General features: G+C 72.1%; 46 protein-coding genes and 3 pseudogenes (1 of these 49 running past the window's edge). 22 read left to right on the forward strand and 27 right to left on the reverse strand.

Annotated elements, in window-relative coordinates:
• Together CV755_RS03905 and CV755_RS03910 are read right to left on the reverse strand one after the other, a co-directional pair.
• A pseudogene (locus CV755_RS03905) lies at nt 1–604 on the reverse strand (hypothetical protein); the annotation flags it as partial.
• A 95-nt stretch (nt 605–699) separates the two neighbouring features.
• A complete protein-coding gene (locus CV755_RS03910) occupies nt 700–2,712 on the reverse strand; it encodes an acetoacetate--CoA ligase (RefSeq protein ID WP_109278726.1) in 2,013 nt (670 codons plus the stop codon).
• Nucleotides 2,713–2,920: 208 nt separating this feature from the next.
• Here CV755_RS03910 and CV755_RS03915 point away from each other — a divergent pair, with 208 nt between their 5' ends.
• Nucleotides 2,921–5,269: a glycoside hydrolase family 31 protein gene (locus CV755_RS03915; RefSeq protein WP_109278727.1), complete on the forward strand. Its 2,349-nt coding sequence runs from the start codon at nt 2,921–2,923 to the stop codon at nt 5,267–5,269.
• 62 nt (nt 5,270–5,331) lie between these two features.
• Here CV755_RS03915 and CV755_RS03920 read toward each other — a convergent pair whose 3' ends face one another.
• Nucleotides 5,332–5,775 carry a roadblock/LC7 domain-containing protein gene (locus CV755_RS03920; protein ID WP_109278728.1) on the reverse strand — a complete coding sequence of 148 codons (444 nt, stop codon included), beginning with the start codon at nt 5,773–5,775 and terminating at the stop codon, nt 5,332–5,334.
• The gene (locus CV755_RS03925) at nt 5,772–8,240 is read right to left on the reverse strand and encodes a sensor histidine kinase (protein WP_109279001.1); all 2,469 of its coding nucleotides are present in this window, start codon (nt 8,238–8,240) and stop codon (nt 5,772–5,774) included. The genes CV755_RS03920 and CV755_RS03925 overlap by 4 nt, the downstream gene beginning before the upstream one ends.
• 353 nt (nt 8,241–8,593) lie before the next feature.
• Between CV755_RS03925 and CV755_RS03930 the strand changes: the two genes are divergently transcribed.
• Nucleotides 8,594–8,866, forward strand: a complete 273-nt coding sequence (locus CV755_RS03930) for a hypothetical protein (RefSeq protein ID WP_109278729.1) — start codon at nt 8,594–8,596, stop codon at nt 8,864–8,866.
• A 122-nt stretch (nt 8,867–8,988) separates the two neighbouring features.
• On the opposite strand, the gene CV755_RS03935 is transcribed toward CV755_RS03930, so the two are convergent.
• The 5 genes from CV755_RS03935 to CV755_RS03955 all read right to left on the reverse strand — a co-directional run bounded on the left by CV755_RS03935 (nt 8,989) and on the right by CV755_RS03955 (nt 17,993).
• A complete protein-coding gene (locus CV755_RS03935) occupies nt 8,989–13,668 on the reverse strand; it encodes a coiled-coil domain-containing protein (RefSeq protein ID WP_109278730.1) in 4,680 nt (1,559 codons plus the stop codon).
• A gap of 40 nt (nt 13,669–13,708) precedes the next feature.
• Complete coding sequence (locus CV755_RS03940; RefSeq protein WP_193553345.1) at nt 13,709–14,605, reverse strand: hypothetical protein; 897 nt, start codon at nt 14,603–14,605, stop codon at nt 13,709–13,711.
• A gap of 143 nt (nt 14,606–14,748) precedes the next feature.
• Complete coding sequence (locus CV755_RS03945; protein WP_109278731.1) at nt 14,749–16,266, reverse strand: hypothetical protein; 1,518 nt, start codon at nt 16,264–16,266, stop codon at nt 14,749–14,751.
• Nucleotides 16,267–16,338: 72 nt separating this feature from the next.
• Entirely contained in the window at nt 16,339–17,307 is a 969-nt protein-coding gene (locus CV755_RS03950) for a DUF979 domain-containing protein (RefSeq protein WP_109278732.1), read from the reverse strand.
• Nucleotides 17,304–17,993 (reverse strand): DUF969 domain-containing protein, encoded by a 690-nt coding sequence (locus CV755_RS03955; protein WP_109278733.1) that lies wholly within the window; start codon nt 17,991–17,993, stop codon nt 17,304–17,306. The genes CV755_RS03950 and CV755_RS03955 overlap by 4 nt, the downstream gene beginning before the upstream one ends.
• 152 nt (nt 17,994–18,145) lie before the next feature.
• Between CV755_RS03955 and CV755_RS03960 the strand changes: the two genes are divergently transcribed.
• From CV755_RS03960 to CV755_RS03975, 4 genes are read left to right on the forward strand one after another with little or no spacing between them, the layout of a single operon-like run.
• Nucleotides 18,146–18,790, forward strand: a complete 645-nt coding sequence (locus CV755_RS03960; RefSeq protein WP_109278734.1) for a GntR family transcriptional regulator — start codon at nt 18,146–18,148, stop codon at nt 18,788–18,790.
• On the forward strand, nt 18,787–19,554 hold the full coding sequence (locus CV755_RS03965) for a LamB/YcsF family protein (protein WP_109278735.1): 768 nt from the start codon (nt 18,787–18,789) through the stop codon (nt 19,552–19,554). The genes CV755_RS03960 and CV755_RS03965 overlap by 4 nt, the downstream gene beginning before the upstream one ends.
• The gene (locus tag CV755_RS03970) at nt 19,551–20,198 is read left to right on the forward strand and encodes a 5-oxoprolinase subunit B family protein (protein WP_109278736.1); all 648 of its coding nucleotides are present in this window, start codon (nt 19,551–19,553) and stop codon (nt 20,196–20,198) included. Before CV755_RS03965 ends, CV755_RS03970 begins: the two co-directional genes overlap by 4 nt.
• Entirely contained in the window at nt 20,192–21,046 is an 855-nt protein-coding gene (locus CV755_RS03975; protein ID WP_109278737.1) for a 5-oxoprolinase subunit C family protein, read from the forward strand. Before CV755_RS03970 ends, CV755_RS03975 begins: the two co-directional genes overlap by 7 nt.
• A 66-nt stretch (nt 21,047–21,112) precedes the next feature.
• On the opposite strand, the gene CV755_RS03980 is transcribed toward CV755_RS03975, so the two are convergent.
• The 3 genes from CV755_RS03980 to CV755_RS03990 all read right to left on the reverse strand — a co-directional run bounded on the left by CV755_RS03980 (nt 21,113) and on the right by CV755_RS03990 (nt 26,226).
• Entirely contained in the window at nt 21,113–24,721 is a 3,609-nt protein-coding gene (locus CV755_RS03980) for a hydantoinase B/oxoprolinase family protein (protein WP_109278738.1), read from the reverse strand.
• Nucleotides 24,722–24,774: 53 nt separating this feature from the next.
• Entirely contained in the window at nt 24,775–25,926 is a 1,152-nt protein-coding gene (locus tag CV755_RS03985; protein ID WP_109278739.1) for a glycosyltransferase family 4 protein, read from the reverse strand.
• Between the two features lie 120 nt (nt 25,927–26,046).
• Entirely contained in the window at nt 26,047–26,226 is a 180-nt protein-coding gene (locus tag CV755_RS03990; protein ID WP_109278740.1) for a hypothetical protein, read from the reverse strand.
• Between the two features lie 204 nt (nt 26,227–26,430).
• Between CV755_RS03990 and CV755_RS03995 the strand changes: the two genes are divergently transcribed.
• Entirely contained in the window at nt 26,431–26,862 is a 432-nt protein-coding gene (locus CV755_RS03995) for an SPW repeat protein (protein ID WP_109278741.1), read from the forward strand.
• A gap of 39 nt (nt 26,863–26,901) precedes the next feature.
• On the opposite strand, the gene CV755_RS04000 is transcribed toward CV755_RS03995, so the two are convergent.
• A complete protein-coding gene (locus CV755_RS04000) occupies nt 26,902–27,102 on the reverse strand; it encodes a hypothetical protein (RefSeq protein WP_153068572.1) in 201 nt (66 codons plus the stop codon).
• Nucleotides 27,103–27,237: 135 nt separating this feature from the next.
• Nucleotides 27,238–27,570, reverse strand: coding sequence for a hypothetical protein (locus tag CV755_RS04005; RefSeq protein WP_109278743.1), 333 nt, complete (start codon nt 27,568–27,570; stop codon nt 27,238–27,240).
• A 217-nt stretch (nt 27,571–27,787) separates the two neighbouring features.
• Between CV755_RS04005 and CV755_RS04010 the strand changes: the two genes are divergently transcribed.
• Both CV755_RS04010 and CV755_RS04015 read left to right on the forward strand, forming a co-directional pair.
• Nucleotides 27,788–29,182: an FtsW/RodA/SpoVE family cell cycle protein gene (locus CV755_RS04010; RefSeq protein ID WP_422070505.1), complete on the forward strand. Its 1,395-nt coding sequence runs from the start codon at nt 27,788–27,790 to the stop codon at nt 29,180–29,182.
• A gap of 151 nt (nt 29,183–29,333) precedes the next feature.
• A complete protein-coding gene (locus CV755_RS04015; protein WP_109278745.1) occupies nt 29,334–30,869 on the forward strand; it encodes an ATP-dependent DNA ligase in 1,536 nt (511 codons plus the stop codon).
• A 41-nt stretch (nt 30,870–30,910) separates the two neighbouring features.
• Here CV755_RS04015 and CV755_RS04020 read toward each other — a convergent pair whose 3' ends face one another.
• A complete protein-coding gene (locus CV755_RS04020) occupies nt 30,911–31,318 on the reverse strand; it encodes an ankyrin repeat domain-containing protein (protein ID WP_109278746.1) in 408 nt (135 codons plus the stop codon).
• A gap of 228 nt (nt 31,319–31,546) precedes the next feature.
• Here CV755_RS04020 and CV755_RS04025 point away from each other — a divergent pair, with 228 nt between their 5' ends.
• Nucleotides 31,547–31,741 carry a hypothetical protein gene (locus tag CV755_RS04025; RefSeq protein WP_109278747.1) on the forward strand — a complete coding sequence of 65 codons (195 nt, stop codon included), beginning with the start codon at nt 31,547–31,549 and terminating at the stop codon, nt 31,739–31,741.
• Nucleotides 31,742–31,791: 50 nt separating this feature from the next.
• Nucleotides 31,792–33,282, forward strand: a pseudogene (locus tag CV755_RS35785) (hypothetical protein); the annotation flags it as partial.
• A 33-nt stretch (nt 33,283–33,315) separates the two neighbouring features.
• Here CV755_RS35785 and CV755_RS04035 read toward each other — a convergent pair.
• A complete protein-coding gene (locus CV755_RS04035) occupies nt 33,316–34,830 on the reverse strand; it encodes an SCO1417 family PLP biosynthesis transcription factor (protein WP_109279003.1) in 1,515 nt (504 codons plus the stop codon).
• Between the two features lie 100 nt (nt 34,831–34,930).
• On the opposite strand from CV755_RS04035, the gene yczE reads away from it, so the two are divergent.
• Together yczE and CV755_RS04045 are read left to right on the forward strand one after the other, a co-directional pair.
• Nucleotides 34,931–35,617, forward strand: a complete 687-nt coding sequence (gene yczE / locus CV755_RS04040) for a membrane protein YczE (RefSeq protein ID WP_479681631.1) — start codon at nt 34,931–34,933, stop codon at nt 35,615–35,617.
• 251 nt (nt 35,618–35,868) lie between these two features.
• Nucleotides 35,869–36,243 (forward strand): RNA polymerase-binding protein RbpA, encoded by a 375-nt coding sequence (locus CV755_RS04045; protein ID WP_004948858.1) that lies wholly within the window; start codon nt 35,869–35,871, stop codon nt 36,241–36,243.
• A gap of 88 nt (nt 36,244–36,331) precedes the next feature.
• Here CV755_RS04045 and fxsA read toward each other — a convergent pair whose 3' ends face one another.
• The 5 genes from fxsA to CV755_RS04070 all read right to left on the reverse strand — a co-directional run bounded on the left by fxsA (nt 36,332) and on the right by CV755_RS04070 (nt 42,106).
• Nucleotides 36,332–36,886, reverse strand: a complete 555-nt coding sequence (gene fxsA, locus CV755_RS04050; RefSeq protein ID WP_109278748.1) for an FxsA family membrane protein — start codon at nt 36,884–36,886, stop codon at nt 36,332–36,334.
• 158 nt (nt 36,887–37,044) lie between these two features.
• Nucleotides 37,045–37,815 carry a polyprenol monophosphomannose synthase gene (locus CV755_RS04055; protein WP_109278749.1) on the reverse strand — a complete coding sequence of 257 codons (771 nt, stop codon included), beginning with the start codon at nt 37,813–37,815 and terminating at the stop codon, nt 37,045–37,047.
• Nucleotides 37,816–39,486, reverse strand: coding sequence for an apolipoprotein N-acyltransferase (lnt, locus tag CV755_RS04060; RefSeq protein ID WP_422070502.1), 1,671 nt, complete (start codon nt 39,484–39,486; stop codon nt 37,816–37,818).
• A gap of 499 nt (nt 39,487–39,985) precedes the next feature.
• Nucleotides 39,986–41,617: an amidohydrolase gene (locus CV755_RS04065; RefSeq protein WP_109278750.1), complete on the reverse strand. Its 1,632-nt coding sequence runs from the start codon at nt 41,615–41,617 to the stop codon at nt 39,986–39,988.
• A gap of 45 nt (nt 41,618–41,662) precedes the next feature.
• Nucleotides 41,663–42,106 (reverse strand): Lrp/AsnC family transcriptional regulator, encoded by a 444-nt coding sequence (locus CV755_RS04070; protein WP_030365423.1) that lies wholly within the window; start codon nt 42,104–42,106, stop codon nt 41,663–41,665.
• Nucleotides 42,107–42,305: 199 nt separating this feature from the next.
• Here CV755_RS04070 and CV755_RS04075 point away from each other — a divergent pair, with 199 nt between their 5' ends.
• A complete protein-coding gene (locus CV755_RS04075; protein WP_109278751.1) occupies nt 42,306–42,689 on the forward strand; it encodes a hypothetical protein in 384 nt (127 codons plus the stop codon).
• Between the two features lie 87 nt (nt 42,690–42,776).
• Complete coding sequence (locus CV755_RS04080; RefSeq protein ID WP_109278752.1) at nt 42,777–43,976, forward strand: pyridoxal-phosphate dependent enzyme; 1,200 nt, start codon at nt 42,777–42,779, stop codon at nt 43,974–43,976.
• Between the two features lie 327 nt (nt 43,977–44,303).
• Here the strand turns inward: CV755_RS04080 and CV755_RS04085 are convergent, their stop codons facing one another.
• The gene (locus CV755_RS04085; protein WP_109278753.1) at nt 44,304–45,476 is read right to left on the reverse strand and encodes an acyl-CoA dehydrogenase family protein; all 1,173 of its coding nucleotides are present in this window, start codon (nt 45,474–45,476) and stop codon (nt 44,304–44,306) included.
• A 365-nt stretch (nt 45,477–45,841) separates the two neighbouring features.
• On the reverse strand, nt 45,842–46,426 hold the full coding sequence (locus tag CV755_RS04090) for a hypothetical protein (protein WP_153068573.1): 585 nt from the start codon (nt 46,424–46,426) through the stop codon (nt 45,842–45,844).
• 200 nt (nt 46,427–46,626) lie between these two features.
• Between CV755_RS04090 and CV755_RS04095 the strand changes: the two genes are divergently transcribed.
• From CV755_RS04095 to CV755_RS04105, 3 genes are all read left to right on the forward strand, one after another.
• Nucleotides 46,627–47,343: an XRE family transcriptional regulator gene (locus CV755_RS04095; protein WP_193553347.1), complete on the forward strand. Its 717-nt coding sequence runs from the start codon at nt 46,627–46,629 to the stop codon at nt 47,341–47,343.
• A 100-nt stretch (nt 47,344–47,443) separates the two neighbouring features.
• Nucleotides 47,444–48,361, forward strand: coding sequence for an IS5 family transposase (locus CV755_RS04100; protein WP_241560967.1), 918 nt, complete (start codon nt 47,444–47,446; stop codon nt 48,359–48,361).
• Nucleotides 48,358–49,884, forward strand: coding sequence for a hypothetical protein (locus CV755_RS04105; RefSeq protein WP_109278756.1), 1,527 nt, complete (start codon nt 48,358–48,360; stop codon nt 49,882–49,884). The genes CV755_RS04100 and CV755_RS04105 overlap by 4 nt, the downstream gene beginning before the upstream one ends.
• A gap of 381 nt (nt 49,885–50,265) precedes the next feature.
• On the opposite strand, the gene CV755_RS04110 is transcribed toward CV755_RS04105, so the two are convergent.
• Both CV755_RS04110 and CV755_RS04115 read right to left on the reverse strand, forming a co-directional pair.
• Entirely contained in the window at nt 50,266–50,646 is a 381-nt protein-coding gene (locus tag CV755_RS04110; protein WP_109278757.1) for a hypothetical protein, read from the reverse strand.
• Nucleotides 50,647–50,665: 19 nt separating this feature from the next.
• Entirely contained in the window at nt 50,666–51,139 is a 474-nt protein-coding gene (locus CV755_RS04115) for a hypothetical protein (protein ID WP_109278758.1), read from the reverse strand.
• Between the two features lie 19 nt (nt 51,140–51,158).
• Between CV755_RS04115 and CV755_RS34495 the strand changes: the two genes are divergently transcribed.
• The 3 genes from CV755_RS34495 to CV755_RS04125 all read left to right on the forward strand — a co-directional run bounded on the left by CV755_RS34495 (nt 51,159) and on the right by CV755_RS04125 (nt 55,102).
• On the forward strand, nt 51,159–51,308 hold the full coding sequence (locus CV755_RS34495; protein ID WP_161968585.1) for a hypothetical protein: 150 nt from the start codon (nt 51,159–51,161) through the stop codon (nt 51,306–51,308).
• A gap of 412 nt (nt 51,309–51,720) precedes the next feature.
• On the forward strand, nt 51,721–52,542 hold the full coding sequence (locus tag CV755_RS04120; protein ID WP_109278759.1) for a hypothetical protein: 822 nt from the start codon (nt 51,721–51,723) through the stop codon (nt 52,540–52,542).
• Between the two features lie 1,069 nt (nt 52,543–53,611).
• Nucleotides 53,612–55,102 (forward strand): helix-turn-helix domain-containing protein, encoded by a 1,491-nt coding sequence (locus tag CV755_RS04125; protein ID WP_241560968.1) that lies wholly within the window; start codon nt 53,612–53,614, stop codon nt 55,100–55,102.
• A 75-nt stretch (nt 55,103–55,177) separates the two neighbouring features.
• On the opposite strand, the pseudogene CV755_RS04130 reads toward CV755_RS04125, so the two are convergent.
• Nucleotides 55,178–56,109, reverse strand: a pseudogene (locus CV755_RS04130) (cation diffusion facilitator family transporter).
• Nucleotides 56,110–56,410: 301 nt separating this feature from the next.
• Here CV755_RS04130 and CV755_RS04135 point away from each other — a divergent pair.
• Nucleotides 56,411–57,304: a hypothetical protein gene (locus CV755_RS04135; protein ID WP_153068574.1), complete on the forward strand. Its 894-nt coding sequence runs from the start codon at nt 56,411–56,413 to the stop codon at nt 57,302–57,304.
• Here CV755_RS04135 and CV755_RS04140 read toward each other — a convergent pair.
• Nucleotides 57,296–57,470, reverse strand: the 3' portion of a protein-coding gene (locus CV755_RS04140) for a DUF7701 domain-containing protein (RefSeq protein WP_109278762.1). The gene runs 131 nt beyond the window's last position; the window shows 175 of its 306 coding nt (coding positions 132–306); the start codon falls outside the window, past its right edge; the stop codon is at nt 57,296–57,298. The two genes, CV755_RS04135 and CV755_RS04140, sit on opposite strands and share 9 nt — an antisense overlap.

Raw genomic sequence — 57,470 nt, forward strand, 5'->3', positions numbered from 1 at the left:
CCCTGTCCGTCCGCACGGTGAGCACCGCGAGCAGGGGTGCGCTCCCCTCGGCGGGGACGCTGCACACCAGGTGGTGGACGCCCGGGCCCAGGGATTCGACCAGCCGGCGCACCGCCAGTGAGGCCCGGGCGAGCGCCGCCCGTCCGATGTCCTCGCCACAGGTGTCGCAGTCGCCCCGGGTCAGCAGTGCGCCGGCGCGTTCCCGGACGGCCCGCTGTTCGCTCTCCCGCACCAGACGCGGGAGCAGCCGGGTGAGGGGCTGGCCGCGGTATTCCAGCGTCGCCCCGGCGGCAGCCATCTCGGCGGTGTAACGAGTGCGGCTGGAGGGGGAGTCGGGGTCCAGATGGAGGTGTGCGCAGTAGGCCGCGTAGCCGGTGGGGTCGAAGCGGGCGACGCTGGTGTGGCCGCCCCGGGCGGCCAGTGAGCGCAACAGCGCGTCCATCCGCCGCAGATAGGCGGCGTGGTCGTCGAAGGTGAAGCTCCGGTAGCGCCGCATGGCGGCGAAGTCGGCCTCGTCGGCCAACACCGCGACGGTGCTGGCCACTTCCTCCTCGGGCGGCCGCCCGGTGCCGGTCCGGGCGCGGACGTTGTCGGTGTGTGCCATGGTTCCACTCCCCCTGCAGGTCGCACGGTGATCCAGTGCTCACTCACCGTAACCGGGGGCACTGACAACGCCCTTGGGGCGGGGAACGGTGCAGGTCAGGCGGTGGCGCGGCGGCGTCCCAGCTCCTCGTAGAAGGAGAGCAGCGCCGGGTTGTCCACCGAGCCGGGATTGACCGCCTTGGCCAGGGGGGTGCCCTGGAGCAGCCGTTTGACCGGGACTTCGATGCGCTTGCCGGTCAAAGTGTGCGGAATCGCCGCCACTTGGATGACCTCATCGGGTACATGCCGGGGCGAGAGCTGTTCCCGGATGGTCCGCTTGATCTTCTCCAGCAGGGCGTCGTCCAGTTCGGCGCCGGGGGCGAGGTGGACGAACAGCGGCATCCAGTAGCCGCCTTCCGGCTGTTCCACGCCGATGACCAGGGACTCGCGGATTTCCGGGAGGCGTTCGACGGCCTCGTAGATATCCGCCGAACCCATGCGGACGCCCTGGCGGTTGAGGGTGGAGTCGGAGCGGCCGTGGATGATGACGCTGCCGCGCGAGGTGAGCGTGATCCAGTCGCCGTGCCGCCAGACACCGGGGTACATCTCGAAGTAGCTCTCCCGGTAGCGGCCGCCGTCGGGGTCGTTCCAGAAGCGGACCGGCATGGAGGGCATGGGTGCGGTGACCACCAGCTCGCCCACCTCGTCGATGACCGGTTTGCCCTGGGCGTCCCAGGCCTGGAGGTCGGTGCCCAGGCCGGAGGCCTGGAGTTCGCCGATGTACACCGGCAGGGTGGGCACCGCTCCGGCGAAGCAGCTGCACACATCGGTGCCGCCGCTGACCGAGGCGATCCACATGTCCTCGGCGACCTCGTCGTGGATCCAGCGGAAGCCGTCCGGTGGCAGCGGTGATCCGGTGGTGGCCACACAGCGGACCCGGGACAGGTCCAGGTCGCGGCCGGGGTGGAGGTCCGCCTTGCGGCAGGCCATCACATAGGCGGCGGAGGTGCCGAAGAGGGTGGTGCCGGTGCGTTCGGCCACCCGCCACTGGGCCGCGGTGTCGGGGTGGGCGGGGCTGCCGTCGTAGAGCACCACGGTGGCGCCCACCAGCAGGCCGGAGACCAGGAAGTTCCACATCATCCAGCCGGTGGAGGTGTACCAGAAGAAGCGGTCGCCGGGCCCCAGGTCGCAGTGCAGGGTGAGCTGTTTGAGGTGCTCGGCCAGGATGCCGCCCTGGGACTGGACGATGGCCTTGGGCAGGCCGGTGGTACCGGAGGAGTAGAGCACCCACAGCGGATGGTCGAAGGGGACCTGCTCGAAGACCGGCTCGGTGTCCGCCGAGGTGAGGGCGGACCATTCCAGTGTGCCCTCGGGTGCCTCGGTGCCCAGCAGCGGGATGTGCACCACGGCGCGCAGCGTGGGCAGTTGGGCGCGCAGTTCGGCGACCACCTCGGTGCGGTCATGGCGCTTGCCGCCGTACTGGTAGCCGTCAACGGTGAACAGCACCACCGGTTCGACCTGTTGGAACCGGTCCAGCACGCTGCGGGCGCCGAAGTCGGGGGCGCAGGAGGTCCATACGCCGCCGACGGCCGCGGTGGCCAGCAGGGCGATCACGGCCTGCGGGATGTTGGGCAGATAACCGCTGACCCGGTCGCCGGGGCGCACGCCCAGCCGGCGCAGTTCGGCGGCCAGCGAGCCCACCTGGCGGCGGAGTTCGACCCAGGAGACGGGGCGCGGCTGATGGGTCTCGTCCACATACAGCAGCGCGGGCTCCCCGGCGCGTGCGCCGTCCTCGGCGGCGCGCAGGGCGTGCTCGGCGTAGTTGAGGGTGGCGCCGGGGAACCAGGTGGCGCCGGGCATGGTGCGGTCGGCGAGGACGCGCTGGTACGGGGTGGTGAAGCGCACCCGGCACCATTCGGTGGCCGCCGCCCAGAAGCGTTCCAGCTCCTCCACCGACCAGCGGTGCAGGTCGGCGTAGCTCGCCACCGGGTCGCCGGGGACCGGCGCGGGGGCGCCATGGTGCCGGGCGGCCCAGGCGTGGAAGCGGGTGATCTGCGCGCCGGCGACGCGGTCCGCTGAGGGGTACCACAGGGGCTGCGGTGCTTCGGCGGGCTGCGGTGCGCTGGTCATCTGCTTGCTCCCGGGGTGCGCGTGGTCGGCGTCACCGCGTTCATCAGGGTGGGTGCACGCGGCTGACCAGGACGATGCCATGTGATCGAGTCGTGCACCAGGGTCTGCGCCGCATCTCACTTCGGGATGGCCACTAGGGGCTTTTTCAGGGGTGAACGGATGCTGAACGCACCTCGGCCCGGCCGGAGTCGATGGCAGGGTGAGCGCTATGGATGCGCGTGACCTGGGACGGTCGGTCAAGTGGGTGACTTCGTTCAGGATGGTGGGGGCGGCGCGGGTGCTGCGGTCGGTGCGGTCGGCCTGGCGGAACCGGCGGCTGGACGCGGCGGGTCTGCCCCGGCCGGGGGCGGAGCGTGCCCGGGTGCCGGGTGCGGCGGTGGAGGCCCGGCCGCTGCCCGGGGGCGGGGTGATCCGTTTCGCCCGGTCCTCGCTGCTGGTGCGGGTGGCGGCGGGCGGTGCGGTGTTCTGCGGCTGGGACGGGGCCGGACCACAGCCCTCCTATGCGCTGGCGGGGGCGGTGCCGGAGGTGGACGACCGGGTGGTGCTGGAGCCGGATACCGATGGCGGCTGGCGGGTGGTCTCGGAGCGGCTGCTGGTGGTGGTCTCCCGGCATGGTGCGGTGGAGGTGCGTACGCCGGGCGGGGTGGTGCTGCGGCGTGACCAGCCCCCGCGCTGGTGGGAGCCGGTGGAGGTGGCGGCCGGGGAGGGCGGGCCGCGCTGGATGCAGCGGGCCGAAGTCCCGCCGGACGCACGCCACTTCGGTCTGGGCGGCCGCTCGGCGGGCCCCCGGCTGCGGGATGGTGTCTACCGGCTGTGGAACACCGATCCGGGGGGTTCCTTCCAGCCGGGTGACGATCCGCTCTATCTGACCATGCCGGTGCAGCTGGTGGTGGCCGACGCGGGGACGCATCTGGTGTTCCACGACAACTCCTTTGACGGCCGGGTGAGTTTGTGGGAGGGCGAGGAGGGGGCTGGTTCCGGGCATGACCGGCCGGGCCGTTCCGAGATCCGGATGGAGGGCGGCCCGCTGCGCTACTGGGTGCTGGTGGGCACGCCCGCCCGGGTGCTGCGCAACTGGGCGGTGCTGACCGGCGGGGCGGCGCTGCCGCCGGCCTGGGCGCTGGGCCATCACCACTCACGCTGGGGCTTCGGCGGTGCCGAGGAGGTACGACGGGTGGTGGCCGGCTATCGGGAGCGCGGCCTTCCGCTGTCCGCGGTCCATCTGGACATCGACCACTACCGGGGCCACCGGGTGTTCACCGTGGACCGGGAGCACTTTCCCGATCTGCCGGGCCTGGCCCGGGAGCTGGGCGAGTCGGGGGTGCGTCTGGTGTCGATCGTGGATCCGGGGATCAAGGCGGAGCCCGGGCTGGCGGTCTACGACGGCGGGCTGGCGGTGGATGCCTTTGTCCGCGATCCCCGGGGCGAGCCGGTGCGCGGGGAGGTGTGGTCGGGTGAGTCGGTGTATCCGGACTTTACGGATCCGCTGGTGCGCGAGTGGTGGGGTGGGCTGTACGCGGAGCGGCTGGCCGAGGGCTTCTCCGGTTTCTGGCACGACATGAATGAACCGGTGTCCTTCTCGGCCTTCGGTGACCAGTCGCTGCCGCGTTCCGCCCGGCATGTGCTGGAGGGCCGGGGCGGTGACCACCGGGAGGCGCACAATGTCTATGGCCTGCTGATGACCCGGGCGGCATACGAGGGCCTGCGGGTCCTGCGGCCGGCGGAGCGGCCGTTTCTCTTCTCCCGTTCCGGCTGGGCGGGGATGCAGCGCTATGGCGGGACCTGGTCGGGGGATGTGGCCACCGGCTGGCCGGGACTGCGGGCCTCACTGGCGCTGGTGCTGGGCCTGGGGCTGTGCGGAGTTCCCTATTCCGGGCCGGATATCGGGGGGTTCACCGGTTCGCCCTCACCGGAGTTGTATCTGCGCTGGTTTCAACTGGGCTCCTTTCTCCCGCTGTTCCGCACCCATTCGGCGATCTCGACGGGCCGGCGGGAGCCTTGGGAGTTCGGTCCCGAGGTGCTGGAGCATGCGGGGACGGCACTGCGGGAGCGGCAGCGCCTGTTGCCTTACTGGATGACCCTGGCCCAGCTGGCCCGGCGCACCGGTGCCCCCTATGTGCGTCCGCTGTGGTGGCGGGCGCCGGAGGACCGCGCGCTGCGGGACTGCGAGGATGCCTTTCTGCTGGGCGATTCGCTGCTGGTGGCGCCGGTGCTGGAGCAGGGTACGGACCGGCGGGCGGTGCGGCTGCCGCGCGGCTGCTGGTATGACACCGCGACGGGGCGCCTCCATGAGGGGCCCGGGCAGGTGCTGCTGGACGCGCCGCTGTCCCGGATCCCGGTGCTGGCACGGGCCGGTGCGGTGCTGCCGGTCGCCGCGCCGGACGGCTCGGTGGAGCTGGAGGTGTGGACACCGGCCCCCGGGCGTACCGGTGGCGGGGTGCTGATCGGGGAGGACGGGGTGGTGACGCGGTTCACCTCGCGCCGCCGGGATCAGACGGTGCGGGTGGAGCAGGAGGGTGCGGCGGAGGTGGCGTATCCGGTACGGGTACGCGGCTGAGCGGGCCCGGCCCCGCCCCGCCGGGTGAGCGGGGCGGGTCAGGCGGTGCCGGGGCGCGTTCCTCAGCCGCCCGATGTGGCCCGCGGCTCACTCGCCAGGTGGGCGCCCACCCGCTGCACCAGCAGCGTCATCTCATAGGCCACCAGGCCGATGTCGGAGTCGGCGTCGGCGAGTACGGCCAGCGCGCTGCCCTGCCCGGCGGCGGTGACAAACAGAAAGGCCTTGTCCAGTTCGACCACGGTCTGGCGTACCTGTCCGGCGTCGAAGCGCTGGCCCACGCCCTTGGCCAGGCTGTGGAAGCCGGAGGAGATGGCGGCCAGGTGCTCGCCGTCCTCGCGGGTGAGGTCCTTGGAGGTGCCGATGGGCAGGCCGTCGCCGGAGAGCACCAGCGCCTGGCGGATGGTGCCCACCCGCTCGACCAGATCGTCCAGCAGCCAGTTGAGTTTGCCCGCGCCGGCCCCCTGGCCCACGGTGGTCTCCGGCGAAGCGTTGCTTATGGCGGTCATCGACCGTCCCTCTCAGTTGTCGTTCCTGGTGCGGTGGTTCTGGGTGAAGGCGGGGTGCCGCGGCCATGTTCCCGGCCGCGCCGCCAGCCTCGTTGGAGGGCCGTCATCCTGGCCCGTACCTCCTCGGCGTCCCGCGGCGGGGGCTCGGCCTCCGGTGGCCTGGGCGGCTGCGGCCGGCGGGGGCGCCGGGGCAGGCCGCCCGGTGGCGTGGGTTCCGCCTCCGGCAGTGCGTCGGTCAGGGTGCGTCCATGGTCGGAGACCAGCACGGGGGTGCGGCGACGCGGCGGTCCGGTGGCCTCTCCCGTCCTTGGACGCGGCCGCTCGGCCGCCGGGCGCGGGCCGGATAAACGCTCGCCCGGCGAGTGCTCACCCGATGAGCGCTCACCCGGGCTGCCGGGCAGACCGGATAGGCCGGACAAGCCCGGTAAGGGCTCCCCCGATAAGTGCGGGATGGCGAGATGGCGCGGCCCTGGCTCGAACGGGGAGAGCGGCGGCTCCAGTTCGACCGGGGCCCGCCGCGCCGGACGTCCGCTCGCCACGGCCCCGGCCTCCGGCTCCGGCTCCGCCCCGGCCGGGATGTCGGTGAGCAGGGCGGAGGGCAGCAGCACCACGGCGGTGGTGCCGCCATAGGGCGAGGGCTGCAGCGAGACCCTGATGCCATGGCTCCTGGCCAGTCTGCTGACCACGAACAGCCCCAGCCGGTCGGTGCGGGAGAGTTCGAACTCCGGGGCCTCGGCCAGGGCGAGATTGGCCTCGATGAGCGCGTCGGGGGGAAGTCCTGGGCCACGGTCGTGGATCTCCATGGTGAAGCCGTTGGCCACCCGGCTGCCGACCACCTGCACCGCGGTATGCGGCGGGGAGAAGACGGTGGCGTTCTCCAGGAGTTCGGCCAGCAGATGGGTGAGGTCCAGGACGGCGGCGCCGGGCACCGCCAGCTCCGGCAGCCGGCGCAGTTCGATGCGCCCGCAGTCCTCGACCTCGGCGGCGGCCGAGCGGACCACCTCCATCAGCGGCACCGGCCGGCACCACTTGCGGGAGCCGGTGGTGCCCGAGAGGATCACCAGGCTCTCGGCATACCGGCGCATCCGGGTGGCGAGGTGGTCCAGCCGCTGCAGGTCGGCCAGTTCCGCGGAGTCCTCGGTACGGCGTTCCATCTCCTCCAGCAGGGCCAGCTGACGGTGGAGCAGTACCTGGTTGCGGTGGGCGAAGTTGACGAACACCTCGGAGACCTTGCGCCGGGTGCCGGCCTGTTTGACGGCCGCCTCCACGGCGGCGCGCTGCAGGGTGTTGAGCGCCCGGCCGACCTGGCCCAGTTCATTGGGCGGGTAGTCCAGCAAGGGCGCTTCGGTCTCCACATCGACCCGTTCTCCGGCGGCCAGTCTGCGCAGCAGTCCGGGCAGCCGCACCCCGGACACCTCATGGGCCTCCCGCCGCAGCCGGTGCAGTTCCTGGACCAGGGCACGGCCGATCCGCCAGGAGACCACCAGCGAGCAGGCCAGGGCGATCAGTCCGAGCAGCCCGGCGACGGCGGCCTTGACCATCACGGCGTCGGCCACCGGCTCCAGCCGGTCCCGGTAACGGGCCGCGGCGTCGCTGTCCATCCGGGACAGGTCGTCCAGCACCGAGCCCACGGTGGCCTGCCAGCGCCGCTGGGCGACGGCATGGACGGCGGGGCGGCCGGCGCCGGCCGTGATCACCGCCTCCTCGGCGGTGGTCAGCGCATGGGCGTTGCCGCCGCGCCAGTAGTCCTCGTAGAGCTTCTGGTCGGCCACCGGCAGGGCGCTGAGGTTGGTGTTGTAGAGGATCCGGCGGTCGGCCACCCGGTCGGCGAAGCCGCGCAGTTCCCGGGCGTTCATGGTGCCGGCCGTGAACGCGGCGGCAAGCAGGGCGTCTTCGCGGGAGACCGCCTCATGGGCGCGGCCCAGGCCGAGCAGGGCGCGCCCCTGCTTGGCCAGGTCGGCGTCCTGGACGCCGCCGAGGCTGCCCAGCAACTCGTAGTAGGGGTCGATGAGTTCGTTGTAGGCGCGGTAGGCGCCGTACCGGTCCACGGTGCGTTCGCCGATCTTGCGGCGCAGCGCGGGCAGGCCGTCCATGGCCGCTTCCACGGTGTGCAGCCGGTCGGCGGTGCCGGCGGACATGTCCTCGCGCAGGTCGCCATCGACACCGGAGCGGAAGCGGGCCACCGTGCGGTCGGTCGCCCGCTGTGCGGAGCGCAGGCCGGCCGCCGGCCCGGAGCGGGGAGCGGCAAGATAGACCAGGGTCTGACGGCGTTCCTCACGCAGTGCCTGGATGGTGCTGTCAACGGGTCTGCAGATCTTGCGCACCACCTCACCGGCCGAGAACAGCCGGGCGGCCTCCCTTCCAGTGATCACGGTGGCGAAGGCCCACAGAGCGGTCAGGGACACCAACGGCACCAGCAGCAGCGCCACGATCTTCCGGCGGATGGACTTTCCGCGAAAGGGCATGGCCTCCCCCACGTCCTCCCGGCGGCACGGGAGGTGGTGTTCGACAGTAATGCTGCGTGAGCCTACTACTGCGAGGTAGACGCTCGAAGACCCGTACGGACCGGAAATGCGGGCCTGGCCCAGACCAACTACCGCTATTTACTCAGAATTTGCCGGATATTTCCGGGTGGCCGATCCGCTGTGCCCCACTGCGGCCCGTTTTTCCCGGCCGGGTTATTTTGGGAGGCGATTCGGGAATGGCCCGGACATCAGGCAGCCGCTGGGGGAGGTGAGCCGCCGTGCATCAGTCAACTACGCGTCCAGGGCGGGTTCGCAGGCCGCTGTGGGTGGAGGAGCCGGTCCATCGGCCAAGAATGCCGGATCCGGTGCGTACCGCGGCGGTACGGGCCGTGGTCATTGTGGCGGTGACCCTGGTTCAGGCCATGGTGGCGCTGCTGTTCACGCTGGCGGCGTCCTGGTGGGCGTTTCCGGCGGTGCTGTGCACGGTGGCCCTGACGGTGGCGGCGACCTGGGCGGTGCTGGATGTGTGGGTGACCCGGCAGGTCTGGCGGCAGCGTAATGGGGTCATCTCGGTGCCGAGCAGTTCCGCGCGGGCACCGCGGGTGCGGCGGCCTCGTTACCCGTGAGCGCCGGGCTCGCACCCGGGCGGTCCTTCGTCCGCGGATGCGTTGTGGCTGGTCGCGCCCACGCGGCGGAGCCGCATGATGCCGCCGCTCCCGCGCCCCTTTGGGGCGCGGGGGCGAACCGCTCAGCGGGCGACCGAAGCCTCCTCCGTTGGCCGGCGGAACATCCGGGTCGCCGTGATCTCACCGTGCACCGTCTCCGCCCCCGCGTCCCGCTGGGGCAGGCCCGGCCGCAAGTGCTCCTCCACACTGATGTACTTCAGGCCCGCCCGCAGGTCCGCGTCATTGCGCAGCCGGATCACCAGCGGGAACTCGGCCAGCGCGGTGGTGTCGAACAGGCCGGTGGTGTACAGCAGTTGTACGCCCAGCGCATCGGCCACCGCCCGCTGGAGCTCCAGCAGATAGGTGGCGTTGGCCCGGCCGATGGGGTTGTCCAGGAACAGCGTGCCCGCATGCCGCTGCTTGTCCCGGCCCCGGTCGTTGCTGCGCAGCGCCGCCATGGTGCAGTACAGCGCGATGGCCGCGGTCAGCAGCTGGCCGCCGGAGAACACGTCTCCCATCTGCCCCACCGGCACCCGCTCGGCCCGCAGCACCGCGTCCGGCTTGAGGATCTCCACCGCGACCCCGCGCGGCTGCAGCGCCGCCCGTACCCCGCGCAGCAGCAGTGACATGCCGTCCCGGCGCAGGTCGGAGTTCTTCTTCACGGCCGCGCGGGTGGCCTCGTCGATGACCTCCCCGAGCCGTTCGGTGAGGGTGGACTGGTCCGGTTCCTCGAAGCGGATGCGCAGGAACTCCTGGCCCGACCACTCCCCCAGGCCCTCCGGCAGCCGGGACAGCCGCTGGGCCGAACGCAGCGTGGTGAGCGAGGACTCCACCAGGCCGCGCAGCCGGTCCACGATGCTGTCCCGGTTGCGTTCCAGCTGCTCCAGCTCGTCGCTGAGCACCCGCAGCCGGGGCGCGAAGGCCTCCGCCCAGGCGGCGGCGTGCTCCGGCAGCGCGGCCGCCGGGAGTTCGCGGATCTGCTGGCGGGCGGGGGTGCGTACCTGCTCATAGCGGGTGGAGTTGGCGTGCCGCACCAGGACGTCACTGGCCTCGCGGACGGCCGACTCGGCGGCCGACAGCTCGCCGGCGCAGCCGCGCAGCGAACGCCGCGCCTCGGCCGCGGCCTGCCGGGCCTCCTCCAGGGTGCCGGAGTACGGCTCGGGCAGCTCCTCCTCATCGGCGGAGGCGGAGTGGTCCCGCAGCAGATCGCGCAGCAGTGCGGCGGTGTCATCGAAGCCGGTGGCCGCGTCCTCGGCGGCGCGGTGGGCGCGCAGCAGGTCCGCGTGCGCGGTACGGGCGGCCTCCAACGCATCGGTAAGGGCGGCCAGTTCGCCGGTGGCGCTGCGCAGCAGCTCCTTGGCCTGCTCGGCGTCGGCGGGCACCAGCTCCGCGGGCAGCTCGGTGTGTGCCTCGCCGTCCGCCGGGGCCAGCCGCTCGGCCTCGCCGCGCAGCCGGCCCAGCTGCTCGCTGGCGGCCGAGGCGCGGGACTCCAGCATCTGTACCAGTGCCTCGGCCCGGGCCGCGGCCGCCTGCCGGGACGGGCCGTCGGCGCCGTCCGGGCTCTGCAGCAGCTGCTCGGCGCGGGTGCGCACCTTGTTGGTGAGGCGGTCCAGTTCGGCGCGGGCCGCGCTCTCATCGCTCTCCGCGCGGGCCTGTTCGGCGCGCAGATCGGCGCCGACGCCGACCTTCTCGTACACCTGGGACGCCGCCCGGTATGCCTCGCGCAGCGCGGGCAGCGAGGCGGTGGACGCCTCCTGGCCCTCGCCCAGGTCCTCCGGGGCGCCGGCGATCTCGGCGCGTTCGGCGCGCAGCGCGCGGGCGGTGCGGTGGGCGTCGTCGGCGGCGCGCTGGGCGGCCCGCCGGTCCTCGTCCGCGGCCCGGGCCCGGTCCACACAGGCGGCCGCCCGCTCCTCGAACTCGGCCGCTTCCTCGGCCAGTTCACGCAGCCGCAGCTGCCAGTTGGCGCGCTCGCGCAGCCGGTGCGCCAGGCCCGCCAGGGCGTCGGCGACCCGGCGGGCCCGCTGGGCGGTTTCCTGACGCTCGTCACGCACCCGGGCCGTCTCGGCGGCCAGTTCCTCGGCCTCGGCCCGGGCGGTACGGACCTCGGCCAGCGCCTGGGCGGCGGCCTCGGCGGCGGTACGCGAGCGCTCGGCCTCGGCGGCCAGTTCGGTGATCCGGCCTGCCGGGCAGCCGGCCCGCCAGGAGGCCAGCCGGGCGGCCAGGGTGCGGTCCCCGGCCAGCCGGGCGGCGACCGCGCGGATCTCCTCGTCCCGGGCGGCGGCCCGCTCGCGCAGCTCGGTGCGCTCCTGGTCGGCGGCGCTCTCGTCGTGCATGGCCGGGTTCGGCGGCACCAGGAACACCGCCCCGTCCCCGTCCCGCGGCCCCGGCGGGGCCAGTAGCGCGGCGGCGGTGCCCACCGCGACCGCGGAGCGCGGCAACAGCGAGGCGGCGCCCAGGACTTCGCGGGCCCGGCTGTGGGCGTCGGGGTCGGTGATGACCACGCCGTCCACCAGCTCGGGGCGGGCGGCCAGCACCGTGGCGTGGTCGGCGGGATCGACGGCCTGGGCCAGATAGCGCCAGCCGGGCAGCGCCGGGATGCCGTGCTCGCCCAGGTACTCCACCGCGGCCAGCACATCCGGGCTGGGCGGCAGCAGCCCGCCGTCGCCCAGCGCGCCCAGGATGCGGGCGTCATCGGCGGCGGCGGTGCGCAGGTCGAACAACTGCCGCTCGGCGGCGGCCACATTCTCGTCCAGCAGCTCGCGCAGGGCGTCGGCGCTGCGGTCCAGCTCCTCGGCGGTCAGCGGGCCCTGGTCCGGGCCGCCGTCCGCCGCGGGGCCGTCCGCCCCGGGAACGGACGCCGACCGCTGGCCCGGCACCCGGCCGCCCGCCAAGGGCTGGGGCAGACCCAGGAGTTCGGCCAGCCGGGGCTCGGCGCCCAGGGACTCGGCGGCGCGCCGCTCGGCCTCGTACGCCGCCCGCGCGGCCTCGGCCCCGTCGGCGGCCCGGGCGGCCGCCAGCTCGGCCCGGCTCTCCGCGGCCGCGGCCTCCCGGGCCCGGTCGGCGGCCTCCTTGGCGGCTTCCCGGGCCGCCTCATAGGCGGCCAGGGCGGGCTTCTCGGCATCGCTGGCGGCCAGGGCGGCCCTGGCCGGGTCGGCATCCGGGGCGCTGTCGTCCAGCCAGCCGGCCTTCACCGCCTCGGCGGTCTCCTGCTCCACCTCGGCCAGCCGCTGGCGCAGATGACCCGCCTCGCTGCGGGCGCGCTGGGCCTCGGTAGCGGCGGCGGTGGCGTCCCGGTGGGCGGCCTCGCCGGCCTCCTGGAGGGCGGCCGAGCGGGCCTCCTGCTCATCGGCGAGCCGCTCGCCCTGCTCGGCGGCGCTGTTCAGGGCCCGTACCAGGTCGGCGGCGGCCCGGGTACGGGCGGCCAGGGCCGGTGCGGCGTCCCGTTCGGCCTCATGGATGGCGGCGGCCACCCGGGCCGAGCGGTCGGCGGCGGCCCGGTGACGCAGCACGGTCTCGGCGGCCTGCCAGGCGGAGTGCAGGGTACGGGCGTCATTGAGCTCCCGGCGCTGGGCGGCGGCGGCCTTCTCGGCCGCGGTCAGCGCCAAGGAGGCGTGCCGGTAGGCGAGTTCGGCGGCGATCAGCGAGGAGCGGGCCCGCGCGCCGTCGGCGTCGGTGACCCGGTGGGCGGCGGCCGCCACCTGCTCGGCCAGCTCGGCGGCGCGGCCGCGCTCCTCGGCGCCACGCGCCGACAGCCGGCGGGCCAGCAGACGAGTACGGCGCTCGGCAGCGGCGTGCACGCCCCGCGCCTGCTCACGCCGGGCGCCGGCCTCGGCGATCCGGGAGAGCAGGTCCAGCGAGCCGGCGGTGAAGTCGCGTTCGGCGGTGAGTTCGGCCCGGCGGCCCAGCTTGTGGGCGAAGCCGTGCACCAGGTCGGCCAGGCCGTCGGTGTCCCGGGTGTCGGTGACGGCGCGCAGCAGCAGATCGGTGAAGTCGGAGTCGTTCTTCACCGCGAACAGGCCGGCCGCCTCGCCCTCATCGGCGTTCATCTCCCGCTGGTAGCGGAAGAGTTCGGGGTCCAGGCCCAGCTCGCCGAGGTGTTCGTTCCAGCGCTCATGGATCTCCTCCCACACCACGTCCAGGTGCGGGTACGCCTTGCCGGCCTCGGTGAGCGCGTCACGGAAGCCCTTCATGGTGCGGCGGCGTCCCCGGGCACCGGAGGCGCCCGAATGCGCGGCGCCGGAGGCGCCGTCGGCGGGGCCGCGCATGGCGGTGGACTCCGAAACCGGCAGCGAGTCCAGACTCAGGCCGGGCCCCGGGCGGAAGGAGTACCAGGCCTCGGCGAACTTCCGCGGGTCATTGGAGACTTGGCGGCCACGCCACTCGCTGACCTTGCCGACCACCACGCTCTCGCCGGTGAGGACATGCTGCCACTCCAGGGCCACATGCCCGCAGTCGTCGGCCAGCAGGAACTTGCGCAGCACACCGGAGCTGGCGCCGCCCAGAGTGTTGCGGTGGCCGGGCAGCATCACCGAGAAGATCAGCTTGAGCAGGACGGACTTGCCGCCGCCGTTCTCCAGGAAGAGCACGCCCGCGGGCGCCGGGCGGCGCGGCGGGCCGACCGGCTCCTCCTCGAAGAACTCCGCCTGGGCGGGCGCGGGAGACGGCACCGGGGCTCCGACCCCGCGCAGGTCCAGCACGGTGTCGGCGTAGCGCGCACCGGCGGGCCCGATGGAGTAGAGGCGGACCCGGGACAGCTCGTACATGGCGGCGGACTCTCGTTGATCGCTGGTGGTTGGCGGGAGTTCAGGAGTGGAAGGGCAGGCCGGCGTCGGCGACCAGGTCGAGGTCGTCGGCCTCGTCCGGCGGCAGCAGGGTGGCGGAGCCGTCGGCGACGGGCACCACGCCCAGTTCCAGCAGCTCGGTCATGGCGGCGTTGCCCGCCATGTCGCGTACCTGGAGCTGGTAGCGCGGGGTGGTGCGGTAGGTGCCGCCGGATTCGTCGCCGGTGCGCTGGAGGAAGCCGGAGTCCACCAGGAAGGTGACCGCCTTGGCGATGATGCCGGTGGTGGAACCGGCCAGCCGGCGGGCGTCCTTGGTGGCGCCGGTGGCGCTGCGCCGGGCGTAGACCCGCCAGGCGGCCTCCAGGCCGGGGGCGTCGGTGACGGGATCGGTGTTCTCGCCCTGCTCGGCGGCCCGCTCCTCAAGCCGGCGGCATGCCTGGCGGACAAAGGCGTCCACGCCGTTGACGGTGACCCGGCCGATATAGCCGTCGTCGGCCAGGTCCTCGGGGCGCGGGAAGGCCAGGGCGGCGACCGCGAGGTGGGCCAGTCCGTGCAGGAAGCGGTCGCCGGAGTCCACGGTGGCGCGGCGGGCGTAGTCGCCCATCCGGACGGCGAAGACGGAGTCCTCGGCGGCGGTCACCGCCATACCGGCCCGGGTGGAGACCTCCAGGACCACCAGGCCCAGGCCGGCGGCGATGGCGTCGGCGAGCCGGGCGAAGGAGGGGTCCTCGCGGTGGCGGCGCAGGAGTTCGGCGTATTCGGCGTCGCGGGCGGGGGCGAGTTTGGGCTGCAGGCCGAAGGCGATCAGGCGGGCCGCGTCGGCGGCGTCAGCCGGGGTCACCGCGCCGGGTGCCGTTGCCCTGGGCCCGGGCTCCTCCGGCTGCGCGGTTGCTTCGCCGTCGGTCTCGTAGTCGGTCACGTGCTCCACTCCTGTGGTTGCGGACTGGGGATTTCGCCCCGGACCCGCCCTTTCACCGTTTCTCTCGGGGGCTCCGCCCCCATGCCCCCCGGCTGCGGACCGTGGGGGCCGGTCGCGCAGTTCCCCGCGCCCCTTAAGGGGCGCTACGCACCCCGCTCCGCCGCCATACCCGCCGCGTCCAGCAGCGCCTTCCCGACAATCAAGTCGGCCCCGCCGAACTCGGGATCATGCAACTGCGTGCCGTCATCGACCGCGAACAACAGCTCCTGCTCCCCCTGCCGATAGGCGGTCCCCACCGCCGGGCTGGCCGCATGCACCGCCAACAGCGCGACCAGGTACGGCAGTTCGGGGTCCCGGCGGCGCGCGTCCGCCAGCAGCCCGGACAGCCGTCTCGGCGCGTCCGGCGGGAGGTCCAGCAACTCCAGCGCCGAAGCCAGCTGTTCCTCGCTGAACCGGCTGTCGTCCGGCGTCTCCACCAGATCCGGCTCCGGCATCTCCGCCCCCAGATGCTCCCGCTCCGCCGGCGGGGTGAGCAGCATCTCCACCAGGTCCCCCACCCGCACCGAGACCGGTGTACGCAGCCCCGTGCCCCGGGCGAAGAAGGCGTCCGTGACCCTGGTGGCCCGTTCCACCGGCAGCGGCAGCACGGGGGCGACCAGCTGCCCGTAAAGGTCCAGCCCGGCCCGCGCGGCGGGTGCGGCGAAGGCCTGCCGGTCCTGTTCGGCGCGGAACAGCGGACCGGCCTGGAGCAGCCGGGACTGCAACTGGGTATGCCGGCGGATGCAGTCCTTGACGATGTCCACCAGCTCGGCGGCCCGCCGCTTGTGCTCCGGCTCCTCCGTCTCGTCCCGCGCCTTGCGGATATTGGTGAGGATGGCGTTCTCGTGCCGGTAGCGGTCGGCGACGTGCTCCAGCGCCTCGGCGATCATGTCGGGGACGGTGCGCAGCCAGTCCACGGCCCGGACGTTGCGCCGGGTGGCGTCCAGCGTCTTGCGCAGGGTCTCCGCGTACTGGACGGTGCGGTAGCGGGCCTGCTCGGCGGCGAGCTGCGCATCGGCCAGCCGGCCCCGGCTGATCAGCACCTCCAGCTTGACCTCGGCGGCGATCTGGGCGCTGGTGACATCCGTGTCCAGCGCGCCCACCAGGACGTTGACCGCCTCGTCGGTGGTGCGCAGAAACACCGTGCCGCCGGGGCCCGGCACCTCCTCGATCAGCTTGAAGTCGTAGTCGCGGCGGACATACACACCGTCCGCCCCGAAGGTGCCGTAGACGGCGCGGAAGCCGCGGTCCACGCTGCCGACGTTGATGAGGTTCTCCAGCACCCAGCGGGCCACCCGTTCATGCTCCGCGGCCGGGCGCTGCGGCGCCTGGGCGGCGACCCTGGGCAGCAGTCTGGCGACTATCTGCTCATGGTCGGCGCCGGTGTCGAAGTCCATGTTCAGGGTGACCAGGTCGATGGCGGCCAGGGCCACCTCGGCCATCGCGTACACCCCGTACTCACCGGCCAGATTGGCCTTGCGGGCGTCCAGGTCGTGCAGTGGCGCGGTGCAGGCGAGGGCGCGCAGCCGCCGCGCCAGGCCCTCGTCGGCCGCGGGGCCCGGGGCTGGACGCGTATCGCCATTGAGCTGGGGCGAAGCGGCCGTCTGGGCTGGAGAAGTCACGTCGCACAGAGTAGGCGGTCCCTCGGACAACGGACGAAACGGCACGGGCCTCGGGCGCTTTGGCCGCCCGACTCAAACCGCAAAAAGGTACATGATTCCTATATTTGCTCCAAGCAGGATGAATGCCGTGGGCAGTTGGGCCTTGATGGGGCCATAGCGGTCCTCGAGCTCCAGCAGGGCCGCCGGAACCAGGTTGTAGTTGGCGGCCATCGGCGTCACCAGGGTCCCGCAGAATCCGGCCAGCATCCCCACCGCCAGTACCGCCGGGGCGTCCCCGTGCGCCTGCCGGACCAGCACCGGCCAGCCGACCGCGGCCGTCATCACCGGGAAGGCGGCGAAGCCATTGCCCATCACCACGGTGAACAGGAACATCCCCACGCAATAGACCACCACTGCCGCGAACACCGAGCCCGAGGGCAGCACCGCGGTGGTGATCCGGCGCACCTGCTCCCCCACGCCCGCCTTGGCGAAGATGGCCCCCAGCGTGGCCAGCAGCTGGGGCAGCAGCAGGGCCCAGCCCGCCGACTCCAGTATCGAACGCCCCGCGTGCAGCGGGACGGCCGGGCGCCGCTCGCGCAGCAGCAGCATGCCCAGGGCGAGCGCCACCATCGCCCCCAGTCCCAGGCCGAGGATGGTCTCACTGCCCTTCTCCAGCAGCGGCCGGCCGTCCAGGCGCACCCTTTTCAGCCCCACCGCGCAGACCAGGGCCACCGCCGGGATGGCCAGCGCGGGCAGAAACAGCCGGGTGCCGAACCGCCGGGCGTAGTCGGCGCGTTGGGCGGGTGTGGTGGTACGGACCGCGCCGCGCCCGGTGCGTCCGAAGCCGCCCAGGCAGATCATCACCAGCACCGCCAGCCCCAATGGCTCGGCCGGGGCCCGTTTCTGGACGACCCAGGTGCTGTAGCAGAAGCCCAGGCCCAGCAGGCTCCAGAAGGCCGCGCTGCCCAGGCGCCGGGGGTTGGAGCGGTCCATCAGCATCTGCCCGGCCATCACCAGGAACAGCCCGCCCGCCAGCCAGAAGAACCACTCGGCCCGGATCACAGCGAACCGCCCGGGTGCCCGTTCATGTCCAGGTTCAGGTGCCCGTCCAGGCGCAGCAGCCGCCAGCCGTGCACCAGCAGGGCGCATACGGCGGTCGGGATCGCCCACAGCGCCAGCCGCAGCGGTTCCAGATGGGTGTGGTAAGTGGCGTTGGCAAAGCCGGTGATCAGCAGGATCGAGCCAACGGCCAGAAAGATGTCCTCGCCGAAGAAGTAGCCGACATTGTCCGCGCTGGCCGCGAAGGAACGTATCCGCTCGCGCACCCGGTCCGGCAGCGGACCGTGCACCCGCTCGGCCGCGCCCTCCGCCATGGGCGCGGCCAGCGGCCGTACCGTCTGTGCGTGCCCCAGCACTCCGGCCAGGCCGAGGGCGGCGGTGAGCTGGCGCAGCAGCAGATACAGGGCGAGGAAGCGGCCGGTGGTGAGCCCGGCGAAGCGGGTGATCACCCGGCGGGCCTGCTCCTGGAGCCCATACCGCTCCAGCAGGCCGATGACCGGCAGGGTGACCGAGAAGACGGTCACCGCCCGGCTGTCGGCGAAGCCGTTGCCAAAGGCGGCCAGCACCTGTCCCGGTGACAGTCCGCCGAGCAGTCCGGTGGCGATGCCCGCCGTACCGACCACCAACAGGGGGTGACGGCGGGTGGCGAAGCCCGCCACCACCACCAGGACACCAAGGAGCACGAGCATATGTCCCCCTCCACGCTCGGAAGTTGCGGGGTTCGGAAGTCATAGGGGCGGTCCGGCCGGGAAGTTGGCCGGCTTGGGAGTTGACTGGCGAGGAGGCTAAGCTGTTGTTCAACAATCCTCAATAGACCGGACCCTGAGGGAAGTTGACCGCCATGGCCCGATCCACCGCCCAGCGGATCGCCACCGAGCTCCGGGCACGGGTGGAGCGCGGCGCCCTGCCGCCCGGCACCCGGCTGTCCGAGGAGGCCCTCGGCCGCGAGCTGGATGTCTCCCGCAACACCCTGCGCGAGGCATTCCGGCTGCTGCTCCATGACCAGCTGGTGGAACACCGGCTGCACCGCGGGGTGTTCGTCAGAGTGCCGGGACTTCACGACGTCACCGACATCTACCGGATGCGGGCCGCCCTGGAGTCGGCGGGAGTACGGGCCGCGGCCGAGGCCAAGCCCGGGTTGCGGGAGGCGGTCACCAGGGCGGTGACCGAGGCGGAGTGGGCCGCCGACGACGGCGACTGGTCCGAAGTGGCCTCCGCCGACCTGCGCTTCCACCGGGCGCTGGCCGCCCTGGCCGCCAGCCCGCGCATCGACACCGCCATGGACCGGCTGCTGGCCGAACTGCGCCTGGTCTTCCACTCGATGCCCTCCCCGCGCCGCTTCCATCAGCCCTTCCTGGTCCGCAACCGGCTGCTGGAACGGCTGCTGGAGCAGGGCGAGTACGCCAGGGCCGAGGCCGAACTGGCCGGCTATCTCACCGATGCCTGCCGGCTGATCACCGACACCATGCGGGAGGTTCACCCATGACGGATATGCCGGTACTCGATCTCAACGCCGATCTCGGCGAGGGCTTCGGGCGCTGGCGGCTGACCGATGACGAGGCCCTGCTGGAGTGCGTCACCAGCGCCAATGTGGCCTGCGGCTTCCATGGCGGCGACCCCTCCACCATGCGGCGGGTGTGCGAACTGGCCGCGGAGCGCGGCATCGGCATCGGCGCCCAGGTCTCCTACCGCGATCTGGCCGGCTTCGGCCGCCGGGCCATGGAGGTGCCCCCGGACGAGCTGGCCGATGAAGTCACCTACCAGATAGGCGCCCTGGAGGTGTTCGCCCGGGCGGCCGGGGCCAGGGTGACCTATGTCAAACCGCATGGCGCCCTCTACAACCGCTGTGTGCACGACGAGGAGCAGGCCGCCGCGGTGGTTGAAGGGGTACGCCGGGCGGGCGGCGGGCTGCCGGTGCTGGGGCTGCCCGGCTCCCGGCTGCATCAGGCGGCCCGGCGGGCCGGACTGCCCGTGGTCCAGGAGGCGTTCGCCGATCGCGCCTACACCGCCGGCGGCACCCTGGTGCCCCGCCGGGAGCCGGGCGCGGTGCTCACCGACCCCGAGGCCGTGGTGCGGCGCTGCCTCCAGCTGGCCCATGACCGCAGCGTCACCGCCATCGGCGGTGAGCGCATCACCATGCACGCCCGCTCCCTGTGCCTGCACGGGGACACCCCCGGGGCGGCCGCGCTGGCCCGCCGGGTACGGGACGAACTCGCCGCCTCCGGCGTGCGGTTGGCGGCCTTCGCATGACCGGCCTGCGGGTGCTGCCGGTGGGCGAGCGCGGGCTGCTGATCGAGTGCGACAGCGGGGAGCAGGCCGAGGCGCTGCACGCCGAACTGCTGCGCAGGGCCGCCCGGGACGAGCTGCCGCCGGTCGCCGAGATCGTGCCCGCCGACCGTACGGTGCTGCTGGACGGGCTGGACGACCCGGCCGCCCGCGCCGCGCTCGCCGCCGGGCTGCCGCGCTGGGAGATTCCGCAGCCGGATGGTGGCGGGGCCCGCACGGTGGTGGTCCCGGTCCGCTATGACGGCCCGGACCTCGCCGAGGTCGCCCGGCTGTGGGGGGTTGCTCCCCGGGAGGTCGTCCGTATCCACACCGGCACCGGATTCCGGGTGGCCTTCTGCGGGTTCGCCCCCGGCTTCGGCTATCTGCGCGGGCTCCCGGAGCGCTACCGGGTGCCGCGCCGGGACACTCCGCGGACCCGGGTGCCCGCCGGTTCGGTCGCCCTGGCCGGGCCGTACACCGGGGTCTATCCACGGCCGACGCCCGGCGGATGGCAGCTGATCGGCACCACTGACGCGGTGCTGTGGGATCCGGAGCGGACCCCGGCCGCGCTGTTCACCCCCGGGACGCTGGTCCGGTTCACGGAGGTGGCGGAGGAGGCACCGTGCTGACCGTGGTGCGCGCCGGGGCGCTGACCACCGTGCAGGACCTGGGCCGTACCGGGTACGCCCATCTCGGGGTGCCCCGGGGCGGCGCGCTGGACCAGCGGGCGCACCGGCTGGCCAACCGCCTGGTGGGCAATCCGGAGGAGGCCGCCACCCTGGAGACCACCCTCACCGGGTGCGCGGTCCGGGCCGGGCGGGCGGTGGTGGCCGCGGTGACCGGGGCGCCCTGTCCGGTGACGGTGGACGGGCGGCCCGCCGCCTGGGGCCGGGCACTGCGGATACCGGCCGGGGCGGTGCTCGAGCTGGGTACGGCCGTGTACGGGGTGCGCAGTTATCTCGCCGTCGCGGGCGGGGTGGCGGTGCCGCCGGTGCTGGGCAGCCGGTCCACCGATGTGCTCTCCGGAACCGGTCCGGCACCGCTGGCCGAGGGTGCCCGGCTGCCGCTGGGTACGCCGCCGCCGGCGCCGCCGGTCGCGGTGGACGCGGTTCCGCATCCGGGGCCGGTGCGGGAGCTGGTGCTGCCGCTGGTGCCGGGCCCCCGGGACGACTGGTTCGCCCCGGAGGCGCTACGGGCGCTGGCGGCGGGCGGGTTCCGGGTCTCGGCGGCGGGCAACCGGATAGGGCTGCGGACCGAGGGGCCGGCGCTGGAACGGGTCCGGGAGGGCGAACTGCCCAGCGAGGGCATGGTGTTGGGCGCGGTCCAGGTTCCGCCGGACGGGCGGCCGGTGCTGTTTCTCGCCGATCACCCGACGACCGGGGGGTATCCGGTCATCGGCGTGGTGCCCGCGCGGTGCCTGGACTCGGCGGCTCAGACGCGGCCGGGGACGCGGGTGCGGTTCGTTTTGCGCGGGTAGGGTTCGCTGCCGGGTGCGGGCCGTGCGTGGCTGGTCGCGCAGTTCCCCGCGCCCCTGGGGGCGCGCTCACGCGGCCCCGTAGCCGCCGCCACCCGGCGTGCGCATCAGCAGCGCGTCACCGGGGGACAGTCGCACCACGCAGACACCGGGCAACGGCTCCACCGAACCATCCGCTCGCTCAACCGAGTTGGTACCCAACGCCCCGGGCGCGCCGCCCGCCATGCCATACGGCGGCACCCGGCGGTGCCCGGTGAGCAAGGCGACCGTCACCGGCTCCAGGAACCGCAGCCTGCGCACCACCCCGCACCCCCCGTGCCACCGCCCCGCGCCCCCGCTCCCCCGCCGCACCGCGAACTCCTCAACCCGTACCGGGTACCGCCACTCCAGCACCTCGGGATCGGTCAGCCGGGAGTTGGTCATATGGGTCTGCACCGCGTCCGTACCGTCGAAGCCCTCTCCCGCGCCGGAACCGCTGGCCACCGTCTCGTAGTACTGGACCCGGTCATTGCCGAAGGCGAGGTTGTTCATGGTCCCTGAGCCCTCCGCCTGTACGCCCAGGGCCGCGTACAGCGCCCCCACCACGGCCTGCGAGGTCTCCACATTCCCGGCCACCGTGGCCGCCGGATGGACCGGCGCCAGCATGCACCCGGCCGGGATGCGGATGTCCAGGCACTTCAGCGAGCCGCTGTTGAGCGGGATGTCCTCCCCGACCAGGGTGCGGAAGACATACAGCACCGCCGCCGTCACCACCGCCCTGGGCGCGTTGGCATTGCCGGGCTGCTGGGGCGAGGTACCGGCGAAGTCGATCACCGCGCTCCGTGCCTGGCGGTCCACCCGGACCGCGACCCGGATCACCGCACCGCTGTCCGTCTCATACCGGTACGAGCCCTCCGTCAGCCCGGCGACAATGCACCGCACCGACTCCTCCGCGTTGTCCTGGATGTGCCGCATATAGGCCCGGACCACATCCAGGCCGAACTCATCGATCATTCCGCGGAGTTCCTGGATGCCCTTCTCATTGGCGGCGATCTGGGCCCGCAGATCGGCCAGATTGGCCTCCGGGTCGCGGGAGGGGTACGGACCGGATGTCAGCAGCCGGCGGGTCTCCCCTTCGCGCAGCCTTCCCCCGCGTACCAGCGGCCAGTTGTCGAAGAGGATGCCCTCCTCCCGCACGGTGCGGCTGAGGGCGGCCATGGAGCCGGGGGTGATGCCGCCGATCTCGGCGTGGTGCCCGCGTGCCGCCACCAGGAACAGCAGCTCGTTGCCCGCCTCGTCGAACACCGGGGTGATCACGGTGATATCGGGCAGGTGAGTGCCGCCGTGGTAGGGGTCGTTGACGGCATAGGAGTCGCCGGGGCGCATGGTTCCCCGGTTGCGCCGCAGCACCTCCTTGATGGCCTCGCCCATCGACCCCAGGTGCACCGGGATATGCGGGGCGTTGGCGACCAGCTCTCCGTCCCGGTCGAAGAGGGCGCAGGAAAAGTCCAGCCGTTCCTTGATGTTGACCGAGTGGGCGGTGTTCTCCAGCCGTACCCCCATCTGCTCGGCGATGGCCATGAACAGGCTGCCGAAGACCTCCAGCAGCACCGGGTCGGCCCGGGTGTCCAGGGCGGAGGGGCCGGGGCGCGGCCGGGTACGGGCCAGCAGCAGATGTCCCCGCTCGCCCACGGTCAGCCGCCAGCCGGGGTCCACCACGGTGGTCGCCTCGGCCTCGGTGACGATGGCGGGGCCGGTGAGGGTGTCGCCGGGGTACAGTTCCTCGCGCCGGTGCAGCGGGACCTCCCGCCACCGTCCCCCGGTGAACATCCTTACCAGGTCGGCCGGTTGGGGCGCGCCCCGGCCCGGCGGGCGGCGCAGGGTCTCCAGCCGGGGCTCGCCCGCGGGGGCGGTGGCCGCCACCGAGACGGCCTCGGCGACCAGCGGCTTGTCCATGGTGAAGCCATAGCGGGCCCGGTGCACCCGCTCGAACTCCTCGGTCATCCCGGCGACTTCGGCCAGGGGCACGGCGAGCGGGGCATCGGTGCCGGCGTAGCGCAGCTGCACCCGGGCGGTGGTGGTGATGGTCTGCTCCGGCACTCCGTCGGCGCGCAGCTCCTCCCGGGTGCTCCGGGCCAGCCGCTCGCACTCGGCGCGCAGCCGGGCCGGGGCCGCCTCGTCCAGCTGGGTCTCGATGGCCTGTTCGCGCATGGCGGTGGCGTCCGCGGTTCCAATGCCGTACGCGGAGAGCACCCCGGCCAGCGGGGGGATGATCACGGTGCCCATGCCCAGGGCGTCGGCGACCGCGCAGGCGTGCTGGCCGCCCGCGCCGCCGAAGCTGGTGAGCGCATAGCGGGTGATGTCCCGGCCGCGCTGCACGGAGATCTTCCGGACCGCGTTGGCCATATTGAGCACGGCGATATCCAGGAATCCGGCCGCCACCTCCTCGGGGGAGCGATGGTCCCCGGCGGCCTCGGCGGTCTCTGTGGCCAGCCGCGCGAACCGCTCGCGGACCGTCTCCGCGTCCAGCGGCCGGTCGCCGCCGGGGCCGAACACCGCGGGGAAATGGGCGGGTTGGATCCGGCCGAGCATCACATTGGCGTCGGTGACGGTCAGCGGGCCGCCGCGCCGGTAGCAGGCCGGGCCGGGGTCCGCGCCGGCCGAGTCGGGGCCGACCCGGTAGCGCCGTCCGTCGAAGTGCAGCACCGAGCCGCCGCCGGCCGCCACGGTGTGGATGTCCATCATGGGCGAGCGCATCCGCACCCCGGCCACCTCGGTACCGAAGACCCGCTCGAACTCCCCGGCGTAGTGCGAGACATCGGTGGAGGTGCCGCCCATGTCGAAGCCGATCAGCCGGCGGTGGCCGGTCTGGGCGGCGGAGCGGGCCATGCCCACCACACCGCCGGCCGGGCCGGAGAGCACCGCGTCCTTCCCCCGGAAGTGCGCCGCCTCCCGCAGCCCGCCATTGGACTGCATGAACAGCAGCCGTACACCGCGCAGTTCACCGGCCACCTCGGCCACATAACGGCGCAGGATCGGCGACAGATAGGCGTCCACCACGGTGGTGTCGCCCCGGGGCACCAGCCGCATCAGCGGGCTGACCTCATGGGAGCAGCTGACCTGGGCGAACCCGGCCCGGCGGGCCACCTCGGCGAGGGCCTTCTCATGTGCGGGGTTGCGGTAGCCGTGCAGCAGGACGACGGCGGCGCTGCGCAGGCCGTCATGGTGGGCGGCGGCCAGCGCCCCGGCCGCCGCGGCCAGGTCGGGCGGCCGCAGTACCCCGCCGCGGGCATCCAGGCGTTCGGGCACCTCGATCACCCGGGAGTAGAGCGCCTCGGGCAGCACGATCCGCCGGTCGAAGAGCCGGGGGCGGTTCTGGTAGGCGATGCGCAGGGCGTCCCGGAAGCCCTCGGTGGTGACCAGGACGGTGGGTTCGCCGGTGCGTTCCAGCAGGGCGTTGGTGGCCACGGTGGTGCCCATCTTCACCACCGCGATCCGGTCGGCGGGCAGCAGGCCGGCCGGATCGCGGCCGGTCTCCTCGGCGAGGGCGAGCCCGATGCCGGCCACGGCCGCGTCCCGGTAGCGGCCGGGGTCGTGGGAGAGCAGCTTGCGGGTCACCAGCCGGCCGTCCGGGCGCCGGCCCACCACATCGGTGAAGGTTCCGCCGCGATCGACCCAGAACTCCCAGCGTCCGGTCATGCGGCCATTCTGACGCGCCCGGTCCCCGGCGGCTTTCCGGCCGGCGGGCCCCGTCAGGCCACCACGCCCGGGGCGGTGCGCCGGTCCAGTACCTCCTGGTAGTGCTCCAGCAGCAGGTCGCCGATGACGCTCCAGCCCCGGCCGAGCACCGATTGCCGCCCGGCCCGCCCGTACTCGGCGCGCTGCCTGCGGCTCGCCTTGAGCAACTGCACCGCCTCGGCCAGGGCCCCGGCGTCCTCCGGCCTTACCAGCAGGCCGGTACGGGCGTGCCGCACCACATCCAGCGGGCCGCCGACCGCCGGGGCGACCACCGGAACGCCGCTGGCCTGCGCCTCCTGCAGGGTCTGGCAGAAGGTCTCCATGGTGCCGGGGTGCACAAAGACATCCAGCGAGGCGAAGATCCGGGCGAGTTCGTCCCCGGTGCGGCAGCCCAGGAAACGGGCGCCGGGCAGCACCGCCCGCAGGGCCGCCGCGCTGGGTCCCTCCCCGACCACCACCAGGCGCACCCCGGGCAGCGCGCAGACCCCGGCCAGCAGTTCCACCCGCTTCTCCGGGGCCAGGCGGCCCACATAACCGACGATCAGCTCCCCGGCGGGTGCCAGCGCCCGGCGCAGTTCCACATCGCGCCGGGCCGGCTGGAAGCGTTCCAGGTCCACGCCACGCGGCCAGAGCCGGACCCGGGGCACCCCGTGTTCGGCCAGATCGCGGAGGGCGGCGGTGGACGGCGCCAGGGTGCGGTCGGCGGCCCCGTGCACGGCCCGGATGCGCCGCCAGGCCAGGCCGTCGCCCATGCCCAGATAGACCCGGGCGTAGGAGGCGATATCGGTCTGGTAGACGGTGACGGCGGGCACCCCCAGCCGGGCGGCCGCGGTCATGGCCCGGGCCCCCAGGACAAAGGGGCTGGCCAGATGGATCAGGTCGGGGCGCTGCCCGGCCAGTACCGCGGCCAGCCGGCGGCCGGGCAGGGCGACCCGTACCTGGGGATAGCCGGGCAGCGGCAGCGAGGGCACCCGGACCACCGGGCAGGGCCCGGCGGCGTCCGCTCCGGCCGCCGCGGCCGGTCCGGCCGGCTCGCCGCGCCGGGCCGGGGTGACGACCAGGGGCTGGTGACCGCGCCGTGCCAGATGGCGGGCGGTCTGCCAGGCGCAGTGGGCCACGCCGTTGATGTCGGGCGGGAAGGATTCGGTGACGATGGCGACACGCATGTGGACGTTGTCCTGAGCGTGCGCGTGGCGAGGGCCACAGGGATCTTTCCGCCCGGGAAACGTCCAATGAGCGTTGCCCGCTCGGCGGTGGCGGCTTGGGCTCTCGCGGTCAGTACACGGTCAGTCCAGACCGCGGACGATATGCGGTTCCAGCTCGTCCTCGTCCTGCTGGGCGGCGGGCTCCTCGGGAGCCGCCGCCCGGCGGCCGGGGTGCCCGGCGGCCCGGGAGCCCTTGCCCTTGACCTGCCCGCCCGAGGGGTGCTCCCCCGGGCTCTCCTGCTGCCTTTCGGGATCTTCCATCGGCTGCTTCCTCCCCCAGAGGTGCCGGTGATGACGGTGTGGGACGACATGCCCCGAATAAATCTTCCCCGGGCGCACAGTCGGTACGCAGTTCCCCCTGGGACACCATCACATCGGACCATTCACCCGTCTTCCGGGTGAATTATTGCCCAAAAGCGTTAAAATACAGGTAAGTCCGACATCACTCGGAAGAAGGTGACCGTTGTGACCGCCCCTACGTCACCCCGGATAGAGCAGCACCCGGACATCATGGCGCTCCGCGCCCATTCCGAGGAGACGACGGCGACTCCCGCCGCCCAGGCCGTCGAGGCCCTCGCAGTCCTGAGCGGCGTTTATCTGGCCGCCTCCCCTTGGATAGCGGGCTTCAACGGCGCGACAACCCTGACCGTCACCAACCTGATCACCGGTGTCGCCTATGCCTGCATGGTGGGCGGCTTCGGGCCCGCCTATGAGCGGACCCACTCGCTGAGCTGGGCCGCAGCGGCCATAGGCGTCTGGACGATCATCTCGCCCTGGGTGGTGGCGGGCCACACCTTTGTCACCGCCGCCTGGGTCAGCAATGTCATCGTGGGCGCCATCGCCTGCCTGCTCGCCCTGGCCATGGCCGGGCTGGGCATGGGCCGGGCACGACGCTGACCTGGCAGGCAACGCTGACCGACCGGACCGGCCGGACCCTCAACGGGGAAGGGCGCCCTGCGCCTCCTCCCCGGAGTCAAGGGGTCCGGCCGCACCGGGTCCGGCACCGGCGGTCGCGGCCCAGCCCTCCCGCTGGTGCCCCTGCTCACCCTCGTCACCGAAGGCACGCCGGGCCCGCTTGCGCAGCTGTGAGTTCATGTCACGGCGGATGCGTCCGATGATCTCATCCATGTCAGACATGCGGGCGAGAGTAGAACCCGCCCGGCGGCAACGAGGGTGAGCCGAGCGGCATTCACTCGCGCGGATGAACAACTTCCGGTAAGGACAAGGAGGTACGGCCGGTTACCGGCCAACTCCATGGCCCGCCGCCGCAGTTCAGGAACCGACCAGCAGCCCTTCCCCGGTGGCGAACCAGCGGTCCCCCCGCTGCTCCGCCAGCCCCTGTGACACCAGGCCATTGATGTGCTTGAGGATGGTGCGCGGCTGATAGCCCACGGCGGCGCTCAGATCCGCCACGGATGCGCCCCCGGGGCCGCAGGAGCGCAGCCCGTCCCAGGTGCGGATGACATGCCGCCCCAGCTCCGGCGCCACCGCCCGCGGCTGGGGCGGCTGCGCCTGGGGGCGGACGGCGTACGGGCGGGACGAGCCGACCGGCCGGGGGGTGCGGTTGACCTTGCGGTGTCTGCGGCCCTTCTGGCGCCTGCTCATATAACCCTCTCCTTCCCGTTGACGACGGTGAGTGTGCGGAGCATGACACACAGAGATGGGAAGATCTATGAGGAACCGCTTGATGCCGGATATGTGACTCTAGGGGCGTGCACATATTGCTTGCGGAGGAAGTGACAGGTTTGGCCGGGCTCCGGAGAAACCTTGGAAAATCCCCGGTTCCCCCGGGCCGAGGCCGATCATCATGACGAGTGTGACCGTGGAAACCGTGAAGGTGGCAGGCGACGACGGCAGCGACAGCCGCCCGGCCGCCGCCGAGACCGCGCGGCGACGCCGCCGCCGTGAGGCGGTACTGCTCGGCTTCGCCGTGCTGATCAGCTGCTTCGGCTATCTCTACACCGGCCTGTCGGTGGAGGACCGCATCCCCGACGGGCTGGCCGGGTTCGCCGGCAGCATGGTGTGCCTGGCGCTGGTGCCGCACCTGGTGGTGCGCCGCTGGGCCCCGCACGCCGACCCGCTGATCCTGCCGCTGTCCACCCTGCTGTCCGGCCTGGGGCTGGTGCTGCTCTACCGGCTGGACTTCGCCTACAGCGCCCGCTACCACTCGGCGGGCACCGCCTCCGGCCAGCTGATGTGGACGGTCATAGGGGTGGCGGTCTGTGTCGGGGTGCTGGTGCTGTTGCGCGACCACCGGCGGCTGCAGCGCTATATCTACCTGACCATGGCGGTGGCCCTGGTGCTGCTGATGGCGCCCGCCGCCTTCCCCGGCGATACCTATGGCGCCAAGCGGTGGATCTTCCTCGGACCGCTGTCCTTCCAGCCCGGCGAGTTCGTCAAGACCATGATCGCGGTGTTCTTCGCCGGCTATCTGGTCACCCACCGGGACGCCCTGGCGCTCACCGGCCGCAAGATGCTGGGCTTCCGGCTGCCGCCGGGCCGCCAGCTGGGCCCGATCCTGGCGGTCTGGGTGCTCAGCCTGCTGGTGCTGATCCTGGAACGGGACCTGGGCACCTCGCTGATCTTCTTCGGCCTGTTTGTGGTGATGCTCTACGCGGCCACCCAGCGCACCAGCTGGGTGGTATGCGGTCTGCTGATGGCGGTGGTCGGCGCGGCCGCGGTGGGCTCGATGGAACCGCACGTCAAGGGCCGAATCGTCGCCTGGCTGCACCCCTTCGACATCTACCTTCCGGCGAGCCAGCGGCCCGCCGGGCTGATCTCCGACCAGGCCGCGCAGGCCCTGTTCGGCTTCGGCAGCGGCGGTGTCACCGGCACCGGCCTGGGCCAGGGCCACCCCGAGCTGATCGGCTTCGCCGGGCGCAGCGACTTCATCCTCACCACGGTGGGCGAGGAGCTGGGGCTGGCCGGAATGATGGCGGTGCTGCTGCTCTACGGGCTGCTGGTGCAGCGCGGGCTCCATGTGGCGCTGCGCTCTCAGGACCCCTTCGGCAAGCTGCTGGCGGTCGGCCTGGCCGCGGCGCTGGCGCTGCAGGTCTTTGTGGTGGCCGGCGGAGTGATGGGGCTGATCCCGCTGACCGGCAAGGCGCTGCCCTTCCTGGCCAAGGGCGGCTCCTCACTGGTGGCCAACTGGCTGATGATCGCCCTGCTGATCAGAATCAGCGACGCAGCCGGACGAGACCGCGAGCGCGCCCCGTAGGGGCGTCCGCCCCGTCAGGGGGCGCCCGTCAGGGGGCGCCCGTCAGGGGGCGCGGGGAACTGCGCGACCAGCCAGCGACGGCCCGCACCCGGAAACGCACCCAACCCGACCCCACCCTGCGCCGCACCCCACCCCGCCGCACCATAAAGACATGCTGCTCGCCGACCTCGCCCGCGCCTCCGCCGAGATCGCCGCGACCCCCTCCCGCTCGGCGAAGACCAGTCTGCTGGCCGGGCTCTTCCGACGGGCCGGTCCCGAGGACGCGCCCCTGGTCATCGCCTACCTCGCCGGCCGGCTGCCGCAGCGCCGCACCGGCATCGGCTGGAGCGCCCTGCGCCACCCGCCGCCCCCGGCCGCCGGGCCCTCGCTGACCGTCCAAGAGGTGGACGCGGCGCTCACCGCCATCGCGGCGGTGGCCGGCAAGGGCGCCCAGGCCGAGCGCAAGCGCCGGGTGGACCAGCTGCTGGGCCGGGCCACCGCCGAGGAGCAGGACTTCCTGCTCCGGCTGATCAGCGGCGAGCTGCGCCAGGGCGCGCTGGCCGCGCTGGCCGCCGAGGGCCTGGCCGCCGCGGCCGGGGCCGCCCCCGAGGAGGTGCGGCGGGCGGTGATGCTGGGCGGCTCCCTGGGCGCGGTGGGACGGGCCCTGCTGGCCGGCGGGCCACCGGCGCTCGCGGAGTTCCGGCTTCAGGTGGGCCGTCCGGTGCTGCCGATGCTGGCGCACAGCGCCAAGGACCTCGACGAGGCGCTGGACCGGCTGGGCCCCTGCGCGGTGGAGGAGAAGCTGGACGGGATCCGGGTGCAGGTGCACCGCGACGGTCCCGAGGTACGCGTCTTCACCCGCACCCTGGACGAGATCACCCCCCGGCTGCCCGAACTGGCCGCCGTGGCAGCACAGTTGCCGGTCTCCTCCGCGGTGCTGGACGGCGAGGTGATCGCCCTGGACGCCGAGGGGCGCCCCCATCCCTTCCAGGACATCGCCGGACGGGTTGGCTCCCGGCTGGATGTGGCGGCAGCGGGTGCGGCGCTGCCGCTGTCACCGGTGTTCTTCGACATACTGGCCCTGGACGGGCGGGAGTTGCTCACCCTGCCGACCGCCGAGCGCCATGCCGAGCTGGACCGTCTGGTGCCCGGACCGCTGCGGGTGCGGCGGCTGGTGGCCGGCGACCCTGCCGACCCGCAAGTCCGGGCAGCGGCCCGGGAGTTCGCGGCTGAGGTGCTGCGGCGCGGGCACGAGGGCGTGGTGGTCAAGGCGCTGGACGCGCCGTACAGCGCGGGCCGCCGGGGCGCCGCCTGGCTGAAGGTGAAGCCCGTGCACACGGTGGACCTGGTGGTGCTGGCCGCCGAGTGGGGACACGGCCGGCGGACCGGGAAGCTGTCCAACCTCCACCTGGGCGCCCGGCTGCCGGACGGCTCCTTCGCCATGCTGGGCAAGACCTTCAAGGGGCTCACCGACGCCATGCTGGCCTGGCAGACCGAACGGCTGCTGGAGCTGGCCGTGCGGGACGACGGGCACACCGTGCGGGTACGGCCGGAGCTGGTGGTGGAGATCGCCTTCGACGGGCTCCAGCGCTCCGCCCGCTACCCGGCGGGGGTGGCGCTGCGGTTCGCCCGGGTGCTGCGCTACCGGGAGGACAAGCCGGCCGCCGAGGCCGACACCGTGGAGTCGGTACGGGCGGCGGCCGGCTGAGGTCGCGGCCGTCCGGGACAGCCGCACCGCCCTGAGCGGCCTCACCCCTCCTGGAACAGCTTCACCAGATCCTCCCGCCCGAACATGGCCGCCGTCTCCAGGGCGGAGGGGGTGCCCGCCGAGGGGCTGGCACCATGGCGGAGCAGCAGCCGCACCACCTCGTCCTCGGCCTTGAACACCGCCCCGGCCAGCGGGGTCTGGCCGCGGTCATTGGCCCGGTCGGGGTCGGCGTCCCGCTCCAGCAGCGCGGCGACGGTGTCCGGGTGCCCGTGGTAGGCGGCCAGCATCAGCAGTGAGTCGCCGCGGTCATTGGTGAGGTTGACCGGCACCCCCGCATCCACATAGGCGGCCAGGGTGTCGGTGTCACCGTGCCGGGCCAGGTCGAAGACCTTGGCCGCCAGCTGCAGCACCTCGGGGTCGTGGGCGGGCTCGGGAATGGGCTCGGACATGGTCTGCGGTCCTCCGCGTCTTCAATCGGCGCCTGCCCGCCCCACCCTACGTACGACCGGCCCCGGATGAGCCCCCGAGGACCCGGCCCACCCCCGCCACCCTGCGGGCCGAACAGGTGATTTGAAGGATTAGTCACCCTTGTGCCACTTCTTCCGTTTTCCAAGTCCGCCACTTGCTGTGAGGCTGAAGAAACCCATGGTGATCGCCCTTACAACCAGGAGAACCCCATGATCCTCTCCATCTCCGGCGTCGTACTGCTGGGTGTCATCGCGTTCCTGTTCTTCCGCAAGGACGGGCTGAAGGCCAGTCACGCCCTGGTCTGCGCCCTCTTCGGCTTCTATCTGGCGGGCACCGCCATCGCCCCCAGCATCAAGGCGGGCGGCGCCAGCCTGGCCGGCCTGCTGGGCGGTCTGCGGTTCTGACCGCCGCCTCCACCGCACCGCCCGTATCCCCACCGACGCAGGAGGTTGACGTGGGCCATCGGGGACAGCACCGCCCCCTGACCGACCGGGGCCGGCCCGCCCCGGCACGCGAGCTGGCCGGCCGCGCCGCCGACGGCGCGCGGGATGTACTGCATCCGCTGATCACCATCGGCCGTGGTCTGCGCTCGCTGGCCGCGGCCGGCCGGCGCGGCTGGCAGCGCACCCCCCGGGACCAGCGCGGCTCGGCGCTGCTGCTGGCGGCCTCCTGTCTGCTGATCGTGGCCCTGGTCCCCTATGGACCGGCGATCGCGGCGGCGGCCCTGCTGGCCGCCGGCGCCTGGCGCGGCCGCGACCGGACCCCACCGCCCGGGGAGCAGGACGAGAACGACCGGCGGCTCCAGGCGCTCTACGACGCCCTGGTGCCGTACTTCTCCTCGCCCCTGGACCCCGCCCCGCTCTACGCCCACGGCGGCGACTGGCGGACCGTCTTCGAGGACCCGCTGTTCGGCGAGGGCGGGCGGCTGGCCGCGCTACGGCTGCGCTACCCGCCGTACTTCACCGATGGCGAGCCCGAGGCCCGCGCCTCGATCGAGCGGCTGCTGCAGGCGAAGACCGGCCGGGGGCGGGAGTACCGGTTCGACTGGGACCAGCAGGCCGGGCGGCTGTCGCTGTACGTTTTGCCGCCGCTGCCCACCGACATCTGGGCCCAGCGCTTTGTCACCGCCCCCGGCGAGACCGTGCTGGGCTTCACCGACCCGGGCGAGGTCCAGCGCACCCTGCCGGTGTCCGACGGGGAGTACACCCTGGACGTACCGCCGGTGATCTGGCGCACCGGGCAGCGCTCCACCGAACCGCATCTGCTGGCCCTGGGCCGGCCCGCCTCCGGGGTCACCGGCCTGCTGCGCTCGGTGGTGCTCCAGGCGCTGCCGCATGGCGATGTGGTGGTGGTGGACGGCAGCGGCACCGGGCAGTACGCCTGTCTGGCCGGGCGGAAGGGGGTGCTGGCGGTGGAGGCCACCCTGGACGGGGCGCTGAGCACCCTGGAGTGGGCCGGCCATGAGACCCGGCGCCGGCTGATGGCCGCCAATGATGCCCGCCGGCAGGGGCGGGCACTGCCCGAGGACGTCCGCCGCCCGCTGTGGATCGTGGTGGACCGGCCGGCCGCGCTCAGCGAACTGGCCGTGGGCGAGGGGCGGCCCGACCCGCAGGAACTGCTGCAGGTGCCGCTGCGGCACGGCCGGGCGGCCAATGTCACCGTGGCCCTGGGCGAGGAGGCGGACGCCGAGCGGCTGCTGACCGAGACGGTACGCGGCCACACCACCGCCCGGGTGGTGCTGGGGGTGCTGAGCCGGGCCCGCACCGTGGAACTGCTGGGCGCCGCCCCGCCCACCAGCCCGGTGGACCAGGTGCCGCCCGGCCGGGGCTACGCCCGGCTGGGCACCGGGCCGGTGCTGAGGGTGCAGGTCCCGGCCACCCCCGACCCCTACGAGGAGGGCATCGGCGAAACCCTGCGCCAGGCGGTGCTGGCCCTGCTGCCGCCCTGGCCGGACCAGCCGCGGCCCGGCCAGGACGCCTCAGGCGACGTAGGTCTGGGGGCTCTCGACGGCGACCGGGGCACCGGCGGCGACCAGCCGGGCGGCCTCGGCGAGCCGGACGGCGGCCTGGTCGGCGACCGGCCCGCGCACGGTGAACGGCAGCCGGACGTAGCCTTCGAAGGCGCCGTCCACGCCGAACCGGGGACCGGACGGCACGCGTACCCCCAGCCGCTCGCCGACCTGGGCGATCCGGGAGCCGGAGAGCCCTCCGGTGCGCACCCAGAGGGTGAGCCCGCCCCGGGGCACGGTGAACTCCCAGTCGGGGAGGTGCCGTTGGAGGGCGGCGACCACGGCATCCCGGCTCTCCCGGGCCTCGGCACGCCGTATCTCCAGGGCGGAGTCCCAGCCTTCGGTGCCCAACAACCAGGAGACGGCGAGCTGTTCGAGGACCGGGGTGCCGAGGTCGGCGTAGGCACGGGCGGCCACCAGGCTGCGAATCACCTCGGGAGCGGCGCGTACCCAGCCCAGGCGCAGCCCGGCCCAGAAGGACTTGCTGGCCGAGCCGACGGTGATCACGGTGCTGCCGGCGGGGTCGAAGGCGCAGACCGGACGGGGCAGTTCGACATCTGGTTCGAGGAGCAGCTCGGACATGGTCTCGTCGGCGACCAGCACGGTGCCGGCGGCCCGGGTGGCCTCGACCAGGGCGCGGCGCTGCTCCTCGGGGGCGAGGGCGCCGGTGGGGTTGTGGAAGTCGGCGATGACGTAGGCGAGCCGGGGAGCGGCGTCCCGGAGGACCTGGCGCCAGGCGGGCAGGTCCCAGCCGGCGAGCCGGTCGGCCATGGCGACCGGCACCAGTCGCGCCCCGGCTTCGCGCATGAGCTGAAGGACATTGGCGTACGAGGGTGACTCCACCGCGACCCGCTCGCCGCGCCCGGCCATCAGCCGGCAGATGGCGGCCACCGCGCCCATGGCACCGGTGGTGATCATGATCTGCTCGGGCATGGTGGGGATGCCGCGGGCGGTGTAGCGGTCGGCCAGCGCCCGGCGCAGCGCGGGCAGGCCGGCCGGATAGTCGCCATGGGTGTGCGCATAGGGCGGCAGCTCTTCCAGTGCGCCCTGGAAGGCCCGGGTGAGCCAGGGCTCGGGGGCGGTCAGCGCGGCGCAGCCGAGGTCGATCACCGAGCCGCTGGCCTCCGGCGGCAGCGGGTCGAGCGCCCGGGTGGGCAGCGGGTTGCCGGCCGGCACCGCGGTCCAACTGCCCGCGCCCCGGCGGGATTCCAGAAAGCCCTCGGTGCGCAGCGCCTCATAGGCGGCGGCCACGGTGGTGCGGCTGACGGACAGGGCGGCCGCCAGCTCCCGCTCGGCGGGCAGCCGGGCGGCCACCGGAACCCGTCCTTCCAGAACCAGCAGCCGGATACGGTCCGCCAGCGAGCGGTAGGCGGGCACCCGGCGGCCGTTGAGGGAGGTCACCGGGGAGCGGGTGCCGCGCCCGTACTGCGCGTCCAGCAGCCGCCCCAGCTGCTGAGCCCCCACGGAAGCGGTCCACTGACTCATCTTTTCAGTCCACCCCTTTGGAATTGGCCATGGATCAAGCACTGTCCCGATCCACAGACTGCCACGCAACAGTCCAGTCGCACCATTCCGGGGAGGATCCTTGTCCATATCGGGGAGGCTTGGGACGCCAGGACCACGGCTGCCGAGCCGTCTGGTCCAGCTCTACGCGGGGCTGAGCCTGTACGGGGTGAGCGCCGCCCTTCAGCTGCGGGCGGGCCTGGGCCTGGACCCCTGGGATGTGCTGCACCAGGGCATCGCCCGGCACTCCGGGCTGTCCATCGGCACCGTGTGCATCGTGGTGGGCGCGCTGGTACTGCTGCTGTGGATCCCGCTGCGCCAGCGGCCGGGGCTTGGCACGGTCTCCAATGTGGTGGTGATCGGCCTGGCCATGGACGCCACCCTGCGCCTGACCCCGGCCCCGGGCCCGCTGTGGGTGCGGGTGCCGCTGCTGGTCTTCGCGGTGGTGCTGTGCGGCTCGGCCACCGGCCTCTACATCACCGCCGCCTTCGGCCCCGGGCCACGCGACGGGCTGATGACCGGGCTGCACCGCCGGACCGGACGCTCGGTACGGCTGGTCCGCACCTGCATCGAGCTGGCCGTGCTGGCCTCGGGCTTTTTCCTGGGCGGCTCGGTGGGCGCCGGCACCGTCTTCTACGCGGTGGCCATCGGCCCGCTGTCCCAGTTCTTCCTGCGGGTTTTCGAGCCGCGGCGGGCCGGGTACCCGGTCACGGGCGGCGGTGCGCGGCATCCGGAACCGGTGCCCGAAGGCGACCCGGTTCGGCAGTGAAAACGGCAAGCGGGTAGTGTACGCCTTTGACCCACCGGATGAACCGTTACTGCGCGCTAAAGTCATGGAAACGCAGGGTGACATCTGTTGTCAGATGTGACAAACCGGGCGACGGTGGGTACAACAAGGGGCGGCACGACGGGCGACGCATGTCCCTCAACGGGGAATCTTCACCGCCGACCGGACGTTGACCGGATGACGACGACAGCGACACCTGTCCTGTGGGCGACAAGCCCGGGAGGCACGAATTCATGAGTGAGCGAGCTCTTCGCGGCACGCGACTTGTGGTGACCAGCTACGAGACCGACCGCGGCATCGACCTGGCCCCGCGCCAGGCGGTGGAGTACGCATGCCCGAACGGCCATCGGTTTGAGATGCCGTTCTCGGTGGAGGCGGAGATTCCGCCGGAGTGGGAGTGCAAGGCCTGTGGTGCCGTGGCACTCCTGGTGGACGGCGACGGTCCGGAGGAGAAGAAGGGCAAGCCCGCGCGTACGCACTGGGACATGCTCATGGAGCGGCGCACCCGCGAGGAGCTGGAGGAAGTGCTGGCCGAGCGGCTGGCGGTCCTGCGCTCCGGTGCCATGAACATCGCCGTGCATCCGCGGGACACCCGCAAGTCGGCCTGACGGCCGCCGCGAGCACTACGGTCAAGGGCCCGGGCCCTCACCTCGCTGGGTGAGGGCCCGGGCCCTTGCGCATGCTCATCGCCCTTGCTCAGTGCGGGAGTTGCGGATCCTGGCGGGGGGTGGCGGGCGGCTGGTCGTCCCGGATGACCTCGCCCTGGATCACCACTCCCTCACCATTGCCCGTCCGTGCCTGCTGAGCCTGCTGAGCCTGCTGGAAGGCTTCGCCGAGCGGGCCCGGCCGGTTCAGCCAACGCGCTCCGGCCCGGCGCACCAGGGCGCCGGTCGGCGGGAACAGGCACAACAGCCCGGCCACGTCGGAGAGCAGGCCCGGCACCATCAGCAGCAGGCCGCCCAGCATGATCACGGCGTTGCCACCGCTCTCGGGGGCGGCGCCGCTCTGCAACGAGGCGGTCAGCCGCTCCCAGGCCCGGCGGCCCGCCCGCTTGATCACCAGCGCGCCCAGCACCAGGCCGCCGGCCAGCAGCAGGAACACGGTGAGGCCGCCGGCCGCGTCGGCCACCAGGATCAGCAGCCAGAGCTCCAGCAGGACCCAGGCGGCCACGGCCGGCGGGAGGATCCTGCGTATCCGGCTGCGGCCGGGGGGTCGGGTTGGCGCACTCTGCTGCTGCATTCCGAAGGTCATGTCTCAAGTGTGCCTGGGTGGCTGCGGGTCGGCGGTGGCCAGTCGCGCCCACGCGGCGGAGTCGCCTGAGAGGACAGCCCGCACGCCTGAGGGTTGCGTTTTGCGTGCGGGCCGCCGGTGGCCGATCCGCAGTTCGCCGCGCCCCTTGAGGGGCGCCCCTAGCCCAGCCCCAGGGCCTTGCCCACCTTCGCGGCGCGGGTGCCCATGCCCCAGGTGGTGACCCGCCACAGCGCCTCGGCCACGATGTCGCGGCTCATCTTGCTGTCGCCCACCGCCCGCTCCACAAAGGTGATGGGGACCTCCACCACATGAAAACCGGCCTTCAGCGCCCGCCAGGCCAGATCGACCTGGAAGCAGTAGCCCTGGGAGGCCACCTCGTCCATGCCCAGGCCCTCCAGGGTCTCCCGGCGGAACGCCCGGTACCCGCCGGTGATGTCGCGCAGCGGCAGGTCCAGCATCAGCCGGGAGTAGGTGGAGCCGCCGCGGGAGAGGATCTCGCGGTGCTTGGGCCAGTTCACCACCCGGCCGCCGGGCACCCAGCGGGAACCCAGCACCAGGTCGGCGTTCTTCAGCGCGGTGAGCAGCCGGGGCAGTTCCTCGGGCTGGTGGGAGCCGTCGGCGTCCATCTCCACCAGCACGCCGTAGCCGTGGTCCAGGCCCCAGCGGAAGCCGGCCAGATAGGCCGCGCCCAGGCCCTCCTTGCCCTTGCGGTGCAGCACCTTGATCTGCTCGTCGCCGTCCGCCAGTTCATCGGCCAGCTTGCCGGTGCCGTCGGGGCTGTTGTCGTCGGCGATCAGGATGTGCGCCTCGGGCACGGCCGCGCGTACCCGGGCGACGATGGGCCCGATGTTCTCCGCCTCGTTATAGGTCGGAATGATCACCAAGGTCGTGCCGAGCGGACCGAATCTCCGCTGCCCACCGTCGTTCACTTAAGCCCCTTCTTTTTCCGTACGTCCCCGGCGGCCGGCCCACACCGCGGCCGCACAGGACAGGAGGCCCACCATAGCGAGCGTCCATTCGGGAGCTTCACCGAGCCGGTCGGCCACCGTGGTGCCGTCCCGCAGCGGGATGCTCGCATTGATCACCTGACGGGTGAACAGCGGTGCCTGCTCGCGGACTTGGCCGTCCGGACCGACCACCGCGCTGATGCCGCTGGTGGCCGCGGTGACCACGGACCGGCCGTGCTCCACCGCCCGCAGCCGGGACATGGCCAGTTGCTGCTCCGGCTGGCCGCTGCGGCCGAAGGTGGCGTTATTGGTCTGGACGACCAGCATCCGGGCCCCGGCGTTGACCGTCTGACGCACTATCCCGTCATAGGCCACCTCGAAGCAGATGACATCGCCCAGTTCGGCCGGCCCGACCTTCATCACACCGTTGTGGTCCCCGGGATAGAAGTTGCGGGGTACGCGCTTGAAGCGGGAGATGACCTTGCTCAACTCCTCGCGGAATGGCACATATTCCCCGAACGGCACCGGATGCTGCTTGGTGTAGGAGGCACCGGGGCCGGTTCCGGGGTCCCAGACGATGCCCTCGTTGAAGACATAACCCGGCTTGCTGGGATGGTCGATCAGCGCACCCACCAGCACCGGCACCCCGATCGCCTGGACCGCCTCGGTGATGCGGTCGTACACCTCCGGGAACTTGAACGGGTCCAGGTCGGAGGCGTTCTCCGGCCAGATGACCAGATCCGGCCTGGGGGCCCGGCCCGCCTTGACGTCCTTGGCCAGTTGCAGGGTGGCGTTGACATGGTTGTTGAGGATCATCATCGGGCGGCCGAGGAAATCCATACCGGGTTTTTGCACATTGCCCTGCACCACGGCGATATTCACCGAGTCATCGCCCTTGACCGGAACCGGCACCGCGTACCCGGCGAAGACCAGCGCCACCGCCAGAGCCACCGCCCCGGCCGCCGGCAGCAGCGCGCGTATGCCCCGGCCGGCACCCGCCCGTACCGCACCCAGTACCGCGCAGGCCAGCAGCGTCCCGGACAGCGCCACCGCAAAGCTGACCAGCGGCGCCCCGCCGAGCGCGGCGAGCGGGGTGAACGGCGAGCCGGTGTTGGCGAAGGCCAGCCGGCCCCAGGGGAAGCCCCCCAGCGGCCAGCGGTCGCGGACCAGTTCCTGGGCCACCCACAGCGCGGCCGCCCACAGCGGCCAACAGCGCAGCCGCGAGGTCACCGCCAGCCCGGCGCCCATCGCGGCCACATAGAGCGCCTCCACCACCGACAGGCCGGCCACCGCGTCATAGCCGACCACATCGAGCCAGCGCAGCAGCAGACAGAAGAAGGGCAGCGCGAAGGCGAAGCCGGTCCAGGCGCCCTGGCGGGCGGTGCGGCCATGGGTGAGCAGCGACAGCAACGCCACCGAGACCAGCGACAGCGGCCAGAGGTCGTAGGGCGGGAAGGCGAAGACCAGCACCACTCCGCCGGCCAGGGCGGCCACGGTGCGCCGCGCCTCCCGGCGGGCGAGCGCGGCAAAGCGCGCGGCCCGCCCGGGGCGGGCCGCGGCCGGGGCGGACGCGGCGGAGGCCGGGGGCTCGGCGGCCTGGCCGGTGGCCGGTTCGCCGGACACTCCGGCGGCGCTGGGGGAACCAGGGGGCACGGTCGGGGACCTTTCCTGCAGGTCGTGTGGTGAGCCGACGGTACCCCGGGACGGGCGTCGCGCGCTGCCGGGGTGGCGGGCAAACGCCTGGTCAAGGGAGTGGGAGCGAGGACTGCGGGTGGGGCCCGGGGTCCTTCGGGCCGGCCCGGGAACCGCTGGCTGCGGTCGCCCTGATGCCGTTGTCTACTGAACTTCCGGGCCCCACCCGGGTCACACCTGCCGACCCGGCGGAAACCTCCCTCGCCCCCGTGCGCTGGACCTGGCTCCCAGTGACGGTGTTCCGCCCCCTGGCCCAGCGGCGTTCGACGACTGCGTGGAGATTCTCCGGTCGGACGTCCTGTGGTGGACTCGGCAGAACCTACCGGCCGCCGCCCGCACCCTGTCAACAGCCGCTTGACCTGCGCAATCGATCCAAATCAGCAGGTCAGTCCGCAGAGGGCGGCCCGGGGCGACAGGCCGAGGGCACGCCGTTCGGCGGTACGCCCGCCGGGCCCGTCACTCAGTCGGCCCGGTGGACGGTGCGCCCGGCCACCACCGTGCGGACACAGACCGGGAGTTGGGCGCCGGGAGTGAGGTCGGGCAGGCCCGGGGTGCCCGAGCGCGGATCGGTGGACCAGTTGGCGACCCGGGTGTCCGGAACCTGCACCACCAGGTCCCCGGCCCGCCATACCGCGTAGTCCGCCGGAGCGCCGGGCACCAGCACACCCGCGTCGTCCCGGCCGATGGCCCGCCAGCCGCCCCGGGTGTGCGCGGTGAAGGCGGCGCGCACCGAGATGCGGTGGGCGGGAGTGCGGTGGAAGGCGGCGGCCCGCACGGTGCCCCAGGGGTCCAGCGGGGTGACCGGGCTGTCGGATCCCAGCGCCAGCGGCACCCCGGCGCGCAGCAGGGCGGCGTACGGATTGAGGGCGCGCGCCCGCTCGACGCCCAGCCGCCGGGCGTACATGCCGTCCTCGCCGCCCCAGGCGGCGTCGAAGGCGGGCTGCACCGAGGCGGTCAGCGCCAACTCGGCGAAGGCGGCGATGTGTTCACCGGTGAGCAGCTCGGCGTGCTCCACCCGGTGCCGGGCCGCGCGCACCCGGGCCAGGCCCAGCTTCTCCGCCGCCGCCCGTACGCCCTCGATCACGGTGCTGACGGCCGCGTCGCCGATGGCGTGGAAACCGGCCTGGATGCCGGCCTCGGTGCAGGCGGTGACATGGGCGGCCACGGTGGCCGCGTCCAGATGCGCGGTGCCGGTGCTGTCGGGGGCGTCGGCATAGGGCTGGTGCAGACAGGCGGTGTGCGAGCCCAGCGAGCCGTCCACAAAGAGGTCTCCGGCCGCGCCGATGGCACCGAGTTCGCGGACCTTGGCGGCCTCCTCGGGGGAGGTGATGGCCTCGGCCCAGTAGCCGACGACCCGGGGGCCGGGGCGCTCGGCGGCCAGCCGCAGCAGGCCGGTGAGGTCCTCTTCGCCGGAGATCCGCGGCCCGGCGCACTCATGGACCGAGCCGATGCCCAGCGCCGCCGCGCGGTCCAGGGCGGCGCGCTGGGCCTCGGCGCGCTGGGCGGGACCCAGGCCGTCGTACGCCCTGGCGCGCACCGCGTGGTGGGCGTCGCCGGTCAGCGGCGCGTCCGCCGCGTACCCGGGCAGGCCGGTCAGGCCCGGCACCAGCTCCAGCAGGGCGGTGCTGACCACCGCCGAGTGGACATCGGCCCGGGTGAGATAGAGCGGACGTCCGCCGGCCGCCTCGTCCAGCTCGGCGCGGGACGGCGGCCGCTGCCCGGGCCAGGCACTGGCATCCCAGCCATGGCCGATCAGCACCCGGTCGCCGGGGCGTGAGCGGGCGTACTCCCGGACCCGGCCCAGCGCCTCGGCGAGGTCGCGGGAGCCGGTGAGGTCCAGGCCGGTGAGCGCCAGTCCGGTGGCGGTGGTGTGCACATGGGCGTCGGTGAACGCCGGGGTGACCAGGGCGCCTTCCAGGTCGATGACCTCGTCCACCCCGTCCGCGAAGGAGTCCGCAGCGCCTTCGGAGCCCACCCAGGCGATGCCGCCGCGCTCGACCACCATGGCGGTGGCGAAGGGGTCCGCGGGGCTGTGCACCTCGCCATTGCGCAGCAGTACGGTGCGGGGCTGGTCGTCCTGGGGCTCGCTCATGGGCACAAGTCTGCCAATGCCGGCCCCCGGGCGGCGCGAGGGGGTTCAGCCCACCCGGGGCGGCCGTGCCTCATAGGGGGTGGACAGCACAATGGTGGTCCGGGTGGAGACTCCGGCCAGCGACCGGATCCGGGCCAGCAGATGCTCCAGCTCCAGCGGAGTGGCCACCCGCACCTTGAGGATGTAGTTCTCGTCGCCCGCCACGCTGTGGCAGGCCTCGATCTCCGGGATCTCGGCCAGCCGGTCGGCGATGTCATCGGGGGCGCTGGGGTCGAAGGGCTTCACCGAGATGAACGCGGTCAGCGGCAGGCCCACCGCCTCCGGGTCCACCACGGCCGCATAGCCCCGGATGACCCCGCGCTGTTCGAGACGGCGCACCCGCTGGTGCACCGCCGAGGTGGACAGGCCGGTGGCCTTCCCCAGGTCGGTGTAGCTCATCCGCCCGTCCTTGACGAGCAGTTCCACGATCTCTCTGTCCAACTCCTCCACGAGGGGTCAACCTACTGCGTCGGCGCGTGCCCGGCACAGTCGGCGCCACCACAGGCGCACTGGTCGCGTGACGAACGCCACACCTGTGCCCCCGCGTCCCCCCGGGCCGGGCGATTACCCGGCCACGCGCGAGGGAAGTGCTTGCTGTGGCCGGAGCCGAGACGCACGCCTGGCCAGGTCCATCCAAGGGGGAAGACTTATGCAGCCCAGCCTGGAACGCCCCGATCACGACGGTGACAGTCCGTACGGGGCGGACGAACCGGCCGATCTCACCGCCATGTTCCGGGTCACCTGCCCGGACTGTGCCCGCCCGATCGCCCTCCTGGCGGACGAGGACGTACTCCCGGAGCATGCCCTGTGCCCCTCGTCCTGGGATCCCTTCGGACTGACCGTCTGCCCGGGTTCCGGGTGCTCGGCGGACGAGGCCAAGCCGGTCGATGAGCCCTTCGGGGCCCAGGAGTTGGACACCGCCCTGCTGCTCACCCTGCCCGAGGGGCTCGACTGGCGGACCCAGCCGTTCTCCCACCTCGGCGGACCGGGCTCGCGCCCGCTGCGGGTCCCGGCCATGCGCCGCCCCTCCTGAAACCGCCGGGCCCCCTTGAGTAGGGGGCCCTTCCCTGTCCGGCCTGTTACATTCGGGGCATCCACCGCGCTGCTCCGAGGAGTTGACATGCCACCAGCCCTGCCACCACTGCACTGCCCGCGCTGTGACGCCGAGGTCCGGGACTTCGCCGGCTGTGCGGTCTGCCGGGCGGAGGGCGTGGGCGTCAATCCGGTGCCGCCGGCGGCGGATCTGTCCGGCCTGTCACTGGACTCCTTCCCGGGCGGGCCCTGGGGCTGGCCCACCGCCCTGCCGGTGCCGGGCCCGCCGGTCACCCTGGGCGAGGGCGCCACCCCCAACATCCGTATCCCGCTTGAGGATTCGCCCCGGGGCGGCGAAGTGGTGGTGAAGTACGAGGGCGCCAACCCCACCGGCTCGCACAAGGACCGCGCCATGGCGGTGGGCGTGGCGGCGGCGGTGGCCTCGGGAGCGGACACGGTGGCGGTCTCCTCTTCCGGCAACGCGGCCGCCGCGGCGGCCGCTTACGCCGGGCGGGCCGGACTGCGCTGCGTGGTCTTCACCACGCCGGCGGTCCCGGGGCCGCTGCGGGCCCAGATCGACGCTCTGGGCGGGGTACGGGTGGTGTGCGGCGACCACGACACCCGGCAGGCGGCGCTGCGGGAGTCGGTGGAACGGTTCGGCTGGTATCCGCTGACCTGCTACACCGATCCCTCGCCGGGCAGCAACTCCTATGCCAATGAGGGCTATAAGTCCGTCGCCTATGAACTTGCCCGGGACTTCGGGGAGTCGGTCTCCGCCGTGGTGGTGCCCACCAGCCGGGGCGACCTGCTGTCCGGAATCGCCCGCGGCTTTGCGGAGTTGCGCTCCGCGGGTCTGCTGGCGCGGACGCCCCGCCTGGTCACCGCCGAACCGGACACGGCGGCTCCGCTGGCCGCCGCGCTCGCCCAGCGCGACCGGGCGCGTCAGGAACGCACCCGGATCCACCACCGCCTCTCCCCCGCCTTCTCCCTGGGCGAGCGCACACCTGCCTGGCAGGCCCTCAACGCGCTCTGGCAGTCGGACGGCGCGGCACTGGCCCTCCCCGCCGAGGAGTACCTGGCGGAACGCCAAGTCCTCGCCGGCCAGGGCCTGTTCCTGGAGGCCTCCTCCGCGGTGGCGGTACGCGCCGCGCGCCACTGGGCCCACGACCACGGCGGCCTGGTCATCGCCCTGGGCACGGCCACCGGCCTCAAGGACACCTCCGCCCTCCCGGCGCCGGGCGAGGCGGTTGACCGCATCCCCGAACTGGCCGAACTGGCCATCCATTAGAACGGCGCCCCATCAGGGGCGCGGGGAACTGCGCGACCAGCCACCCACTGCCGGCAGCCGAACGCCAACGCCCCCCGGCAGACGCCGGGTTCATCGCCGGGCGCGCCCCGTCAGGGGCGCGGGGCGGCAACATATGCGGCTCCGCCGCGTGGGCGCGAACGGCCACACGCAACGCGCGGCCGAACGGCAACGGTCTTCGGCAGACGCCGGTTCCATTGCCGGGGCGCCCCCGACGGAGCGCGGATATTGCCCACGACCGCCGAGTCCCGGCCGCAGGCCGTGCGTGGCTGGTCGCGCAGTTCCCCGCGCCCCGGAAGGGGCGCCCCCTCAGCGGGACTCCGGTCCCGCCAGATGCCGCGCGATCACCATCCGCTGAATCTGATTCGTTCCCTCAACGATCTGCAGCATCTTGGCCTCCCGCATATACCGCTCCGCCGGGAAGTCCGCGGTGTAGCCATAGCCGCCCATCAGCTGCACCGCGTCCGTGGTCACCCGCATCACCGCGTCGGTGCAGAACAGCTTGGCCATGGCGGCCTGCCGGGCGAAGGCCAGCCCCTGGTCCCGGAGCCGGGCCGCGGCCAGGTACAGGGCCCGGCCCGCCTCGATCTGGGTGGCCATATCGGCGAGCATAAAGCGCAGCCCCTGGAAGTCGGCCAGCGGACGGCCGAACTGGCGCCGTTCCTCCACAAAGGCCAGCGCCGTGTCCAGCGCCGCCTGGGCCAGCCCGACCGCGCAGGCGGCGATCCCCAGCCGCCCGGAGTCCAGCGCGGAGAGCGCGATGGCGAAGCCCTGCCCCTCCTCGCCGATACGCCGCGCGTCCGGCACCCGTACACCGTCGAAGTGCAGCTGGGCGGTGGGCGAGCCCTTCATGCCCATCTTCCGCTCCGGCGGGGCCGCGGTCAGCCCGGGGGCGTCACCCGGCACCAGGAAGGCGGTGATCCCGCGCGGGCCCTCCCCGCCGGTGCGCGCCAGCACGGTGTAGAAGTCGGCGATCCCGCCATGGGTGATCCAGGCCTTGGTGCCCTCGATGACCCATTCCCCGCCGTCCCGGGTCGCCCGGGTACGCAGCGAGGCCGCGTCGGAACCGGCCGAGGGCTCGGACAGGCAGTACGCCCCGAGCAGCCCGCCACCGAGCATCGCGGGCAGGTGCTCGGCCTGCTGCTCCTTGGTCCCGTACCCGGCGAGGGCATGACAGGCGAGGGTGTGCACGCTCACTCCCAGCCCCACGGTCAGCCGGGCGGCGGCCAGCTCCTCCAGCACCTGGAGGTAGACCTCGTACGGCTGGTCGCCGCCGCCGAACTCCTCGCCGTACGGAAGCCCCAGCAGCCCCGAGGACGACAGCAGACGGAAGAGCTCCCGGGGGAAGTGCCCGGCGTCCTCCTCCTCGGCGGCCTTCGGCCGGATTTCCCGCGCGGCCATCTCCCGCACCAGCGTGATCAGATCGCGGGCCTCCTCGGTGGGCAGCTGACGCTCCACCGCCTGCGGACCATGCTCGGTCATGTCGGCCGTCTCCTCCCTGTTGGGACACTGCGAAGACGGCCGCCCGGGGTGTCGGTGCCCGTCCTCGGATATCTGCCCAGTCCGATGGTCCCGTGCCGGGTCGCGGACTGCCGTGACCTGCGGCTGTGGCGCTTGGAGTATGCCCGATCGGGCCGCGTACGTCACGGGGTGAGAGATCTTGCAGCGGACGGCCGCGGACGGGCCTCACCCGCTGAGCGGGGGGCTCGCCTCCAGTGCTGCGGGACCGTACCCTCACCCCATCGTCGGGTGGCCACGCGGTTCCCCGCGCCCCCTCATGCGCATACCCGGCAACGTCCGGGTACGGGGCCGGGCGGTCCGTCCTGGCGCTTGGCACGGCCCCGTTCTCAACTCGGATGCCCACAGTCGCAGTCGCAACGCAGGCGCTGCACCGGGGGCTCATGCTCGGGCGCCCCGATACGCCGGATATCCGTGTTGCCCGGACAGCGGCCGTGCTGCCCGAGCCGGCACTCGGGGGTGGTGTACGGGTCCGTACGGCACGCCCGCTGCGCGGCGGCGAGCGCGAAGCGGAGTTCTTCTGGGCGGACCGGACGCCGGGCCCCGCCGGGCGGGGAGCTCCAGAGGCGGTCGGGGTCATAGGCACCTGGCAGCGGAGCCGTCAACTTGTGTCCGGCGTCCAGGAGTTGGACGCCCTTCGTCCCGGAGAGCTGATATCCCGTACCAAGCGGCAGGAGCCACCAACTGGCCCGGGCAGCACGGTTGATAAGGCATGGCCCGACGGGGCATCCGCTGTCGCGGAGCCGTTCCAGGACGATACGGGCCAGCGCGAAGTCCATTTGGACGATGTCCGAGTGCTGTCCGGCGATCAGCACAAGATGGCGTCGCTCCCTTGCGTCCTTGATCCACTCCGGAGCCTTCCGCGCCCCGTCAACGGGGTCGGCGCTCGCCCGGATCATGGAACGGATACTCATGCGGACTTGTCCCTTCGGCAGTGCCTCCATCAGCGCCATAGATGTATCGGCGGACTGGAAGATGGCGCGGCGACCGTCAAGACGTCATTCCGGCGACACTCATTGGTCAAAACCCCTGACCAACTGTCGTCCGGCGCCGTACCTTCGAGAGTGTGGCCAAACCGAACACGGTTCTGCGTGCAGTCAGGATGAGCTTGCGCATGTCCCAGGACGACCTGGCCCTAGCCATACGCATGGCAGGGAAGGAAGCGGGCGAGCCCAACGACTGCGCAAAGCGCAATGTCCAGCGCTGGGAGTCCGGCCAGGTCCTCAATCCCCGGCCCGTATACGCAAGGGCCCTGGAGCGAGTGACGGGGCTCCCGGTCGAGGCTCTAGGGTTCGGAGCACCAGTGCCGCACAGGCGAACAGGCAATATCTCGCGGATTGGCGAGGCGGCTGCGGAGCGCGCCGTAACAGCCCAAGGAGGTGCTGTCCCCATGACCCAGCACAGTGATCACGGCACCCTGTCGGGCATCTGGCTGTCCCGATACGAGTATCACTCATCCGGCCGGGGAGCCGACTTCACCGGCGAGCACTATGTCGTGGTACTCCAGCACGGCAATAAACTGACCGCCCGCTCACTCCCGGAAGGCTCCACCAACCCCAACTCCCCACTCACCCTTGACCTGACCCGGGAGGGGAACGTCGTCACCGGTACCTGGCGCGAGGAGACGGCTCCGGATGGCTACTATTCGGGAGCCGTCTACCACGGAGCGATCCAGCTCCTCATCGAGCCCACGGGGCGGAAGATGACGGGCAAATGGGTCGGGTTCGGCAAAGACTTCGACGTCAACACCGGCCCCTGGGAGCTGGTCTTCAAGGACGCCTCGACGTCCAAAGCCGCCATGGACCGGTACAACCGGCCGCCTGGTGAGTAAGAGGTCGCGCGGATAGGTGTGGTTGGGGGCCCGGCAACAGAACAGGCACAAGTCCCGGTGATCATGGAGTTGCGACGCTCTGTGATCACGAGGGAGACCTGTGCCCGCGCTGCCGTCATGGCTCACGGAACCGCTCTGGGATCAATTCGTGGCGCTGCTTTCCGAGCGGCCCGAGTTCCACCCGGACCATCCACTCGGCTGCCACCGCCGACGCATCAACGACCGGATCATCTTCGGCAAGCTCCTGCAGCTACTGCGCTTCGGCTGTTCTTACGAGGCGATCGCCGACACGACCTGCTCGGCCACCACGCTCCGCAGCCGCCGCGACGAGTGGATACGACTCGGCGTCTTCGCCCAGCTCAAGCAGATCGCGCCGGACTCCTACGACCGGATCGTCGGCCTCGTCCTCGACGAGATTGCCGTGGATGGCTCCATCACCAAGGCTCCCGGGGGCGGCGAGGTGGCCGGTCGCTCACCGGTCGACCGTGGCAAACAGGGCCTGAAACGCTCGGGTATGACGGACGGGTACGGCATTCCACTGGGTCGTGTCTTGGCTGGTGCCAACCGCCACGACTCCCCGTTACTCGCCCCGACCCTGGACCGCCTGGACGACCTGGGGCCGCTACCCGACGACATCACCGTGCACCTGGACGCCGGCTACGACTCGGACAAGACCCGCACGCTACTCAGCGAACGGGGCCTGCACGGATGTATGCATACAAAGGGGAGAAAGCACCCATCCAGGCCAGTCGGCGTTGGCATGCGAACGCACCCACGCCTGGCAGAACGCCTCCTACCGCCTCGCTCGCTGCTACGAGCGGCGTACCACCGTCATCGACGCCTTCCTCGACCTCGCCGACACCATCATCACCGTGCGCAGTCTGATCCGGCAGGCATGGACGACCCACCGCTGGGGCGAACGCCCGAACCGCCGACCATGACCGACCCCTATCCGCACGGCCTCCTGCAGAGGCCACGAGTCCGTTGTCAGTGGGCGGTGTTACTTTCTGTGACATGACCGATCACGCGCTATGGCTGCTGCGGCAGGACCGCCGCCTGGCCGAACTGGCCGCCTTCCCCTTCGACTTCGACCTGGACCGCGCCGCCCACGGCCATGTCGAGGATGTCCGCCTCGCCTCGGGCGGGCCGCTGGAGACGGTAGCCGGGGACGATACCGGCGGTACGTACTTCGTGTGCGCGGACGGCTCGGTGCTCTACGCCGACTCGGAGGGCGCCGCGGGGATCATCGGCTCCAGTGTCGATGAGACCCTGGAGCTCGTGATCGGCCTGCCCGGCTGGCGCGGCTACACACATCTGTCGCCAGACGACGGTGAGGAGAAGATCCTGGCGTGCGTCGCGGAGACCGAGGATGAGATCCGTGAGTACTACGGAATCGACGAGGAGCGGGCCGAGCTCCGTGCGGCGCTGGGCTTCCCGAAACGCTCCCCGGTCGAGCTGCTGGGCAGGCTGCGTGCCGCGCTGCTGCGCACCGAGCCGGACTTCGTACTGCTCAACGCGGATGAGGGGTGCGCGTACGACCGGATAGGCCCGGCCGGTCCCCCGCTGTGGGAGCCAGTGCTCGCGGCGGGCCGCGCCGATCTCGCCTGCCTGCGGGAGGGCGACCGCACGGCATGGTGTGAAGTCGCCGAGGACCCGGTCCGGCGCCGGATCACCCTGCGGGCCGCGCAGTTCGACCGCGCCGAGGGCGATCTGGAGCTGCTGCGGCATCTGCTGCGGCATGAGACGCGGTCATCGATGACGGACGAACTGCGGCTCGCGGCCGTGCTGGTGGGGCTGCGCGGGGACACCGGAGATCTGCCGCTGCTGCTTGAGGTCCGGGAGACGGACTTCGACACAGCGTGCGGCCTGGGCGGTATGCCGGAACCGGGTGCAAGCGCGGACGAGTTGCAACAGTGGGCGCGGGCGCTCGACGAGTCGATGTTCGGGACGGAGCCGTCGGACGAGCCGGTCTCCACATGGACCGACCTGGCGCGGGCCCAGGGGATGACGGACCTCGCGCGGGTGACGCTGATCCGCGAACTCGACAACATCTTCATGGACCAGAGCAGACTCCGCCGCCCCGAGGCGCCCCGCACCCTGGCCACGGCTCCGCTGAGCGGGCTCGCCCGGGACTTCGAGGAACTCGGCGACCTTCCCCAGGCGCTGCGCGCCCAGCGCCTGTACGCCGCCCTTCAGGAGACGGCATGGGACCGGGCCTCGGCCCGGCACACCCTCGCCCGCCTGGAGCGGGAGGCGGGCCAGCTGCCGCAGGCGGCGGACAGCCTGGCCGCCGTGCGCGACGCCCTGGCCACCCCGGGCGACGACTCACTGCGCCACTGGCAGCAGGTCAACCTCGGCCGCTTCATCGCCGAGGAGCACTACCGGCTCACCCTCGCCCTGGCCGACGCGGGCCGCCCCGAGGAGACCCGTGCCCTCCTCACCGCCGCGGACGCCATACTCGGCAAGCTCTCGGAGAACGCCGCGAACGGCATCCGCGAGCTCGCCGAGCGGACCGCTGCAAGGGTGCGAGAGGTCAACTGAGGACAGGCACGGCGGGCAGCCGTCCGCCAGGAAGCAGTGGCTGCCGCAGCAGTCTCCCCGCCCGCTGCTACGAGCGGCGCACCCCCGTCATCGTGGCATTCTTCGAGCCGACACGATCATCACCGTGCGTAGTCTGATCCGGCAGGCGTGGACGACTCACGACTGGGAGAAGGCCGGAACCACCGACCATGACCGCATCCCTATCCGCGCGGCCTCTAAGCGAGCCGGCAGCCCCTCGGTTGAGGAATCCAGCACCGCCCGCCGCGCATGCAGCGAGTCAGCGCGGCCAGTTGGCTCGGAGTGCAGGGATCCACGGGGACGTCGATCTCAATGCGACCGGGCTTGGCCGCGATCGAAGTGTCCAGGCCCTCCCTTATGGGGTCAGCGCCCGTCGGGTCGCGCTCTCAATGCCATGACCAGGTGATATCCGCCGGCCAGGTCGATGTCGGTCTGTTCTCGGAGCAGTTTGATGGCCGAGTCCTGGTCCCCGTCATGCAGCAGGTTCGTCATCTCACTGACCAGCCCGGCATCGCACCGACGCAGTGCGTCCACTGCCTGCCGGTAATCGGTAGGCAGGGCGTGACCCTGGGTGAGCAAGTCCAGGGCGACGGGTGCCACATGAATACCGAGACCGGATTCCTTGCGCAGCCGACGGATGGCCTGGGCCGTGCGGCCCTGGGCCGCCAGAGCCTTCGCCGCGCCCTGGGCTTCCTGCGGGACCGGCGTGATCAGAGCTGTTGTGCGTGTCTTGGTACTCGTCATGGCGTTGGGGACTCCCCGGTCAACGGCACTGCTTCTTTATCGAGTCAACACCAAGCACCGCCGATGCCAAACCGCCAAGGGTTGCGCCCAGTTCACTGATCTTCTCCTCGCCCTTGGCAATACGGATCAGCAGGTAAGCCGCTTCCTTTACGCCTCCCGCCTTGCTGATGAACTTCTTGAGCTTGAGGACCTTGGCAACAGGAACCGCGCCGCCGGCGACGGCAGCGCTGATGGCGGCCACGCACTTGGTGGTCTGCCACCAGCCGAAGGCCACGGCCCCGCCGTTATAGGTGGGGAGGTGTTCGGCCAGGTATGCCCGGACCGCTGCCTCTCCCTGGTCCGCCACGCTGTCGGGCATCGCGTTGATCACGTCCAGCGCGGCCATGAACCGTTGCCCGTCAGCCGAGTTGAGTTCTTCCTGGGCCGTCAGGGGCGCGGCCGGTTCGACGAGGGCGGAAGTCGGCCCGTCCTGGGCGTCGCGCTCGGCAGCCATGGCGGCCGAGGAGAGGCCGGTGCTGAAGATTGCCGCCGTGGCTATGGCAGCCGTCGCCGTGGTCAGTCTGGTGATTCTCACGCTCTTCTCCCATCGCTGTGAGCTCCGGCTGATCGAGCCGGGCATGGACGGCGCGCACTGTGGTGCGGTCGCCGTTGAACAGGAGTGATCATGAAAGAGATGCCGGGGGTTGGGGAAGCAGCTTGGGCGCCCCTCGTCAAGATCGGCTGAATTGCCCATCACCACTGTCTTAATCCTTTGGCTGCCCGTAGCTCAGGGGCATCCAGGGCACCCAGAGTTGACCACCTTGAGTCTGCGGAAGTCCATGACTCAAGCAAAGCCCAGAAGATGAGTGGCTCACAAAATGATTGTGCGGCCGAGCACGAACACGACATGATCACTTCGACTCATCATCACCCCAGAACAGTTTGGGGCAGCCCAATAGAGCCCTATAGATGGGGAGTTGAGGGAAACAACCGTGAACAGAAGCGGCGCTCTTCTCCCTCGCACCGGCTCATGCTGAGACGCCCTCACCTTCGAGTCCCGCTTCGCCGACCGCTCCTTCGCGGCCGCGACTTGAGGTGTTCGGCCTGGGTCCGCACGGGCACACGCCGGTACAGGCCGGTGGACTCGCCGTCGCCCATCTCAGCGGGATGCCGCCAGGCTGGGACAAGGCCACCATCGAAGCCCGACCGGTCAATCCCAATGACCACCTGTCAGCTTTCTTCCCGAACTATGAAGTCGCGCCGCGCGATAACAAAGCGACGGAGAGCGCAAACGAGTACGGCCACTACACGACCGACTATCCGGGCCGGTATGTGGTTGTTGCGGTCTATCACGGACGGGACATCGCCAGCACTGAGGTAACGGTGGCGGAGGTACCGAATTACAGGTACGTGCGTCGCTTCGACATCTACCCCCGCTATGCACGTAACCCCGTCGGTTCAGCGGAGAGATCGCACTGGGTGCGTCCCGGTGCGCAGGCAGCCGTCTCCCTGGCTGTCCATGACGACGAGGCCGGAATCCTTCATGCAGAGTCGCCGGCTTTCGAGCACCCGCTGACCCTGCGCATGGGCACCAGTGACGATCCGGATCTCCGGGAGGACGCGGAGAACGGGCCCTATGTGTATGCGGGGCATATCCAATTGCGACGGAACCTTCCCGAGGGGGTCTATCCGGTGACGGTGCCCTCGCACGGAGGACGGCACAGCGTGACTCAGAACCTGATCGTCTCCGCGGAAGCCGAAGATCCGCCGCCGCTGGCTTCCGACTCTTCCAAGCCGTCACTGTCCAGTTGGTACGCCCCCTGGCTTTGGACTGGCCTCGCCGTCGTCTCCGGCGGCCTGGTGGCAGCCGCCATCCGCGCGGCCCGCGCCCGTCGGCGCACGGACACCGCGGTCTGAACTCCCCCTTCCCCCGGGCCTTGCGGACCGGAATTCCCGGCCGCGAGCCTTTTTGGCGAGCCCGGTGGCCACGCGCGGTTCCCCGCGCTCCCTCATACGCATACCCGGCAACGTCCGGGCACCGGGCCGGGCAATGCTCCGACACCGCCCCAAGTGGTCTCCGGTGCTTATGCCGGGGCACGACTCGGCGCGCCTCGTCCTGAAGGGCGGGCGGGAGCTTGGTTGTTCAGCCGGTGGCGGCGAGGAGCGGGCGGCGCCGGTAATGCGCCGGGCGGCGGCCGGCCCCCACCAGACACCGCCCGGCACGTATGTGGTTGTTACGGGATGGTCAGAGCCAGGCCCGCTTCGATGCGGACATGGTTTTTCGATGGCTTGCGCAAAGGCGGCCCTCTCGGTCTCGACCGCGGATGGCTGATCGACGGCTTCCCATTCACTGTCCCCTGCCGCCGTGAAGGAACTCGCTTCAACTTGCCCCGCGGAAGCACCGGTTGGAAAGGTCTGCCTCCCTGATCAACCGCTGCTCAAAAATCTAGGGCAATGCCTTGGCGCTACAAAGGTTCCATGTGCACAGTGAACGGGCGATTCCGGTGAAGGCTTGCACAGTGATCCGGGCGCGCCGGGCACCGAGCCCGGCCGGCGTCCTGGCCTCGGCGGGGACAGCACCGCTCACTGTGCAATCGAGCCTTGGGTGGCGACTGGTTGTTGCCGTGGTTTGCCGGTCGGCGGCTGCGAGGCCCGTACCCTCGCGATGACAACCTGCCTCCCGATGTGCTCGCCGCCGCAGGCCCGCAGGCGCGGAAGGGCATCGTCGCCGGCTGCCCGTACCCGACGACGGTTGCGGCGGTGGCGCCCAACGCACCTTGGGTACCACCACCCTGGAAGTGCCCCCGCGACTGCCGGGAAGCGCACCATGTCGCTGAGGTCGCGCTCGCGGCCGATCGCCGTGCACTCGGCCACACCCTCGCCACCGCCCAGCGGATTCCGGACGGTAAGTCCTGAATTCGCGGCCGGAAAAACCGAAGTGATCTCGGTTCAGATACCGCTGTACCCTTTGTCATCGGGGGGCGGTATGTACATGCAGGCGAATGTCGGCAGCGAGGGAGCAAACCGGCGCGCGCAGCGGGCCGAGGATGTGCTGGCGATGCAGCGCGCGGCCCGCAAGGACGGCACCCGGTCGCTCCTGCGCTGGCTGGCCGACCGGACCGGCACCCGGGTCGGGCTGATCGATGCCGCCGGGGCCGCGGTGCCCCTGGACCCGGCCGAGGACCCGGACGGGGAGGCCGCCGAGCTCATCCGCCGCGGACTGCGGGAAATCGCGTCCCGACGCCTCCGTTCCATGGCCATCGACGGTGCGAACCACACGGTGCTGCTCTTCCCTCTGGATGCCCCGCGTGGAGTCCGCGCGCCGGCCCTCGCCGCGGTCGCCCATCGGCCGGTAGCGGCCCACCTGCCCACGCTGCTCGCCGACGCCGCGTCGGCCCTGAGCCTGTGCTGGCAGGCCGAGCACGCCGAGCGGCTGCGCCGGCGGACCGAACGCGCCGAGGGCCGCAGCCGGGAGGCGGTGCTGCACCTGCTGATGAACGGGCACTTCGCGGCCGCCCATCAGGTCGCCGGGGCGCTGTATCTGCCCTTGCCCCCATTGATCCGCTTCTATGTGGTCCAGTGCCCGCCCCGGGTACGCGAGCAGCTCTCGGCCCGCTGTACCGAGGTGGCCGAAGACGCCTGGGTCGTCCCCTGCCCGGTCCATGTGGACCACATCCTGGTGATCGCATCTGCCGGCACCCCGGCATTGGAGGAGATCTTCGCCGAGCTGACGGACGACTGCCTGGTGGGCGCGAGCGAGGAACTGCCGCTGCGGGACACGGCCACCGGCTATGCGCAGGCCTTCCATGCCCTCGCGGCCGCCCGCAACCAGTCCGTCCGGCATGCCCGGTTCGCCGGCCGGCCGGATCTGGCGCTCGCCATCGGGCCGGCCGCGGCCACCTGGGCGAAGGAGGTGCTGGCACCTCTGCGCGCCCACTCGGCGAAACGCTCCCAGGACCCCGACAGCGGGGAACTCATGGCCACGGCGGTGTCCTGGCTGACCTTCTCCTCCCAGGCGACCGCACACCTGAAGATCCACCGGAACACCTTGTCCGCTCGCCTCAAGCACATCGCGGAGCTGCTGGACCTGAACCTCGACCGACTGGCGGACCAGTCGCTGCTGGCTCTCGCCCTCCGCGCGGACGGCATACCCTGCGACAACCGGGACGCCGGGACCACGCGCTCCCTCGACGACCTGCTGCTGCGGCCGGCCGCGGTGGCATGGGCCCACCAGCAGCTGCACCCGATCCGCACGCGACCCTTCGCGGACGAACTCGACCGGACTCTGACCACCTATCTGAGCAATGACGGCCGGCTCGGCCCGACTGCGGCCATGCTCTCCATCTCGGCCACTGCCACCCGCAAACGGCTCGCACGTATCGAGGCGCTCCTGGAGCGGTCGCTGCTCCGCTCTCCCAGCGCGCGTTACGACCTGTGGCTGGCGCAGCGCGCCCTGACGCTCGCCGAAGGCGGGTGAACGGTCCGTCCGCGCCGGGCACTTGACAGGGCCGAACTGCGGACCCCGGACGCCGACCCGGGCGGTGGCTCAAGGTCAGCGAGGGCCGTGGTGGGCCAGCAGCCGGTGCGGATCCGTTCCCTCGATCATGGTGTGGTCGGTGTGGACCGTGGCGGCGGTCAGCCTGGGCACCGCGTGGACAAGAGCGTGCTCGGCGGCCACCGCCAGCTCGTGGGCCCGTACCACGGTCAGGTGCGGATCGACGACGATCTCCGCCTCCGCACGCAGCGCGTGACCGATCCACCGCATCCGCACCTGTCCCACCCCGCGCACACCCTCCACCGCACGCAGCGCGGTCTCGGCGGAATCGACCAGGGCCGGGTCCACGGCATCCATCAGGCGTCGGTAGACCTCCCGGGCCGCGTCGCGCAGGACCATAAGGATCGCGGCGGTGATCAGCAGACCGACGATGGGGTCGGCCAGGTGCCGGCCGAGCGCAGCACCCCCCGCGCCGGGGAGGACGGCCAGCGAGGTGAACCCGTCGGTACGGGCATGGAGGCCGTCAGCGACCAGGGCGACGGAGCCGATCTTCCGTCCCGTGCGGATGCGGTAGCGCGCCACCCACTCGTTGCCGACGAAGCCGACCACGGCAGCGAGGGCGACGGCCCATAGATGGGTGAGGTCACGCGGGTGCAGCAGCCGGTTGACCGCCTCGTAGGCCGCCAAGGCGGAGGAGGCGGCGATCGTCACCACGATCGCAATGCCGGCCAGGTCCTCGGCCCGTCCATAGCCGTAGGTGTAGCGGCGAGTGGTCGCCCGACGACCGAGGATGAACGCGATGCCCAAAGGCACCGCGGTCAGGGCGTCGGCCCCGTTGTGGATGGTGTCCCCCAGCAGCGCCACCGACCCCGACAGCGCAATCGTGCCCACCGGCCGCCGTCATGGTGAGCATGCCCTTGACGGTGACCGTGGTGATCGTGGCCATGGCCGTGCGTAGGAGTGTGGGTCCCTGCCATGCCGCCCACCATGGCACGCGAATTCGATTGCAGCCACAACCGTCATACCCGCGCTGACCAGGTGCAACTGCCTCGCAACGGCATTGCCCAAGCGCCGGCGCACCACCTCACAGAGCACGCGGCATTGTCCGATGCTCTGACGCCACCCCACCCCGTCTGCCACAGTGAGCGCAGAGGAACGAGAGGTGGTGGCCGCCGAATGGAAAATGCCTCTTTTCCCGTGCAGCGCAAGGCACTTGGCTGGAGCATGCGAGTCACGGGCTGGATACTGCGCCTGGCGGGCGCTGTCGCCGTTCTGGTCAGTGTGAGCCGTATGCGGACGGTGGGATCCCGCACCAGCGCGCCCGGTTACCATGGCCCGCCCTGGTATGTGGAAGAGCTCGTGCTGACCGGCACCCTGGCGGTGGGCCTCGTGCTACTGCTGGCCAGCCTGATCGTGGGCAGACGCGCCCGGGTGCACACGGCGCACATCATCACCTCCGTATCGGGTCTCGCACCGGGTTCCTATGTGCTCTATCTGCGCCCGTTCACCCAGGATCTGGCAGCGTCCGGTATCGCTCCGGCACCGGAGAACAACAACGCCTTTGTCAACCCCGCGCGGACGATCGCGCGTTCGGGGCGCACCTATGAGGAACGGCTGGGGTGGATGTTCCGCAAGTTCGGCCCAATGGTCGCGATCGGCCGGCCTGGCGAGCCCTTGCCCGGCGGATCCGGTGCGCGCCGGACCTACCTCCCCCTCAACGACTGGAAGGACACCGTAGGGGAGTTGATCGACAACGCCCGGGTGGTCATCCTCGGCGCCGGACCGGGTCCCGGCACGGTGTGGGAGTACGTGGAGATCATGCGCCGCAGGGACCCCTCCCGGCTGGTGGTGCTGGTCACCGACCGGGAGGAGTACCAGCGCTTCAAGGCCTCGGCCATCGCCGAGGCCGAGGGCGTGCTGTTTGAACTCAAGCAGAAGTACGGGGACTTCTGGCAGCCCCCGATCCTGCCGGATCTGCCGGAACCGGCGAACCCGGGGGCATCTCGGGCCTTCTACTTCAAGGCGATGATCTATTTCACGGCGGGCTGGGAGCCCCACCTGGTGCACTTCGACAGATCGGCGGTCAAGGGCGCCAGGCGCGGGAAAATCGACAAGCACTTCGTGGAACGGCTGCGCCCGGTGATGGCACACCTCAGCCAGGGCACCCGGGCGTCCTCAGCCTGACCGGCCGGGGCGGGCCCGCTCCCGCGTGGCGGCGTGAATGGCCTGGACATAGGGGAGATCCGCGAGCCGCGTGGACTCGTCCAGGGAATCAAAGGGAACCAGGGCCGGATGACCGGGGTTTCGGGTTTCCATCCAGGCCGCCCAGGCGTCATGCACATCAACATCC

Origin of the sequence: Streptomyces orinoci (genome assembly GCF_003121295.1) — a bacterium.
Lineage (GTDB): Bacteria > Actinomycetota > Actinomycetes > Streptomycetales > Streptomycetaceae > Streptomyces > Streptomyces orinoci.

Bases quoted from the DNA above. Each gene is read 5' to 3' on its own strand.
- CV755_RS03910 (WP_109278726.1), bottom strand. From the start codon at position 2,712: ATGACCAGCGCACCGCAGCCCGCCGAAGCACCGCAGCCCCTGTGGTAC.
- CV755_RS03915 (WP_109278727.1), top strand. From the start codon at position 2,921: ATGGATGCGCGTGACCTGGGACGGTCGGTCAAGTGGGTGACTTCGTTC.
- CV755_RS03920 (WP_109278728.1), bottom strand. From the start codon at position 5,775: ATGACCGCCATAAGCAACGCTTCGCCGGAGACCACCGTGGGCCAGGGG.
- CV755_RS03925 (WP_109279001.1), bottom strand. From the start codon at position 8,240: ATGCCCTTTCGCGGAAAGTCCATCCGCCGGAAGATCGTGGCGCTGCTG.
- CV755_RS03930 (WP_109278729.1), top strand. From the start codon at position 8,594: ATGCCGGATCCGGTGCGTACCGCGGCGGTACGGGCCGTGGTCATTGTG.
- CV755_RS03935 (WP_109278730.1), bottom strand. From the start codon at position 13,668: ATGTACGAGCTGTCCCGGGTCCGCCTCTACTCCATCGGGCCCGCCGGT.
- CV755_RS03955 (WP_109278733.1), bottom strand. From the start codon at position 17,993: ATGCTCGTGCTCCTTGGTGTCCTGGTGGTGGTGGCGGGCTTCGCCACC.
- CV755_RS03960 (WP_109278734.1), top strand. From the start codon at position 18,146: ATGGCCCGATCCACCGCCCAGCGGATCGCCACCGAGCTCCGGGCACGG.
- CV755_RS03965 (WP_109278735.1), top strand. From the start codon at position 18,787: ATGACGGATATGCCGGTACTCGATCTCAACGCCGATCTCGGCGAGGGC.
- CV755_RS03970 (WP_109278736.1), top strand. From the start codon at position 19,551: ATGACCGGCCTGCGGGTGCTGCCGGTGGGCGAGCGCGGGCTGCTGATC.
- CV755_RS03980 (WP_109278738.1), bottom strand. From the start codon at position 24,721: ATGACCGGACGCTGGGAGTTCTGGGTCGATCGCGGCGGAACCTTCACC.
- CV755_RS03985 (WP_109278739.1), bottom strand. From the start codon at position 25,926: ATGCGTGTCGCCATCGTCACCGAATCCTTCCCGCCCGACATCAACGGC.
- CV755_RS03990 (WP_109278740.1), bottom strand. From the start codon at position 26,226: ATGGAAGATCCCGAAAGGCAGCAGGAGAGCCCGGGGGAGCACCCCTCG.
- CV755_RS04000 (WP_153068572.1), bottom strand. From the start codon at position 27,102: ATGTCTGACATGGATGAGATCATCGGACGCATCCGCCGTGACATGAAC.
- CV755_RS04005 (WP_109278743.1), bottom strand. From the start codon at position 27,570: ATGAGCAGGCGCCAGAAGGGCCGCAGACACCGCAAGGTCAACCGCACC.
- CV755_RS04015 (WP_109278745.1), top strand. From the start codon at position 29,334: ATGCTGCTCGCCGACCTCGCCCGCGCCTCCGCCGAGATCGCCGCGACC.
- CV755_RS04020 (WP_109278746.1), bottom strand. From the start codon at position 31,318: ATGTCCGAGCCCATTCCCGAGCCCGCCCACGACCCCGAGGTGCTGCAG.
- CV755_RS04025 (WP_109278747.1), top strand. From the start codon at position 31,547: ATGATCCTCTCCATCTCCGGCGTCGTACTGCTGGGTGTCATCGCGTTC.
- CV755_RS04035 (WP_109279003.1), bottom strand. From the start codon at position 34,830: ATGAGTCAGTGGACCGCTTCCGTGGGGGCTCAGCAGCTGGGGCGGCTG.
- CV755_RS04045 (WP_004948858.1), top strand. From the start codon at position 35,869: ATGAGTGAGCGAGCTCTTCGCGGCACGCGACTTGTGGTGACCAGCTAC.
- fxsA (WP_109278748.1), bottom strand. From the start codon at position 36,886: ATGACCTTCGGAATGCAGCAGCAGAGTGCGCCAACCCGACCCCCCGGC.
- CV755_RS04065 (WP_109278750.1), bottom strand. From the start codon at position 41,617: ATGAGCGAGCCCCAGGACGACCAGCCCCGCACCGTACTGCTGCGCAAT.
- CV755_RS04075 (WP_109278751.1), top strand. From the start codon at position 42,306: ATGCAGCCCAGCCTGGAACGCCCCGATCACGACGGTGACAGTCCGTAC.
- CV755_RS04080 (WP_109278752.1), top strand. From the start codon at position 42,777: ATGCCACCAGCCCTGCCACCACTGCACTGCCCGCGCTGTGACGCCGAG.
- CV755_RS04085 (WP_109278753.1), bottom strand. From the start codon at position 45,476: ATGACCGAGCATGGTCCGCAGGCGGTGGAGCGTCAGCTGCCCACCGAG.
- CV755_RS04090 (WP_153068573.1), bottom strand. From the start codon at position 46,426: ATGAGTATCCGTTCCATGATCCGGGCGAGCGCCGACCCCGTTGACGGG.
- CV755_RS04095 (WP_193553347.1), top strand. From the start codon at position 46,627: ATGTCCCAGGACGACCTGGCCCTAGCCATACGCATGGCAGGGAAGGAA.
- CV755_RS04105 (WP_109278756.1), top strand. From the start codon at position 48,358: ATGACCGATCACGCGCTATGGCTGCTGCGGCAGGACCGCCGCCTGGCC.
- CV755_RS04110 (WP_109278757.1), bottom strand. From the start codon at position 50,646: ATGACGAGTACCAAGACACGCACAACAGCTCTGATCACGCCGGTCCCG.
- CV755_RS04115 (WP_109278758.1), bottom strand. From the start codon at position 51,139: ATGGCTGCCGAGCGCGACGCCCAGGACGGGCCGACTTCCGCCCTCGTC.
- CV755_RS04125 (WP_241560968.1), top strand. From the start codon at position 53,612: ATGTACATGCAGGCGAATGTCGGCAGCGAGGGAGCAAACCGGCGCGCG.
- CV755_RS04135 (WP_153068574.1), top strand. From the start codon at position 56,411: ATGCGGACGGTGGGATCCCGCACCAGCGCGCCCGGTTACCATGGCCCG.